At 47.0% G+C, this 49,482-nt stretch carries 35 protein-coding genes, 2 pseudogenes and 1 riboswitch; of the genes and pseudogenes, 17 read left to right on the top strand and 20 right to left on the bottom strand.

Going from position 1 to position 49,482, the window contains the following annotated elements; translation table 11 throughout:
• Positions 1 to 283: 283 nt before the first annotated feature.
• Entirely contained in the window at positions 284 to 1,873 is a 1,590-nt protein-coding gene (gene purH, locus ACGF7G_RS15530) for a bifunctional phosphoribosylaminoimidazolecarboxamide formyltransferase/IMP cyclohydrolase (protein ID WP_387466654.1), read from the top strand.
• Positions 1,874 to 1,895: 22 nt separating this feature from the next.
• Positions 1,896 to 3,179, top strand: coding sequence for a phosphoribosylamine--glycine ligase (purD, locus tag ACGF7G_RS15525; protein WP_387466653.1), 1,284 nt, complete (start codon positions 1,896 to 1,898; stop codon positions 3,177 to 3,179).
• Positions 3,180 to 3,197: 18 nt separating this feature from the next.
• On the opposite strand, the gene ACGF7G_RS15520 is transcribed toward purD, so the two are convergent.
• From ACGF7G_RS15520 to nudC, 6 genes are all read right to left on the bottom strand, one after another.
• Positions 3,198 to 3,839 (bottom strand): DUF1481 domain-containing protein, encoded by a 642-nt coding sequence (locus tag ACGF7G_RS15520; RefSeq protein ID WP_387466652.1) that lies wholly within the window; start codon positions 3,837 to 3,839, stop codon positions 3,198 to 3,200.
• 65 nt (positions 3,840 to 3,904) lie between these two features.
• Positions 3,905 to 4,177, bottom strand: coding sequence for a nucleoid-associated protein HU-alpha (gene hupA / locus ACGF7G_RS15515; RefSeq protein WP_021322843.1), 273 nt, complete (start codon positions 4,175 to 4,177; stop codon positions 3,905 to 3,907).
• Between the two features lie 186 nt (positions 4,178 to 4,363).
• On the bottom strand, positions 4,364 to 4,954 hold the full coding sequence (locus ACGF7G_RS15510; protein ID WP_387466650.1) for a YjaG family protein: 591 nt from the start codon (positions 4,952 to 4,954) through the stop codon (positions 4,364 to 4,366).
• Between the two features lie 76 nt (positions 4,955 to 5,030).
• Entirely contained in the window at positions 5,031 to 5,699 is a 669-nt protein-coding gene (gene nfi, locus ACGF7G_RS15505; protein WP_133816409.1) for a deoxyribonuclease V, read from the bottom strand.
• A 4-nt stretch (positions 5,700 to 5,703) separates the two neighbouring features.
• On the bottom strand, positions 5,704 to 6,768 hold the full coding sequence (gene hemE / locus ACGF7G_RS15500; protein WP_387466648.1) for a uroporphyrinogen decarboxylase: 1,065 nt from the start codon (positions 6,766 to 6,768) through the stop codon (positions 5,704 to 5,706).
• A gap of 108 nt (positions 6,769 to 6,876) precedes the next feature.
• A complete protein-coding gene (gene nudC / locus ACGF7G_RS15495) occupies positions 6,877 to 7,644 on the bottom strand; it encodes an NAD(+) diphosphatase (RefSeq protein WP_387466656.1) in 768 nt (255 codons plus the stop codon).
• A 160-nt stretch (positions 7,645 to 7,804) separates the two neighbouring features.
• Between nudC and ACGF7G_RS15490 the strand changes: the two genes are divergently transcribed.
• The 9 genes from ACGF7G_RS15490 to ACGF7G_RS15450 all read left to right on the top strand — a co-directional run bounded on the left by ACGF7G_RS15490 (position 7,805) and on the right by ACGF7G_RS15450 (position 16,143).
• Positions 7,805 to 8,467 carry an HAD family hydrolase gene (locus ACGF7G_RS15490; RefSeq protein WP_387466646.1) on the top strand — a complete coding sequence of 221 codons (663 nt, stop codon included), beginning with the start codon at positions 7,805 to 7,807 and terminating at the stop codon, positions 8,465 to 8,467.
• A gap of 55 nt (positions 8,468 to 8,522) precedes the next feature.
• A riboswitch (TPP riboswitch) is annotated at positions 8,523 to 8,648 on the top strand.
• Between the two features lie 108 nt (positions 8,649 to 8,756).
• Positions 8,757 to 10,685, top strand: a complete 1,929-nt coding sequence (gene thiC / locus ACGF7G_RS15485; protein WP_387466645.1) for a phosphomethylpyrimidine synthase ThiC — start codon at positions 8,757 to 8,759, stop codon at positions 10,683 to 10,685.
• The gene (gene thiE / locus ACGF7G_RS15480) at positions 10,678 to 11,316 is read left to right on the top strand and encodes a thiamine phosphate synthase (RefSeq protein WP_387466644.1); all 639 of its coding nucleotides are present in this window, start codon (positions 10,678 to 10,680) and stop codon (positions 11,314 to 11,316) included. Before thiC ends, thiE begins: the two co-directional genes overlap by 8 nt.
• 22 nt (positions 11,317 to 11,338) lie before the next feature.
• Positions 11,339 to 12,088 carry a HesA/MoeB/ThiF family protein gene (locus ACGF7G_RS15475; protein ID WP_133816414.1) on the top strand — a complete coding sequence of 250 codons (750 nt, stop codon included), beginning with the start codon at positions 11,339 to 11,341 and terminating at the stop codon, positions 12,086 to 12,088.
• Positions 12,085 to 12,285, top strand: coding sequence for a sulfur carrier protein ThiS (thiS, locus tag ACGF7G_RS15470; RefSeq protein ID WP_133816415.1), 201 nt, complete (start codon positions 12,085 to 12,087; stop codon positions 12,283 to 12,285). The genes ACGF7G_RS15475 and thiS overlap by 4 nt, the downstream gene beginning before the upstream one ends.
• 1 nt (position 12,286) lies before the next feature.
• Positions 12,287 to 13,054, top strand: a complete 768-nt coding sequence (locus ACGF7G_RS15465) for a thiazole synthase (protein ID WP_387466641.1) — start codon at positions 12,287 to 12,289, stop codon at positions 13,052 to 13,054.
• A complete protein-coding gene (gene thiH / locus ACGF7G_RS15460) occupies positions 13,054 to 14,193 on the top strand; it encodes a 2-iminoacetate synthase ThiH (RefSeq protein WP_387466639.1) in 1,140 nt (379 codons plus the stop codon). The genes ACGF7G_RS15465 and thiH overlap by 1 nt, the downstream gene beginning before the upstream one ends.
• 699 nt (positions 14,194 to 14,892) lie before the next feature.
• Positions 14,893 to 15,363, top strand: coding sequence for a carbohydrate binding domain-containing protein (locus ACGF7G_RS15455; RefSeq protein WP_387466637.1), 471 nt, complete (start codon positions 14,893 to 14,895; stop codon positions 15,361 to 15,363).
• A 294-nt stretch (positions 15,364 to 15,657) separates the two neighbouring features.
• Entirely contained in the window at positions 15,658 to 16,143 is a 486-nt protein-coding gene (locus ACGF7G_RS15450) for a hypothetical protein (RefSeq protein WP_387466635.1), read from the top strand.
• 104 nt (positions 16,144 to 16,247) lie between these two features.
• Here the strand turns inward: ACGF7G_RS15450 and ACGF7G_RS15445 are convergent, their stop codons facing one another.
• Genes ACGF7G_RS15445 through ACGF7G_RS15425 form a run of 5 tightly spaced genes read right to left on the bottom strand, consistent with a single transcriptional unit; the run spans position 16,248 to position 21,014 of the window.
• A complete protein-coding gene (locus ACGF7G_RS15445) occupies positions 16,248 to 16,829 on the bottom strand; it encodes a DUF1349 domain-containing protein (RefSeq protein WP_133816419.1) in 582 nt (193 codons plus the stop codon).
• Between the two features lie 14 nt (positions 16,830 to 16,843).
• Positions 16,844 to 17,995, bottom strand: coding sequence for an MFS transporter (locus tag ACGF7G_RS15440; RefSeq protein ID WP_133816420.1), 1,152 nt, complete (start codon positions 17,993 to 17,995; stop codon positions 16,844 to 16,846).
• A 60-nt stretch (positions 17,996 to 18,055) separates the two neighbouring features.
• Positions 18,056 to 18,688, bottom strand: a complete 633-nt coding sequence (locus tag ACGF7G_RS15435; protein WP_133816421.1) for an HAD family phosphatase — start codon at positions 18,686 to 18,688, stop codon at positions 18,056 to 18,058.
• A 14-nt stretch (positions 18,689 to 18,702) separates the two neighbouring features.
• The gene (locus ACGF7G_RS15430; RefSeq protein WP_387466632.1) at positions 18,703 to 19,764 is read right to left on the bottom strand and encodes a zinc-binding dehydrogenase; all 1,062 of its coding nucleotides are present in this window, start codon (positions 19,762 to 19,764) and stop codon (positions 18,703 to 18,705) included.
• Positions 19,764 to 21,014: an aspartate aminotransferase family protein gene (locus ACGF7G_RS15425; protein WP_133816423.1), complete on the bottom strand. Its 1,251-nt coding sequence runs from the start codon at positions 21,012 to 21,014 to the stop codon at positions 19,764 to 19,766. The genes ACGF7G_RS15430 and ACGF7G_RS15425 overlap by 1 nt, the downstream gene beginning before the upstream one ends.
• A 729-nt stretch (positions 21,015 to 21,743) precedes the next feature.
• Here ACGF7G_RS15425 and ACGF7G_RS15420 point away from each other — a divergent pair.
• Positions 21,744 to 22,940, top strand: a complete 1,197-nt coding sequence (locus tag ACGF7G_RS15420) for a multidrug effflux MFS transporter (protein ID WP_387466630.1) — start codon at positions 21,744 to 21,746, stop codon at positions 22,938 to 22,940.
• Between the two features lie 64 nt (positions 22,941 to 23,004).
• On the opposite strand, the gene malT is transcribed toward ACGF7G_RS15420, so the two are convergent.
• Positions 23,005 to 25,719, bottom strand: coding sequence for an HTH-type transcriptional regulator MalT (gene malT, locus ACGF7G_RS15415; protein ID WP_387466628.1), 2,715 nt, complete (start codon positions 25,717 to 25,719; stop codon positions 23,005 to 23,007).
• A 421-nt stretch (positions 25,720 to 26,140) separates the two neighbouring features.
• Between malT and malP the strand changes: the two genes are divergently transcribed.
• From malP to ltaE, 4 genes are all read left to right on the top strand, one after another.
• Positions 26,141 to 28,549 carry a maltodextrin phosphorylase gene (gene malP, locus ACGF7G_RS15410; protein ID WP_387466626.1) on the top strand — a complete coding sequence of 803 codons (2,409 nt, stop codon included), beginning with the start codon at positions 26,141 to 26,143 and terminating at the stop codon, positions 28,547 to 28,549.
• Positions 28,550 to 28,558: 9 nt separating this feature from the next.
• The gene (malQ, locus tag ACGF7G_RS15405) at positions 28,559 to 30,646 is read left to right on the top strand and encodes a 4-alpha-glucanotransferase (RefSeq protein WP_387466624.1); all 2,088 of its coding nucleotides are present in this window, start codon (positions 28,559 to 28,561) and stop codon (positions 30,644 to 30,646) included.
• Between the two features lie 272 nt (positions 30,647 to 30,918).
• Positions 30,919 to 32,934 (top strand): LTA synthase family protein, encoded by a 2,016-nt coding sequence (locus tag ACGF7G_RS15400; protein ID WP_387466622.1) that lies wholly within the window; start codon positions 30,919 to 30,921, stop codon positions 32,932 to 32,934.
• Positions 32,935 to 33,245: 311 nt separating this feature from the next.
• On the top strand, positions 33,246 to 34,304 hold the full coding sequence (gene ltaE, locus ACGF7G_RS15395) for a low-specificity L-threonine aldolase (protein ID WP_387466620.1): 1,059 nt from the start codon (positions 33,246 to 33,248) through the stop codon (positions 34,302 to 34,304).
• A 748-nt stretch (positions 34,305 to 35,052) separates the two neighbouring features.
• Here the strand turns inward: ltaE and ACGF7G_RS15390 are convergent.
• The 3 genes and pseudogenes from ACGF7G_RS15390 to ACGF7G_RS15380 all read right to left on the bottom strand — a co-directional run bounded on the left by ACGF7G_RS15390 (position 35,053) and on the right by ACGF7G_RS15380 (position 41,281).
• Positions 35,053 to 36,094 (bottom strand): annotated as a pseudogene (locus tag ACGF7G_RS15390) (IS630 family transposase).
• Positions 36,095 to 38,129: 2,035 nt separating this feature from the next.
• The gene (locus ACGF7G_RS15385; protein ID WP_387466618.1) at positions 38,130 to 38,480 is read right to left on the bottom strand and encodes a hypothetical protein; all 351 of its coding nucleotides are present in this window, start codon (positions 38,478 to 38,480) and stop codon (positions 38,130 to 38,132) included.
• Between the two features lie 17 nt (positions 38,481 to 38,497).
• The gene (locus tag ACGF7G_RS15380; RefSeq protein ID WP_387466655.1) at positions 38,498 to 41,281 is read right to left on the bottom strand and encodes an RHS repeat-associated core domain-containing protein; all 2,784 of its coding nucleotides are present in this window, start codon (positions 41,279 to 41,281) and stop codon (positions 38,498 to 38,500) included.
• Here ACGF7G_RS15380 and ACGF7G_RS15375 point away from each other — a divergent pair.
• A complete protein-coding gene (locus ACGF7G_RS15375) occupies positions 41,204 to 41,512 on the top strand; it encodes a hypothetical protein (RefSeq protein WP_387466657.1) in 309 nt (102 codons plus the stop codon). The two genes, ACGF7G_RS15380 and ACGF7G_RS15375, sit on opposite strands and share 78 nt — an antisense overlap.
• 330 nt (positions 41,513 to 41,842) lie before the next feature.
• Here ACGF7G_RS15375 and ACGF7G_RS15370 read toward each other — a convergent pair.
• From ACGF7G_RS15370 to tssM, 5 genes and pseudogenes are all read right to left on the bottom strand, one after another.
• Positions 41,843 to 42,574: pseudogene (locus tag ACGF7G_RS15370) on the bottom strand (PAAR domain-containing protein); the annotation flags it as partial.
• A 342-nt stretch (positions 42,575 to 42,916) separates the two neighbouring features.
• Positions 42,917 to 43,339 (bottom strand): DUF1795 domain-containing protein, encoded by a 423-nt coding sequence (locus ACGF7G_RS15365; RefSeq protein WP_133814271.1) that lies wholly within the window; start codon positions 43,337 to 43,339, stop codon positions 42,917 to 42,919.
• Positions 43,340 to 43,403: 64 nt separating this feature from the next.
• Positions 43,404 to 45,293: a type VI secretion system tip protein VgrG gene (locus ACGF7G_RS15360; RefSeq protein WP_387466615.1), complete on the bottom strand. Its 1,890-nt coding sequence runs from the start codon at positions 45,291 to 45,293 to the stop codon at positions 43,404 to 43,406.
• 22 nt (positions 45,294 to 45,315) lie between these two features.
• Positions 45,316 to 46,650, bottom strand: coding sequence for a VasL domain-containing protein (locus tag ACGF7G_RS15355; RefSeq protein WP_387466613.1), 1,335 nt, complete (start codon positions 46,648 to 46,650; stop codon positions 45,316 to 45,318).
• 57 nt (positions 46,651 to 46,707) lie between these two features.
• Positions 46,708 to 49,482, bottom strand: a 2,775-nt coding sequence (gene tssM, locus ACGF7G_RS15350; protein ID WP_387466611.1) for a type VI secretion system membrane subunit TssM, incomplete at its 5' end; no start/stop codon positions are given.

Here is a 49,482-nt window from a genome sequence, read left to right as displayed (position 1 = left end):
CATTATTTTAAAGAAAATTGATCGTTTGATTAATCCCACAGCAAAACCCCACTTTATACTCATTTACCAACAGACTTATCCACAAATGGTTAGTTAGGTTAAAATTTATCGAGCATCACGCAAACGTTTTCGTTACAATTCGGTGGCTAAAATCATTGCGTGATTTTAGCTGACTGTTCTGAAATGTTATTGCAGTGCCCATTTTTCATGTCCTGATACCTGATAATAGTGGGATCTTCCCAATAACATGTTATTGCCTTATAAAATCCAAGGGATCAAACCAATGCAACAGCTTCGTCCAATCCGTCGTGCCCTGCTTAGTGTTTCCGATAAATCAGGGATTGTTGAATTTGCAAAAGCCTTATCTCAACGCGGTGTTGAATTACTTTCTACTGGCGGAACAGCCCATTTACTGGCTGACTCTGGTCTGAAAGTTACTGAAGTTTCAGATTACACCGGCTTTCCTGAAATGATGGATGGACGCGTTAAGACCTTGCATCCTAAAGTACATGGCGGAATCCTTGGTCGCCGCGGGCAAGATGATGAGATCATGGAACAACACCAAATCTCACCAATTGATATGGTAGTTGTGAATCTATATCCATTCGCGCAAACCGTTGCTAAAACAGATTGCACTTTGGAAGATGCAGTTGAAAACATTGATATCGGCGGACCAACGATGGTTCGCTCTGCCGCCAAAAACCATAAAGATGTCGCGATCGTAGTTAATAGTAATGATTATGAAAAAATCATTGAAGAGATGGATAACAGTCAAGGTTCACTGACACAATCGACCCGTTTCGATTTAGCAATTAAGGCATTTGAACACACCGCTGCTTATGACAGCATGATTGCTAACTATTTTGGCAAACTGGTTCCACCTTATTACGGTGACATCACTCAACCATCAGGACGCTTCCCTCGTACCCTGAATCTGAATTTCACTAAAAAGCAGGATATGCGTTATGGCGAGAACAGTCATCAAGACGCCGCTTTCTATATAGAAGAGAATATCTCTGAAGCGTCCATCGCAACAGCAACTCAATTACAAGGTAAAGCACTTTCCTATAATAACATTGCTGATACAGACGCCGCTCTGGAATGTGTTAAGGAATTCTCAGAGCCTGCATGCGTTATTGTTAAGCACGCTAACCCATGCGGCGTAGCAATAGGTAAAAATATTCACGAAGCCTATGATCACGCATTCAGAACAGACCCTACTTCAGCTTTCGGCGGTATTATCGCGTTCAACCGCGAACTTGATACTAAAACTGCACAAGCCATTATCGATCGCCAATTCGTTGAGGTAATTATCGCCCCTTCAATAAATGAAGATGCATTACCCGTACTGGCTACCAAGCAAAATGTCCGTGTTCTGGTCAGTGGCGAATGGGAAACCCGCGTTGCTGGCCTTGATTTCAAACGTGTTAATGGCGGCCTGTTGGTCCAAGATCGCGATCTTGGTATGGTAACTACAGATAGCTTACGTGTCGTTTCCAAACGTCAACCCACGGAACAAGAAATGAAAGATGCCCTGTTCTGTTGGAAAGTCGCTAAGTTTGTCAAATCAAATGCAATTGTTTATGCAAAAAATGATATGACCATCGGTATCGGTGCAGGTCAAATGAGCCGCGTCTATTCTGCAAAAATTGCTGGAATTAAAGCCGCCGACGAAGGTTTGGAGGTTCAGGGGTGTGCAATGGCTTCTGACGCATTTTTCCCATTCCGTGACGGCATTGATGCGGCAGCGGCTGTCGGTGTGAGCTGTGTTATCCAACCAGGCGGTTCTATCCGTGATGACGAAGTCATTGCAGCAGCTGATGAACATGGTCTCGCCATGATTTTTACTGGCATGCGCCATTTCCGCCACTAATTCAATAGCAGGAGTGAACTGAATGAATATTTTAATTATTGGTAGCGGTGGACGCGAGCACGCTCTGGCATGGAAAGCAGCTCAGTCTCCTTTGGCTAATAAAATCTATGTTGCTCCAGGAAATGCAGGAACCGCTCTGGAAAGCAATCTGGAAAATATTGATATCTCAGCGACAGATATCAATAGCCTGTTAGCATTTGCACAAAGCCATAATATCGGGCTGACTATCGTTGGCCCTGAAGCGCCATTGGTCATTGGTATTGTCGATGCATTCCAAAAAGCGGGGTTGACTATCTTTGGTCCAACTCAGGCAGCCGCTCAATTAGAAGGCTCAAAAGCATTCACCAAAGATTTTCTGGCACGCCATCAAATCCCAACGGCAGCTTATCAGAATTTTACAGAAACCGAACCGGCTCTCGCCTATCTGGATAAAGTCGGCGCACCTATTGTCATAAAAGCGGACGGGTTGGCTGCGGGTAAAGGTGTGATTGTTGCAATGACACAGGAAGAAGCCCAGTCCGCCATAAAAGATATGCTGGCCGGAAATGCATTTGGTAATGCAGGCCATCGGATTGTTATTGAAGAGTTTTTAACTGGCGAAGAAGCTAGTTTTATCGTTATGGTCGATGGCAAGAATGTTGTTCCTATGGCAACCAGCCAGGATCATAAGCGCGTAGGTGACGGTGACACGGGTCCGAACACTGGGGGAATGGGGGCCTATTCACCCGCTCCGGTCGTCACCGATGCCATCCACCAGCGTATTATGGAAGAAATTATTTATCCTACGGTTAATGGTATGGCTGCTGAAGGTCATGTCTATACCGGTTTTCTTTATGCCGGGTTGATGATCAACCAAAATGGCAAACCGAAAGTGATTGAATTTAACTGTCGCTTTGGTGATCCGGAAACCCAACCCATCATGATGCGAATGCGTTCCGATTTAGTTGAACTTTGTCTGGCTGGTGCAAAAGGCGAGCTTGCGGGTAAAACTTCTGATTGGGACGAACGCCCTGCTCTGGGTGTAGTGCTGGCTGCCGGCGGATATCCTGCTGATTATCACAAAGGGGATATTATTCATGGCTTGCCCCAACAAGAAAATGAAAGCAGCAAGGTTTTTCATGCAGGTACAGCACTGAAAGACGGTGATGTTATTACCGCAGGCGGCCGTGTTCTGTGTGTTACCGCCTTGGGAGAAACCATTGCCGATACACAGAAAAAGGCTTACCAGCAAGCAGAAGAAATTGAATGGAGTGGCTGTTTTTACCGCAAGGATATTGGATATCGGGCAATTAACCGGCTGAAGTAATCACAAAACTGACGGAGGTCAGAGGCTGTCCTTCGTCGGTTCCCAACGGCAGAAGTCGTTATTGGCTACCAGCAGTAATTCGCGGCCAGCCGAAGCTTCCAACCAGGCAATTGTTAATTGACCGTAGCTTCTTTTTTCGCGTTGTTCAAGCCATGACCTCGCGTAAGGTTCAAACTCGACGGAAATCGTGTCACCCGCACAAGTAGTGACTTTGCCGTTATGCCAGTGCCCTTGCATCAAACGCACATTTCCCACTATCAGTGCATCACTTAATTCAAGAACCCGTTTAGCGTCAAACTGTATGCGAACAATATCATCACTGGAAAGTGGTTCACGCCGCGTTTTTGACTGCTTTTGCATAAAAATCACATCACCAGCTTTATCTAAACGAAGTTGTTCAGCCAATGGCTTTTCATCATTCAGAATTTCACGACGAATTTGGCGTAAATCGCCCTGTTTATATTCATAAAAAGTCACGACGGTATTGCCATTACGGTAAGGGCTGTAAACACTCATTAGAACCAGAGGCTGACTATTTTGATCGTTGAGGCGCCACAAGCGGACAACGCCATCATCTGCGATGAATCCACTTGCACTAAAAGAAGGTTCTTTTGGTTGATTGGTACAGGCGCTGAGCGCGAAGACGAATCCTAGTGTCATCAGCCCCTGACGAACCAACAAAAGGGGAGAGATACCCCTTCTATCTTTTCTTTTTTGCAATGAAATTATTTAACTGCGTCTTTCAGTGCCTTGCCAGCAGAGAAAGCAGGTACGTTCGCAGCAGCGATTGTAATTTCTTTACCAGTTTGAGGGTTACGGCCAGTACGCTCTGCGCGATGGTTAACTTTGAAAGTACCAAAGCCCACCAGCTGTACTGAATCACCTTCTTTCAGGGATTCAGTAATTGCATTCAAAGTTGATTCCAGAGCAGCTTTTGCCTGAGCTTTGGTCAGGTCTGCACTTTCTGCGATTGCATCAACTAATTCAGTCTTATTCATAGATTATCCTTACAGTGTGTTTATCGTTTGCAAAGCATCGAGTGCGACGGATATGCCGAATGACAGCACCCCTGCATACACGCACCGATAGCCACTTCTTTTCACCCCCCAAATGTAGAACAGAGTGGGGGCAAAAGTGAAGCCTTTGAACATGGCATTTAAAGCATTAAATCACGTTTTTTCACTTTACTGCGTTAAATTTATACCAATGTTGCTAATTCCTGATTCCCGGAGGTCAGATTTCAATCCTTTAATCAACTCAATATCCCGCTCTTCACAGCCGGCCAATAAGCGATAAATTTCCCATTGAATATCCCACTCTTGTTCAATGGCAGGTAATACTTTTAATTCTTCATCGGTCATTTCTTTCCCGGCATGGGTCATTTCAAGCATAGCAACGGTGCGAATTGAAATTTCACTCACAGCAATTGTATGCTCCAATGTCTCACCACCCAGACGGGCATGGAGTATTTCCCCTAATGCAATACACGCATCAATTGCCGGGTACACACCATAAATATCGTAATCATCTGCTGACGGAATGATTTGTTCCAACTTTTCCAGCTGATTATCAAAATTAACCTTGGCATCTTTTACAACTAATATTTCCCACACCAAATCCAGAATACGGCGGTAAAGCGCAGGTTCTGCGAACGCAATCTGACAACAGAACATCTGGTAGTTTGGATACATCCGTTCGCATAAACTCGCCATGAAGGTCAGATGCTGCCAGCTTTCAAGTTTTTCCAGCCGTAAATGTATCGGGTTTCGTAACATTAGTTCTTACTCATTATGCATAATTTGCTCCGCAGTTTACCTGAAATTCAAGAAGATCCACACGCTTACACCGAATTTAAGGATTTTTCTGCATCATTTGTTCAAAAAACGCTCTATTTGAAGCTATGCCATCCGCCCAACGGGTGGTTTCAGGTAGACGATAGCCTCGCACACAACGCTCTACCCATAGCAATGCACTATCAAGACTGATTCTATGTCCTGTAGAAATATACAATGGATTACAACGTTTTTTACTTCGCCATACCCAGCCGATCTGCTCCTCTTTATCAATCAAAGGCTGGCAACTGCCGGGTTGCTCATCCAATGGTTCACTTTCACCACATAAACGACGTTTTGCCACGCCAATCGTCGGTACATTCGCCAATAAGCCAAAATGGCTAGCAACCCCTAAACGACGAGGATGAGCAATACCATGGCCGTCCACCATGACCAGATCAGGTGTGTGTTTCAGCAATTGCCAAGCAGCCATCAATGCAGGGTATTCACGAAAAGAGAGTAAGCCGGGGATATAAGGAAGCGTAGTATCAATTCGAGCTATCTGATACTCCACCAGTTCAAAGGCAGGATAGGAAAGAACAGCGATAGCTGCACGGGTAACTGTTCCCTGCTGTTCAAAGCCCACATCAGCACCAGCAATCAATTTTGGTGAGGAAAAATCATCATAATGGATGACTTGCTGAGCCTTTTCTATTTGTTCCTGACGTAATGCTTTCGTGTTAATCATATTTCTACTGATGATATTTAGCTGAAAGTTTATGTACCGTTTCAACAAATACACCAGCATGTTCCGGCGGTACATCTTGATGGATACCATGACCAAGGTTAAAAACATGACCAGGACCCACACCAAAACCTTGCAAAATTGTCGAAACTTCCTGCTCAATCCGCACTGGAGAGGCATATAACACAGATGGATCCATGTTGCCCTGCAAAGCCACTTTATTCCCTACACGACGGCGTGCATCGGCAATATCTGTCGTCCAGTCCAAACCAAGGGCATCACAACCCGTTTCAGCCATTGCTTCCAGCCATTGCCCGCCACCTTTGGTAAACAATGTTACCGGCACACGGCGGCCTTCATTTTCACGGATCAGGCCATCAACAATTTTGTGCATATAACGCAGGGAAAACTCGCGATAATCCCGCCCCGTCAGCACGCCTCCCCAAGTATCGAAAATCATCACGGACTGAGCACCCGCTTTAATCTGGGCATTAAGATAAAGAGTAACGCTGTCTGCCAGTTTATCCAGCAATAAGTGCATGACGGCGGGTTCGGCATACATCATTTTTTTGATTTTAGTGAATGCCTTACTACTACCGCCTTCCACCATATAAGTCGCCAGTGTCCACGGACTACCGGAAAAGCCAATCAAAGGAACTTGCCCCACCAGTGCCTTACGGATTGTACGCACTGCATCCATCACATAACCCAGTTCCATTTCAGGATCAGGAACCGGCAGTTTTTCCACATCAGCACGACTCAAAATAGGGGATTTAAAACGCGGGCCTTCGCCTGCCTCAAAATAGAGTCCCAACCCCATTGCATCAGGAATAGTGAGAATATCAGAGAAGAGAATCGCCGCATCCAACGGATAACGCCGTAAAGGCTGTAAAGTGACTTCGCAGGCAAGTTCAGTGTTCTTACACAGAGAGATAAAATCACCTGCTTCGGTACGGCTAGCCTTATATTCCGGCAAATAACGACCAGCCTGACGCATCATCCATACAGGTGTAACATCAACAGGTTGGCGCAGTAAAGCTCGTAAATAGCGGTCGTTTTTCAACTCATTCATAACAGGCTCCATTTATTTATTGGCCGCAATATTATCTGGCTGCAATAATTTGCGTCCATTGTAACACGACAGACAAATCTCTCCCGTTGAATCGCGCCAAACAATACATTACACATTTCGGCATAGAGCAACCGTATCTTCAATCAACCGGCGGGCAATCGTATTAGCTGGCGGGATCAATGGCAGTTGATCATAGCGATACCAGTCTGCGCTAATCAGCTCTTGCGGATCATGACGGATCTCACCGCTGTCATAATCAGCCAGAAATGCCATCATCAATGAATGAGGAAAAGGCCACGGCTGAGAAGCCACATAACGTAAATTGCGGACTTTAATATTACTCTCCTCCATGACTTCGCGGGATACCGCTTCTTCGAGTGTTTCACCTACTTCGACAAATCCCGCCAGTACTGTGTACATCCCCCCACGATGGTGCTGATGCTGCGCCAGTAGAATCCTATCATTCCGACGAATACCCACAATAATACAAGGTGCAATCTGCGGATAATAACGTTCTCCACAGTGATGACACAAACAGACCCACTCACTGGAACCATGGCGCATTTCACTACCGCAATAACCACAATACCGATGAGAACGATAAAACTCAGCCAACTGCACCCCACGGCCAGCTAACTGAAACAACCCGCTATCACTTGAAATAATTTGCCGCAGCGAAACCATATCTGAAACCATTTTCTGACAAATAAGCCAAACTTTTTCGCCCTGCCATTCACCAATAGGCCACGCTATTTTTCCTTGCAATGACCATTGAACAGCAATTCCAAAAGGTAATTCCCCTTCAGGAAGCCAAATATGATTTTCATCGCTGATAATCCACCAGCCACATTCTGTACCTGTAATTTGTTGTTGCATCATCACTATGACATCTTAAATTATTTTAATATGTGTATAAATCATACGCTTTTTCATCAGAAAAAGAGTGTCTTATTGTTATATGTTGTATTGCCTGATCTGGCAGTGACAGGCATGATCCTCAGCTATCAATGTGCTTTGACCTGAGGAACACAACATCATGCCACAACTGCTTGCAGTGTTTGATCTAGATGACACCTTAATCTCCGGTGATTCCAGCGCTATATGGACAGAATTCTTATGGGAAAAAGGCATAATTACCGATCCCTGTTTTATCGAAGCAGATGCAAAAATGATGGCTGATTACAATGCAGGTATGTTGAATATGAATGACTATCTGGCATTTAGCCTGCAAACATTGCATCGGGTTCCGCAAGAACGAGTTGATACCTGGCTAACCGAATTTGTCGCAGAAAGAATCAGACCTCGGTTTTATCCACAAGCTAAAGCGCTGCTTGAAGAATATCAACAACAGCAGGTTCCGGTCATTATTATCTCAGCCACGGTCTCTTTTATTGTGAAAAAGATTGCTGCCGAATTTGGTATTCACACCGCGTTGGGCATTGATATGGTAATAGAAAACGGCTGTTATACCGGCAAAATAGACGGCATTGCCACTTTTCGTGAAGGTAAAGTAAAACGATTGAAACAATGGCTGGAGCAACAAAATAGTCATCCTGAAACTATCCGTTTTTACAGTGATTCGATTAATGATCTGCCAATGTGTCAGTTTGCCAATGAGGTGATTACCGTCAATGCTGATGCTCGTTTGCAAGCTGAGGCACAACAACATGGCTGGGAACAATTAACTTGGTCATTGTAAATACTTTCATTCAGTAAGGGTTGTAGTTTTCATAATCCCTTCTATACTACTGATGACTTTCTTGTCGGAGTGCCTAGCGTAGACTGTTTTATCACAGCATACACAGGCTGAGACCGTTAATTCGGGATCCGCGGAACCTGATCGGGTTAAGACCCGCGAAGGGAACAAGAGTAATCAACCGCTGTCGGCTCACCCAGTTTTCTTACCAAGAGTCTATCCAGCTATCAATTATTACTCCCTGCGAGCTCCAGACAAGCAACTTTCCCAATAACACGGTTAGGAATTTGCTATGTCTAATAATATTGTTATCCCTGCAACTGATATTTCACCAAAACCCGGCCCGTCACGTCCACGTAAAGTTCAACGTGATGCCGCTCAAGAATTTATTAATTCTATTCAGGGAGTCGCGTTCCCTAACTCACGACGAATTTATCTCCAAGGTCCACGTGACGATATCCAAGTCCCAATGCGGGAAATTCAGTTATCACCGACTCTGATCGGCGGAACCAAAGAAGAACCTCAATATGAGGAAAACGAAGCTATCCCTGTTTATGATACTTCCGGCGCTTATGGCGATCCTGATTCCATGCTGGATGTGCATGTTGGGTTAACTAAACTGCGCCAGCAATGGATTGACGAACGTCAAGATACTGAACCTGTTACCACCCTCAGTTCTGATTTTACTCAGCAACGTCTGGCGGATGCTGGCCTCGCTCATTTACGTTTCAATAACCGCCCTCATCCACTAAAAGCCGGTAAAGGCAAACGCGTGACTCAATTGCACTATGCCCGTAAAGGCATCATCACACCGGAAATGGAATTTATTGCACTACGGGAAAATATGGGGCGTGAACGTATCCGCGGTGATGTGCTACGCCAACAACATGCCGGACAAGGCTTCGGCGCTCAGTTGCCAGAAAATATCACACCAGAATTTGTCCGTCAGGAAGTCGCGGCAGGTCGGGCAATTATTCCTGCCAATATCAATCATCCTGAATCAGAACCCATGATTATTGGTCGTAATTTTCTGGTGAAGGTTAACGCCAATATCGGTAATTCTTCAGTGACCTCTTCTATTGAAGAGGAAGTGGAAAAGCTGATCTGGTCTACCCGTTGGGGTGCGGATACGGTAATGGATCTCTCCACTGGCCGTTATATCCACGAAACCCGCGAATGGATCTTACGTAACAGCCCGGTTCCTATCGGTACAGTCCCCATTTATCAAGCTCTGGAAAAAGTTAATGGTATAGCGGAAAACCTCACCTGGAAAATGTTCCGTGATACCTTGCTAGAACAAGCTGAACAAGGAGTGGATTACTTCACTATTCACGCAGGCGTTCTGCTGCGCTATGTACCGATGACAGCCAAACGCCTGACCGGGATCGTCTCCCGCGGTGGTTCAATTATGGCGAAATGGTGTCTATCTCATCATCAGGAAAACTTCCTCTACCAACATTTCCGCGAGATTTGTGAAATCTGTGCTGCTTATGATGTTTCTCTATCCTTAGGAGATGGCTTGCGCCCCGGCTCTATTCAAGATGCCAATGATGAAGCCCAGTTTGCCGAGTTACATACATTAGGCGAACTGACCAAAATTGCCTGGGAATATGATGTTCAGGTGATGATCGAAGGCCCCGGACATGTACCAATGCAGATGATTCGTCGCAATATGACCGAAGAATTGGAGCACTGTCATGAAGCCCCTTTCTACACCCTTGGACCACTGACGACAGATATTGCGCCAGGTTATGACCATTTTACTTCGGGTATTGGTGCAGCAATGATTGGTTGGTTTGGTTGCGCTATGCTTTGTTACGTAACACCGAAAGAACATCTTGGTCTGCCAAACAAAGACGATGTTAAGCAAGGGCTGATTACTTACAAAATTGCGGCTCATGCCGCCGATCTGGCCAAAGGCCATCCAGGTGCACAAATCCGTGATAACGCTATGTCAAAAGCACGCTTTGAATTCCGTTGGGAAGATCAATTTAATCTGGCGCTCGATCCCGATACCGCACGTGCCTATCACGATGAAACGCTGCCACAAGCCTCCGGCAAAATTGCTCATTTCTGTTCTATGTGCGGGCCTAAATTCTGCTCGATGAAGATCTCTCAGGAAGTACGCGATTATGCCGCCGGTATGGAACAGATGTCAGAAGAATTCCGCGCCCGCGGCAGCGAGCTGTATCACAGTGCGGAGGGTGTATCTCATGAGTAATCTGCCTAATGCCCCATTTGCCCCGACTGAACACAGATTGGGGCTGTATCCGGTCGTGGATTCGCTGGAATGGATTTCCCGCCTGTTAAAGGCAGGAATTACCACCATCCAATTACGAATCAAAGACCTGCCAGAAGATCAAGTCGAGGGAGAGATTAAGCAGGCCATTACTCTGGGCCACCAATATAACGCTCGTTTATTTATTAACGATTACTGGCGACTGGCGATCAAACATGGCGCTTACGGTGTTCATCTGGGGCAGGAAGATTTAGATAACGCCGATCTGAATGCAATCCAGGAAGCCGGATTGCGGTTAGGCGTTTCCACTCACAATGAACAAGAATTGGCACGGGCAAAATCTTTACGTCCATCTTATATCGCCCTCGGCCATATTTTCCCGACGACGACCAAAACAATGCCCTCTTCTCCACAAGGGCTGGAAACACTAAAACAACAGGTAGAAAACACTCCGGATTATCCTACTGTCGCTATCGGAGGCATCTCTCTTGAACGTGTGCCGGATGTCGTTGCAACGGGAGTTGGTGGTGTAGCGCTGGTCAGCGCAATTACCAAAGCAAAAGATTGGCGTCAGGCAACGTCACAATTGCTTCATCTGATTGAAGGCATTTAGTTGAAGATATTGAGAGGTTCTTATGCTGAATGATCAAGAATTTATGCGTTACAGCCGACAACTGTTGCTGGAAGATATCGGCCCAGAAGGGCAGGAAAAACTGAAAACCAGCCGCGTATTGATTGTCGGTTTGGGGGGGCTGGGTGCCCCTGCGTCTCTCTATCTCGCTGCGGCCGGTGTGGGAGCAATTTATCTCGCTGATGATGACCAACTGCACGTCTCCAATTTACAACGACAAATCCTTTACCGCACAGAGGATATCCCTTCGGCAAAAGCTGAACTTGCAGCTAATCAGCTCAATGCACTGAATCCACTGGTAAAAATAACTATTCTTAATAAACGTCAAGATGTGGAATCGCTGAAAAAAAGCGTAAAACAGGTCGATCTGGTTCTTGATTGCTGTGACAACATGGCAACCCGCCATGCTATCAATGCAGCTTGTGTAGCAACACGAAAACCCTTAATCAGCGGCAGTGCCGTTGGGTTCAGCGGTCAGCTTATGGTGCTTGAACCCCCTTATCCTCACGGCTGCTATACCTGCCTCTACCCTGATCAGGAAGAACCACAACGTAATTGCCGAACTGCGGGTGTATTAGGTCCGGTAGTCGGCGTCATCGGCACATTGCAGGCTTTGGAAGCCATCAAAATGTTAAGCGGACTTCCCTCTCCGTTGAGCGGCAAACTTCGACTGTTTGATGGTAAGCAGCAAAGCTGGAGCACGCTACAGCTCAGTCAATCGCGGCAATGCCCAATCTGCGGAGATATGGCATGAAAATTACTATAAATGACCAGTTGATGGAGCTTACCGCGCCTCTGGCTCTACAGCAATTACTGGAACAACTTGAACGAACGCAACCGGGAACTGCATTGGCCATTAATCAAACCATTATTCCGCGCTCGAACTGGAATACACACCAAGTTAATGACGGGGACAATATCCTTTTATTTCAGGTTATTGCCGGAGGTTGATATGTTAAAGATCGCTGATACTACTTTTGATTCCCGTTTGTTTACTGGTACAGGCAAATTCGCTAATTCAGATTTAATGATTCAGGCTATAGCCGCCTCTGGCAGTCAGCTTGTCACGATGGCGATGAAACGCATTGATTTACAGGGAGGTAATGACGCTATTCTAGCGCCATTACAAAAACTTGGCGTCAAATTGCTGCCAAATACTTCTGGAGCCAAAACCGCAGAAGAAGCGCTGTTCGCAGCCCGTCTGGCCCGTGAAGCATTGGCAACAAATTGGATCAAACTGGAGATCCATCCTGATGTGAAATACTTACTACCTGATCCGGTCGAAACGCTTAAAGGCGCTGAAATGCTGGTCAAAGACGGGTTTATCGTTCTGCCTTACTGCAGTGCTGATCCTGTTTTGTGTAAACGCCTGGAAGAAGCGGGTTGTGCAGCGGTTATGCCTTTAGGAGCCCCGATCGGCTCTAATCAGGGGCTGCTAACCCGGGATTTCCTGCAAATTATTATTGAACAAGCACAGGTGCCGGTGGTTGTCGATGCAGGCATCGGCGCACCAAGCCATGCACTGGAAGCAATCGAATTAGGGGCTGATGCCGTATTGGTCAATACCGCTATTGCCGTCGCGCGTAACCCAGTAAAAATGGCACAGGCATTCAGAATGGCAATTGAAACAGGTGAATTATCCCATCAGGCTGGTCTGGCAAGTCCAAAACAACATGCTGTTGCATCCAGCCCATTGACTGATTTTCTGGGAACGTTCTAATGGCTAATCATCTTTTGAACAACAGTTTTAGTTATCACTGGCAGCAGCTGAGTTGGGATGACATTACCCTTCGCATTAACAGCAAAACTTCGCAGGATGTCGAACGGGCATTGAGCAGCAACAAATTAAATCTGGATGATTTTATGGCACTGCTCTCACCAGCGGCGAAACCCTATATAGAACCGCTGGCACAACGGGCACAGAAATTGACTCGTCAACGCTTCGGTAATACCGTTGGTTTTTATGTACCGCTTTATCTCTCGAATTTGTGCGCCAATGATTGCACCTACTGTGGATTCTCAATGAGTAACCACATCAAACGCAAGACACTAAATAAAGATGAAATTATTGCAGAATGTCAGGCGATTAAAGCTCTGGGTTTTGACAATCTGCTATTAGTCACGGGAGAACATCAGAGTAAAGTAGGTATGGATTATTTCCGCCGTTATCTGCCACTTATCCGTGAACATTTCAGTTCCATAATGATGGAAGTCCAGCCAATGACTCAGGAAGAATATTCAGAACTCAAAACGTTGGGGCTGGATGGTGTGATGGTTTATCAAGAAACCTATCATGAGCCAACTTATCGGCTGCATCATCTACGAGGTAAGAAACAAGATTTTCACTGGCGACTAGAAACACCGGATCGCCTTGGCCGGGCAAAAATCGATAAAATCGGTTTAGGGGCATTAATTGGCCTATCCAATCACTGGCGGACAGATTGTTACATGGTGGCTGAACATTTATTCTTTTTACAACGCACATATTGGCAAAGCCGTTATTCAATTTCATTCCCACGTTTGCGGCCTTGTGCCGGAGGTATTAAACCTGCATCATTAATGAGTGAAGCAGAACTGGTACAACTGATTTGTGCTTTTCGTCTGTTTGCTCCAGATGTAGAACTTTCTATTTCTACCCGGGAATCTCCCTTCTTTCGCGATCATGTCATACCACTGGCAATCAATAATGTCAGCGCAGGTTCGAAAACCCAACCCGGTGGTTACGCAGATAATAGCCATAAAGAACTAGAACAATTTATTCCACATGATAACCGCTCCGTTTATCAGGTCGCGGATGTATTGATTAAAGCGGGGTTACAACCTGTCTGGAAAGATTGGGATGGTTACTTAGGCCGGTAATTTAATTTTCACCTTTCTCAAATAAATATTTTTGACAAGGATTCTTAAACGACAATAATTTTATAAAATAAGATTTAATATAGACGGCTTTCTGACTCTAACACCAGACAGTAATACAACCCAACACAATCAGCAGCCAATCATACTAGCCGGAAGAGCATGTAACTCTTCCGACTTTTAACTAACCTAAAAATCCATTATATATGTTCATTTATCATAAACATTAATGAAATCAAATTGATATTATAATTTCACTTTAATTATAATCGTATAAATATTTAATATTATAAAAATATCACATAATGATTTTTATTTAAAATACACTCCTTAAATATAAAATAAAATATTTTATCTATATAAGTTCAATCAATATCTAAAATCCACTGTAATCATTAACACTCTATTTCAATAGAACCATTTAGTTTATTTCCTGACCATACGTGTCTATTTTCCACAGAAAAAAGAACATAAAACGCCAATTTATACCTATATTGAGTAAATATAAAAGACTATGTGTACTGTATATATCGGAACTTACCCTCATCTATTTTATTTTTGTATTAACTTATACAAATTACAATCCTCCATCAATAAAAAATGCCATTGAATATTCTCCTATCATTGATAAAGTGCCTCCCGAAAAATAACGTGATTAAGAAAAATCAAATTTATTGATACTCATTTAAAAAGGACTAATATATGAACGTAAAAGAAATTTTGGATAACGAAGATTATTCTGGTAAGAAAAACTCTACTAAAGAGTTGGTTAATGGCTCATTCGAGGAAGGATATAAGGGTTGGAGAATCCCAGCACCTGAAACGGTAAAAATCTTATCCGAAAATGGAATTAACTTTCTCAGAATCCAAAGCGTTACTGGTTCTGGCGTCATTGACCAAATTATCGAAGAATTAGAACCTAACACTAAATATAAACTGACGGGTACCGCTCGCTTATCAGTAGAGTCATCACCTGCTTATTTTGGTTTACAAAATCGCACATCTGGCCCGGAATCTTTTGCTGTGAGCAGCACCGAGTTTACAACAGGTTCTATCGAATTCAGTACAGATGAAGAAGGACTTTTACGCGTTTACTTGCTGAAAGACCAAATTGGCCCCAGATCAAGCGGAGCAACTGCTGACTTTACCGGTTTTACTTTAGAAAAAGCCTAAACATCTAACTTTGATATCGTTTGACATTTCAACACCCGAAGCTCATGGCTTCGGGTGTTTTAATTCTACAGCTGTAAATATCATGTAATCACTCATCCTATTCTCTCCCTCAATATAATTGATATTCTGATGTAATATCCTGGACGTTATTTTTTCATTAATTGACAAAAATTTAATTTTAAATCAATAAAAACACGATTGCATATTCTCCCACTATTGATAAAGTGTTTACTGAAAACAAAGTTATTAAGAAAAACCAAATTTAATTGCTCTTCATTTAAAAAGGATTCATATATGGATATGAAAAAAGTTCTCAATAACGAAGAATATTCTGATACAAAAAACGCTAATAAAGAACTGATTAATGGTTCATTTAATGAAGGATATCACAGCTGGAGAATCTCAACCGCTGAAACTGTAGGAGTCTTATCCGAGAATGGTGTTAACTTCCTTAGGATCCAAAGTTATTCTGATTCTGGCGTCATTGATCAAATTATAAAAGGATTGGAACCCAATGTTAAATATAGACTGACGGGTACAGCACGCTTATCAACAAAAAAAATACCACAAAGAGCCTTGCCCGCTTATTTTGGTTTACAGAATCGTACATCTGACCCCGAATCTTTTGTTGTAGATAGCTTCAATTTTACAACCGGTTCCGTTGAATTAAGTACAGATGAAGAGGGATTTTTACGAGTTTATATGATGAAAGACCAATTTGTAGGCCTCCCAGAAGAAGCAACTGCTGACTTTACCGGTTTTATTTTAGAGAAAGCCTAAACATCCAGCTTTGATATAACTAGACATATTAACACCCGAAGCTCATTGCTCCGGGTGTTTTAAAGCCTATCTCAGTAAATGTCATTCTCCGAAAATAGCCTTGTCTAACTTAAATCATGCAATGGTTTCTTTATTGGCGGTGTCAGTCTGAAATCAGAAAATTTCACCTGTAACCCTTGACGTTCTGGAGAACAACACATTGCGCCAACAAAGACACGTTGTTTATCCTCAAGAAAAGGGGATAGCCTTAATAGTGGCCACCGTAAACCATCAATAGAATATTGAAGCCTTAAATACCCTTCTTCACAAGTCAGACGTAACCAGAATTTACTTGGATTACCTGGAAATATTCCCATGGACCAATCAGAATGGTGACGAGTGAATACACTACCAATAGTGGCCTGCCCGTCAGAATATTCAACTCCCCCTTTCAACCAATGCTTCTCATCCACTAATAACATGATTCCAGCTTGATCGTATAAATGTTCAAAACATCCTTCAATGCAGAGTTGAAAGGTAAAATTATCCTCAACATAACGCCCAAAAACATGACCACTATGACGTTGAAAACCATACCATGTTTGTTGCCAAAAATCGGTTTTATGATCTGTGGTGACATTAAGCCAGTCACTTCCAGCTTGCCAATCAAATGGTTCATTCAGCCAATCATATTGTGACAAACTCATAGGAGCTCCCTCTATTATCTTCTGCTTGGATTAATAAATTTATATCCTGCAAGTAAGGAAACAGAGAGTAAAGCAACACAAGCAAAAGCACCATGTAATGTCACAACATGTGCTAATCCTCCGATAATTGCAGGCCCAAGTAATATCCCGGAATATCCCATTGTAGAAACCGCCGCCACTGCCAGAGAGTCAGGCATAATTTTCTGTTGACCGGAAGCGGTAAAAAGCATGGGTGCTATATTAGAGAGCCCTGCGCCAACCATCAGGAAGGAAAGTCCTAATATTATTGCTGTTGATGCTGAGTAAATAAGGATAAATCCAGAGGTCGCTAATAAGGCACTACTGATAAAAACCCGCCTGTGTCCATACAGGGCAATGATCTTATCCCCCAAAAAGCGACCAGATGTCATAGCAATAGCAAAAAGGGTATAACCAACTCCAGCCTGATGACTACTGATGTTATGTACACTGGTTAATAATATACCGCTCCAGTCCAACATTGATCCTTCCATGATATAGGCAACAAAACAAAGAAAGCCCAACAAAATAACGATCCCACGGGGCACAGCAAAGAATGGTGTATTACCCGACTCTGCTTCGTTTAATAATCCGCTCCATGCAGGCAGCAGCAACAGGATAATAAGTAGCACCACCATGATCATCGCCTGAAAGGGTGATACTCCCAGAGACAATAATGCACTGACCGAGCCGGCACCGGCTATTCCCCCCAGACTGAATAACGCATGAAAACCAGACATAATTGGCCGTTGAGCCATTTTTTCGACCATAACAGCGTGGATATTTACCACAACATCCATCGCACCGATACCTGCACCAAAAATAAATAAAACGCAAGCCAGTGTCAGCGGTGTAGGTAATACACTAAGCCCTGGCAGCATCACTAGCACCAACAGAGCACATAAGGTGAAAATTTGCCGGCATCCAAAACGTGCAGCCAACATTCCTGCTATAGGCATCATGATGAAAGAACCGATACCGAACGCCAGCATCAGGAGCCCCATAGCGCCATTATCAAGTTGTAGCCGCTCTTTAGCTAAAGGAATGAGGGGAGCCCAACTTGCAAGACTAAAGCCGGCGATAAAAAAAGCGACGCGCGTCGCCATGATGGGTTGTTTTACTAAAGAGACCATATTCAGATCAGACAACTCATACTCCTTCTATATAAATAGAAACGCCCTCCGATATGACTAACAGAGGGCATTAAATTATGCAAAATTAATCCTGGAAAATTGCGGAATATCTGTCAGCGCTCCGATAATACGGGTTGCCTGTTGATACTGCTCTGCAACGGATAACGCATGAGGCCAGGCGTACACATAAGGAATACCTGCCTGTACTGCTGCGGTAACCCCCAAATCTGTATCTTCAATTACCAATGTTTGATGAACATCCATAGACTTCAATGCCAACATGGCAAGATAGGGATCGGGATTCGGTTTCGTTCTTATAACATCGTCGCCGGAAATCAAAGCTGGGCTTTCGCTCAACCCCAGTAATCCAATATTAGCCAGACACACTTCACGCGGCGCAGTAGAGACAAAACCAAAAGGGATACTGTGCTGTTGTAAGGCCGCTATCAGCCTGGCAACCCCTGGGCGAAGGTAACTTTGAGACAGTTTATCTTTATAAACAGAGACAATTTTAGCCGTGATCGCTGGCTGCTGCTGAACTGGAATACCAATGAAATGCAGTGTTTCCTCTAAACTCAATCCGATAAGTTGCTGCGGTTGTACATGCTGTGTGTAATCAGGGGCCAAAGCACAAAGAACATCAAAGTGCAGTTGCTCACTATCGACAATGACCCCATCAATATCAAAAATCACATTAAATTTATCCATGTGAAAAAATTCCATTATTTGAGATCAGAAATACGAATAAGTACTTTACAGTTTGGAGTACTGAGCGGTTTTTGGGTTTTGCCCGCAATATCACAACCCACAGTGAGAAAAGCCTGCAAGTAATCATTAAAATCAAAGATCTGACTGACCAGACGACTCGCCGGAATCACACCATCACGGATCATGGTATAAGCACGTTCAAAGCTGTTATTCAAAGAGTCAATGGAACCAATGACTGAAAGACTCTTATCCGCAATTTTAAGAATATCAAGGTTGGCATGTTTATCTTTAAGCGCCACATTCAGCAATTTTCCGCCAGGAGCCAGATGTTCGAAAATGTATTCGGTTAACTGGCCGGTAGTATCTACACATAGATCGATAAGTGCCGATTTATCGCCATATTTCTGCGTTAAAGCCTCATCAAAATCAGTATACAGCTCACATTCCGGCGGCAGATTTTCTCTGGCAAACTGAACACGGCTTTCGTTTTTCTCGACCATAAAAGCCTTGACGCCTCTGGCATGTAAAGCCCAAATGTAGAGCATACCCATTGGACCTGCGCCAGCCACTGCTGCACGAATATTGGTATGAGTGATACCCAGCTTATCGACACCGGTCAATGTACAACTTAGCGGCTCGGTCAGTGATGCCTCTTCCATGCTGACATGATCATCCAGTTTTATCAGTGAACTCTCTTTAGCCAGATACTGTTCAGCAAATGCCCCGTCATAGGAAACCCCAGCTTCGGTTCCCAATTTTTTTTCACAATGATTTGGGCTTCCTGTCTGGCACATCCGACAATGCCCACAGGAATAAGTTGGGTTGATCACCACGCGATCACCCACGTTAAAACGCGTAACACTTTTTCCTATTTGAGTGACAACCCCCGTCGTTTCATGACCGAGAGTCGTCCCCGGAATCGCGACAGGGTAAGAACCCGTGATAATCCCAACATCCGTACCACAGACACCACAAACCGCAATATCAACCACCACATCATCAGACTCAACACAATGTAACGGTTCAACATCCCGGATTTGAACATCCCATACCTGATTAAATTTAAGTGCTTTCATTATGCTACCTCCTTGTTGTCCAGCATATCTAAAGTCAGATCAGCAAAAGTCAGATCCAATTTATGCAAAATCTCGCTTAAATGTTCCTTAGTACAAATTAATGGAGGACGAACTTTGAGTGCACGGCCTTTCCCATAACGAGAACCCCGGATGAGCAAATTATGATTGTTCGCAGTTGCAATCGCTTTTGCCGCAAATTCTGGTGATGGCGTATCAAAACCAAACATGTAACCGACGCCTCTGACACCAGTAATTTCTGGATATTTACGCTGTAATGCTAATAAGCCATTACACAAATAAGCTTCGTTACTCTGCACATTCTCCAGAACATGTTCATCTTCAATAATATCGATAATTTCGTTGAGAGCGGTGAGTGAAAGAGGGTTAGCGCCTGATGTGCTGGAATGTTCGAAAGACTCTAATACATCCAATGAACTACGCATCAATACACCACCGGTAGGAATACCTATGCCACCAGCGCCTTTAGCGAAAACAATAATATCTGGTTCTAATTCTTTGGCGTAACCGGTTGATGCGAAGAATGTTCCTGTGCGTCCAAATCCTGTCTGCACTTCATCTGCAATAATGATAATGTCATGTTTATGACAGATATCTCTAATCTTACGGTAAAAATCAACAGGGAAAACGATATTTCCACCATTTCCTTGAATAGGCTCAATGATTAGGCAGGCAATATTGTCATTTGAACCCAATTGAATAAATTGTTCCAGATCAAAATACTGATTTTGTTCTGTGCCCGGTTCCAATTCAGACATGACGCTGGCAGGAGTCGGCACTTTTAAAGAACCATCAATATTGACATGAAAATCTTTAATTCTAAAAGCATTACCCGAAATTTGCGCTGTAGCTAAAGACTGACCATGATGAGCCAGAAAGAAAGAGATAACCCCTGACCGCCCTGTTGCTTTTTGAGCAATACGAATGGCGCATTCAACCGCCCCGGAGCCGGAAACATCCCGCAACCATATTCTATTAATTCCTTCCGGGGTATGTTTAACTAATTTATTCAGAATATATTGCGACATTTCATGAGTATAAGCTGAACTCAAATGTGTACATCTGTCGATCTGCTGTTTTAATTTTTCTGCTATTCTGCGATTAGTGTACCCCAGTGGAAGGTTAAATGTTCCCGAAGCCGCGTCAATATACTTTTCACCATCTATTTCTAAATAAGGACCATTACCAACAAAGCGAGAAAGCATATCTTCAAATCGTTTTCCATTTTCCATCATTTTATTACCTTAATTAATCATTTCTAACTATAATAAAGCACAATAATATTTAACAGGTAAGAGAATATTTACTAAAAATTAATTTAAATCAACAAAAAACCAATAAAAACCACAAAAACATTTAAAAAATTAAAGTATTTTATATAAAATACATTATTGTTTTGAATGAATTGTTAATTACATACAGAACTGCTAGTAAATATGGCTAGTACAGGTAATTCTGTTTAAAATCCTGTAGAACTGTCCAAAAATCTTGTAACTCTGCTTCAAACGATAACCATGAGAATATTTGTATAGCCTATGACTATTTCCTTTATGATAGGTGACCATCTTGATTATTTCTGATTTGTCAGAAACGACATGCTTTTTTATTGAGAATGAGTTACCAAAGAAATGAAAAAATAAAGTAACTATTTATTAATGAAATAATTTCAAACAGAACACTTTAGAATAGAGGCTGCTAATAATCTGACATACCTTAAAAAAGTGCTGAAGCAGCCTGGCTGGTTTACACAGTTAAGCAGCTCGTATAAAGTTCAGGTTTGAAAAAGCAGTAAAGAGTTCGGTTGAGCACGATATTTAAATAAACCTATCGCTAGTTTGAAATAACCCGCTAATAGGATCTCTGGCATACACAAAATCTTTAATCATGTTGGAAACTCAATGCCACTGTGCCGATTTACTAACAAAACCACCACAATTTGTTGAAATACTAAAAGAATAAACATGCGAAATTACATTTTTCTATTACTTAGTTTGGTGCTTTTCGGACCACTAGGTATCGATCTGTTTTTACCTACGATCCCCGCCATTGCTGAAGATTTTCAGGTTAATAATGAGGTCATTCAGTCGACTATTTCCTTATTCCTGCTAATCATGGGACTGGGGCAATTAATTGCCGGACCATTGGTAGACAAATTTGGCCGTCGACCGGTTGCCTTGATGGGGATCATTTTGTATATCATTGGTTCTATGATCGCAGCACTTTCAACCAAGTCCGAAATTTTTATCGCGGCGCGGATCATTCAAGGATGTGCTGTTTGCTGTACCAGTGTCGTCTGCATCAGCAGTGTACGCGATCGCCTGAATGGTGACGAGGCAGCTAAAGCCTACGGCTTTCTTAACAGTACACTAAATATTGTTCCTGCTCTCGCTCCGTTGCTCGGTGGTCTTTTGGCTGAAATGTTTAACTGGCGGGCACCATTCTGGTTTTTGGTCTGCTACTCGGTTATTGTGCTGCTTATCATTGCCATTTGGCTGCCAGAAACGCGCCCCGCAAACACTAAACCCATTCATGGATTACCGCTGAAACAGTATTATCAGATTCTCAGCAATGCCCGGTTTATGCATTTTGCACTGGTTAACGCAGGCATCATGGCAATAATGATTACTTATGTTTCATTCGCACCAACTGTACTAATGACCGAAGGCCATATCTCACCACTCGCATTTTCATTGATTTTTGGTGGCAACGGGTTCTGGACTATGATCGCCTTCCTGATCGCTAATAGACTCCTTCATCGAACGAGTCGCCCTTTCTGCTTGCTGCTAGGGGCAATTCTGATGGCACTGGGCTGCCTATCTCTGTTCTCAGGAATACATCTGCTACCAAACCTAGCCAGCCAACACTGGCTAAGTTATATGTTGCCGGTTGCTTTCGCTTGTGCAGGTCTGGCGTTTGTTATGGGGCCCGCAACTAGTTATGCTCTGGAACCTTATTCTGAAGAAGCAGGCGTCGCTTCCGCATTGATAGGGTTCGTCCAGATGGCTGTTGGCTCTATTATCTCTCTGGGCGCTATGGCGTTACCATTTCCACCCAAACAATCATTGATGCTGGTGATGCTACTGGGTACCGCGCTAACCCTGTCAGCACACTTACTCAGTCGCAGCCTGAAAGGACGGATTGTCTCGCTAAAATCTTAAAATCTGTCACGCAAAGCCATCGTTCAGTATCACTGATCAGAACAATGGCTTCGCGCAGCGGAAGTCACACACCTAACCCCATCATCTGCATCAGTTGTTGTGCCTGCTGAATCGCCTCCTGGCGATTCACAATCCCCAGCTTCTGATACAAATTCCGGATATGGGTCTTAATGGTTGTAGTCGCTACATCCAACTCTGCGGCAATCTGATCATTGCTGTAGCCTGAATAAATCAGTCCCAGCACCTGCCATTCACGCTGTGTCAGTGGACTATTGCGAATAAGCTCAGGAACATCAGGATGTGTCAGCAACTGTGTGACAAAACTTTCATCAAAATGGGCGAACTTATGACGATGCTGACGGTTGATATCTCGTAAAATGCGTTGTGCCCGGTGTAACTCCAGTTCAGACAAAGTATTGAGCTGGATAAGCTGACGTAGCTGCTGGGCCATCAACTCACCTTCAATCACAAAATGGCTGATAAACCCAGTGCGGTTAGCTAGAGCCAATGCTTCGATAAGCGCATTCTGCGCGTCACTTTTACGTCCAACATGCCAGTAAAGCAAGTTACACAATAGTAGATTACGGTTCAGATCACTTATTAGTTGCAATTCTCTCGCATGTTGATTCAGCATATCCAAAATAGATTCCGCCTCATCATACAGGCCAAGAAGGATCTGAGCACGGGCGATACTACGCCACTGGCCCTGATTAAAATGATTATCGACACTATCTGGTCGCTCGGTCTGTGCCAACCATCGAACAGCCGCACTTTTCTCTTCCATATTCTGCCAAATGATGACTCTCAGTTTGTCAGTATTGGTTCGCCAGTCTCTGTGATATTGCCCATTATTCAATAAGTTTTCACAACGGGCCAAATAACGGCGGGCATTATCAATATCTCCCCTAGTTAAAGAACATTTAGCCAACTGTGTCAGGCACTGCAACTGCTGCTGAGGTTGAAAGTTCGACAACACCTCCAAGCCACGACGTGCGGCCTCTTCTGCTTCATCAAGACGGGACCAGCACCACAAAAGCTGTGAGCGGATACGTAAAAGGAACTCATGCATCGGAAGTTGCTCCAGATGCTGTTCACGGATCAATTCAAACGCCTTGTTCTGTGTTTCGTAGGCAGTCTGCAAATACCCTTGGGCCAGTAAAATCTCGCTTTGCTGCAACAATGCCCATAACGCATAGTGATGAACCTGGAAACAGCGCGCAAGCTGCTCGGTTTGTTGCATCCGTGTCAATGCATCAGCCAGCTCACCTTTACAATGTAAGACTTCACCTTCCACTGACGTTGCGACAATACGACTGTATTCATTCTGCGGCAACAGCGCCGCCAGGGCCTTCTTCGCCAGCTTATCAGCCACCTCCGGCTTGCCGCTGTTGATAGCGACTTGAGCCCGTAAAGCATCAAACTCAGCCAATAAATCCGGCTCAATAGCAATCTGTTTCTTATGCAGTGCTTGTTCCGCCTGGCTCAACAGTGTATTTACCTCCGAATAGCGATGCTGGCTCTGAGCCAACCAAGCCTGAAGCAGCACCAGACGCGGACTCTCCAACAATTGTTCATAAGGCAGCGCATTCATACATTCTTCCAGCAGAGATAGCTCACTGTGGTTAAATAACGACCAGGCATACTGCAACAAAATATCGCGTAACATGGTGGTATCGCCCGCCGCTAAGGCATGATGAATAGCTTCGCCCGGATACCCTTGAACCAACCAGCCTTCTGCGGCGGCACGATGCAATTCAGGCAATTGCAACGCCATTTCCCACTGACAGCGTTGACGTAAAAATGAGGCAAAAAGTGGATGAAAGCGGAACCATTCACCAGAATCGTCCATACGCTGGAGAAACAGCCCCTGGCGCTCGGTTTCTTCAAGACGCTGTTGACCATTCTCTTCGCCGGTAAGACGAACGATCAAACCATCATTCATAGAGCGCAAAATAGAGCTGCGCAACAAAAATTCACGGGTTGATTTATCCACCTGATTCAATACTTCATCCACCAAATAGTCGGAAAGATGGCTGGCGTTAATTCCCGATAAGCGTTTAGCCGACAGTTCAGCGGCATCACACGACTGCCGTGCTGAAAGCGCAATCAGCTGAAGCGCCGTTGCCCAGCCAGCCACTTCGTTGCACAGGCGTTTACAATCGTCGGCGTCAAGCGATGGGGTCAAACGCTTGTCAAAAAATTGCTGGGTTTCCTGGTGATCAAAAGCCAGTTGTTGACTATCGATTTCCAGCAATTGCTCACGTACGCGCAGATTGGCAACCCCAAGAGAAGGCAAATTGCGTGATAAGATGGTTAAAGTAAGATGCTCAGGCTGGTGACGCAGGAAAAACCGCATAGCCTCATGAATAATGTTATTCACAATCAGGTGATAATCATCAATCACCAGGAAAATCGGTCGTCGCCATTCATTGAGTTCAATAAACAGTTGAGCGAAGAGCGCGGGTAAATTGGCATATTGGTGTTTTTGGGCCAACACTTCACTTTTGGCGCAATACCCCTGCGTGGCCTGCTGCAACGCCGCGATAAGATAGCTGGCGAAACGCTCCGGCTGATTGTCGCTTTCATCCAAAGAATACCATCCCAGATTATCTTGCCCAGCCGCCCACTGAGATACCAATGTGGTTTTACCATAACCAGCAGGGCTGGTTATCAGAACAAGACGATAGTTAGACGACTCATTCAGTCTGATCAACAGGCGTTTACGCCAAACCGTATTATTCAGACGAACAGGACGACTCAGTTTTGATGGGATAAGCATTGATTTCCGTGCCCATAAGAAACGATAAATAAAACCTGCGCCGGAACCCTATGTGATGTTATTAGATAATTTATGTCACGGCCCGTAATAATGTCATTAATAAGCCCAACCAAATTTAGTGAAATACACAGCCTTTGCAAACCTGTTTGCGAACCTCATTGTATTAAGTTGCGCACCCTATCACATTCTTGAACAGCAAATTCCATTTTCCATCGATAAATTATGGAAGCTGCCCGCAAACCATTCCATCAATCTCCAGGAAAAATGGACTTAATAAATCGAAAATGATGCCAAATAGGATTACCGACTACGCCCTTTTACTCCACCCTGACTAATACCTCTCCAGGATGATGTTTTAGACTCTGAGAGCATTCAGCATAGCGTCTAAATTTTCCTTTTTCAGCTACAGGATGAAGACTCCATGCAACAGACCAGATTAGATAAAGCCCAGTTTCAAGCTGCGCTGACGCGTCAATGGCAGCGCTTTGGCCTCGGATCAGCCCAGGAAATGACTCAGCATCAGTGGTGGCAAGCCGTCAGTGCGGCCCTGTCAGAACTACTGCCCTCAAGCCCTGTGATCACTGTTCCTTCCGACCAACAACAACGCCATGTGAACTATATCTCTATGGAGTTTCTGATTGGCCGTTTGACTGCAAACAATCTGCTTAACCTTGGCTGGTACGAAGACGTTCAGACTTACCTGGCAGAAGAAAATATTATTCTTAGCGATCTGCTGGAGCAAGAAACGGACCCTGCCTTAGGCAACGGCGGACTCGGTCGGCTTGCAGCCTGTTTTCTCGACTCTATGGCAACCGTTGGTCAATCAGCAACCGGCTATGGCCTGAATTATCAATACGGCCTGTTCCGCCAATCTTTTAATCAAGGACAACAAATTGAAAAGCCGGACAATTGGGGACGAGAATCTTATCCCTGGTTCCGCCACAATGCTCAGTTGGATGTTGAAGTTAATTTTGGTGGTGAAGTCTTAATGGCAGATGATGGGCGCGAAACCTGGGCACCTGAATTTACATTGATTGGGGAAGCCTGGGATCTACCGGTTATTGGTTATCACAACGGTGTTACCCAACCACTGCGCCTGTGGCAAGCAACACATACTGAACCATTTGATCTCGATAAATTCAACGATGGGCAGTTCCTGGTAGCAGAACAGCAAGGTGTTGAAGCAGATAAGCTGACGAAAGTTCTCTATCCGAATGATAATCATCAGGAAGGCAAACGCCTGCGTCTGATGCAACAATATTTCCAGTGTGCCTGTTCTGTGGCAGATATCCTGCGCCGCCATCATCTGGCGGGACGCAAAATAGAAGATCTGCCGAAGTATGAGGTTATCCAGCTTAACGATACCCATCCAACTATTGCCATTCCTGAAATGATGCGCATTCTGCTGGATAAACACCAAATGAGCTGGGAAGCGGCATGGGAGATAACCAGCCATACTTTCGCCTACACTAACCACACGCTGATGCCGGAAGGGTTGGAATGCTGGGATGAACACTTGGTAAGCCGCCTGCTGCCGCGCCATTACAACATCATTCAAGAAATTAACCGCCGTTTCAAAAAGCTGATGGAGAAAACCTGGCCAGGCGATCAAGCCATATGGGAAAAATTGGCGGTACATTATAACCATCAAGTGCGGATGGCGAATCTTTGCGTCGTCGCCGGCTTTGCCGTGAACGGAGTAGCAGCACTGCACTCAGAACTGATCGTTAAAGATCTTTTCCCAGAATATCACCAACTGTGGCCGAACAAATTCCACAACGTGACAAATGGTGTTACACCACGTCGCTGGATCAAACAGTGTAACCCAGCACTGTCAGGGTTGATCGACCGGACGCTTAACCGTGAATGGATTAACGATCTTGATGCACTTAACGTGCTTGAGCCTTATGCAGATGATGCTACTTTCTGCGAAGAATATCGGGCTGTCAAACAGGGCAACAAGATCCTCCTGTCCAATTATGTGAATAAAGTAATGGGACTGAAGCTGGATCCAAACGCCATTTTCGATGTGCAAATTAAACGCTTGCACGAATATAAACGTCAGCACCTGAACCTGCTGCACATCCTATCGCTTTATAAACAAATTCAGGAAAATCCGGCGCTGGATATTGTTCCACGTGTATTCCTGTTTGGTGCGAAAGCAGCACCAGGCTACTATCTGGCAAAAAACATTATCTCTGCAATCAATCAGGCCGCCGAAAAGATCAATAATGATCCTATCGTTCGCGATCGCATCAAGATCGCTTTTATCCCCGATTACAAAGTTTCTGTCGCAGAGCTCATGATCCCGGCTGCCGATGTTTCAGAACAAATCTCCACTGCCGGCAAGGAAGCTTCCGGTACCGGCAACATGAAACTCGCGCTGAATGGCGCTCTGACGATCGGAACACTAGACGGAGCGAATGTCGAAATTGCCGAGCAAGTAGGAGACGACAACATCTTCATCTTCGGACACACCGTCGAAGAAGTGAAAGCTTTGAAAGCTGCTGGTTATGATCCATTGACGTTACTCAAGGAAGATAAACACCTGGATAACATACTTAAGGCACTAGCTAACGGAGAATTCAGCTACAGTGATAAACGCGCATTTGACATGCTGCTGCATAGCTTGATTGAAGGTGGTGATCCTTATCTAGTACTGGCTGATTTTGCCTCCTATTGTGATGCCCATAAGCGGATCGATACCTTGTACCGTGACACTCAAGGCTGGACACGTAGTGCCATTCTGAATACCGCCAGAATGGGTATGTTCAGCTCTGACCGGACAATCCGGGATTATCAACAACGTATCTGGCAAGCAAAAAGATAAGGAAAAATCATGGAGGATAAACGCCTCGATCATTTAGCGACCGAGGCTGGCATTGTTGCCAGCTATATCAATGCTTATGGAAAACCACAGGCGATTCCAGCAGAAACCAGACACCGCCTGTTAGATGCCATAAATGTAAACAAACCGGCCGGCGAGCCGGTTTCCCCCGTACCGGTGGTAAAAGTTTTTACTCAAGGGCAGCGCTTCACTATCACTCTGGAAGACGATAGGAACTACCAATGGCAGATACGGACAGAACAAGGAGAGGAATTTCAGGGGCATGGCAGCCATCAACTGATTTTTCCTGATACCCTTGCTCAGGGATACCATCACCTTACTCTGACGCAAGGCAGCCAATGCTGGTCTATGCAAATGATAGTCGCACCCAAACGCTGTTATGAGCCAAATGCGCTGTTAAAGGGGGAAAAACTTTGGGGTGCCTGTGTGCAACTCTATACACTGCGTTCAGAAAACAATTGGGGAATCGGAGATTTTGGCGATCTGAAATACATGCTGAAAGAGATAGCGGCGCGCGGAGGTTCTTTTATAGGATTGAATCCATTGCATGCGTTGCATCCAGCTATGCCAGAAAGCGCCAGCCCCTATAGCCCCTCGTCACGCAACTGGCTTAATGTGGTTTACATCGATGTTAATCAGATTGAGGATTTCAAACACAGTGAAGAAGCACAGAGTTGGTGGCAAACACAGACGACTCAGCGCATGTTACAACATACCCGCAGTACAAAATGGGTGGATTACACCACCGTGATGGCGTTGAAAATGGCAGCACTGCGTCTGGCATATCAACAGTTCAATACCCGTTTAGAAACTGACTCTCAACAGGTATCTTTTCGCCAATTTGTCATTCAAGGTGGTGAATGCCTCTACTATCAAGCCGTCTATGACGCTCTGCACTGCCGGCTATACGCTAAAAATAACAGCTGTTGGGGTTGGCCTGTATGGCCGGAAGAATATAGCAATCCACACGGCGAAGCCGTACAAACATTTTGCCAGTCTCACCCGCAGGAAGTGGAATTCTTCCTCTGGCTACAGTGGCTGGCCCATACTCAACTTGCAGACTGCTTTGCCCAAAGTCAAACCAGTGAAATGCCGATTGGGCTTTACCGAGATTTAGCCGTTGGCGTAGCCGAAGGAGGATCGGAAACCTGGTGTAACCGGGCTGTTTACTGCACCAAAGCATCAGTGGGAGCGCCACCGGATGCTCTGGGGCCACTGGGTCAAAACTGGGGCCTGCCACCAATGAATCCTCATGTTTTGCAAACCCAAGCTTACCAACCATTCATTGAGCTGCTGCGCACAAATATGACCTATTGCGGCGCCCTTCGCATTGACCACGTTATGTCGATGCTCAGGCTCTGGTGGATCCCCTATGGCGAAACCGCCGACAAAGGGGCATATGTACACTACCCAGTTGATGATCTGCTAGCAATTCTGGCACTGGAAAGTCAACGCCATCGCTGCTTAATCATTGGTGAAGACTTGGGTATCGTGCCGGAAGAGATCGTAGATAAACTGCGCGATAGCGGCGTCTATTCTTATAAAGTGCTCTACTTTGAGCGCAATGAACAAGGGGAAGTCCGTGCACCAGATGATTACCCAGTACAAGCAATGGCAACGATAACCACCCATGATTTACCTACTTTGCGCGGATTCTGGCAAAGTGCCGATTTGACGCTTGGGGAATCACTCAGGCTATATCCCGATAAAGATCTTCTTCAAAGGTTATATACCGAACGTCAAGCAAGCAAACAAGAGCTATTAGAGGGATTACATCGCTACGGCTGTATTCCGGAACATATCGGCCACACGGCAAAAGAAGTAACAATGTCGCCTGAGATAAACCAAGGGTTACATCGCTATATTGCCCACAGCACCTGCGCACTACTGGGACTGCAACCCGAAGACTGGCTGGATATGGATAAACCCGTCAATATTCCAGGTACTACGATGGAATATCCCAACTGGCGACGTAAATTAAATACCACACTGGAAACTATGTTCAGTGATGATCATGTAAACCAATTACTGAATGATTTGAATACATGCCGTAAAAAAGCAGGGGCAGCCGAGGGCTGAATACCATAACATCGGGTTCTCGCCTCTGAAAGCGCTATTCTTTTCCACTTAATAACTTAATGAAATTATAATTTTCAAGGATGGCTTATAATCTAAGCTATCCTTTCTCAATCGATTTTATCTGGACCTTGGTCAGATCTGCTGTTTACTGCAAAAAATGTCTAATAAAATAATCTAACATAGGATAGGCAATCATTTACTGAATAAGCTAGGATCCTTGCCCATAAAATACCAAATTAATCTTACTAATCCATTCTAATTAAGAAGGCATTATGTGGTTTCCCAGATTTAAACAAGCTTTTATCGCTCTTCTACTTCCCTGGCTGCTAGCTGTATCAATACAAATGGCGGGAAGAATCTATCTTCTCCTCACTTATAGCAGTCATCAGCTCCTTGCTGACGCCATTCAAGATGTAGAACAAATGTTCTGGATTGGCGGGCTGTTTGATATCCGTATTGCCAGTCTGCTATTTGTTCCCTGTCTGCTGATTGCCGGCTTATTTGCCATTAACAAAAACAGTTTCAGCCTATGGCAACGTTTCTATCCGTGGCTGGCTGCAATACTCAATACACTGGTTGGGGCTTTAACTGTAGTCAATGTTTATTACTATGCCACTTATGAACGGTCGATCGATATTTTCATTTTCGGTTTGGTGGAAGATGATACGCAAGCCGTGTTACATACCTTGTGGAATGATTATCCCATTATCCGTGGTTTGCTCTGTTTAGTTCTGTTCACCGCTTTTGTTTTCTGGCTTTGTCTCCGCTGGCAACGCCGCCTTGCCTCACGACTAGAACGCAAAACCAGCCTGCCGGTTTCTGTTATAGCAACGCTGGCTATTTTGGCTGTCTGCTTTGTTGGAATGCGCGGCTCCATAGGGACCTTTCCACTACGTCAATCCAATACACAAGTTTCAGAAGTGAAAATACTTAATATGCTGACGCCTAACGGTCCAATGGCATTGAACTGGGCCTTTAATGATCATTACAAAAACAGCTACTTCCCAGAGGCAACGGATGAACAAGGTCGCAAGCTATTAAGCCAATTTCTGGATAATCCAACGCCAGCTAGCCTGTCGCCGTTTATGGCTAAAACCGCCGACAATCCTGTCGCTCAGAAAAAACCACCCCATGTAATATTTAACGTGATGGAAAGCATGGGCTATCACCTGCAAAGCCTGGATCGCCCAAACCTTGATGTTTTTGGTGCCCTGCGCCAGCACTGGCAAAACGACTGGCGTTTTGAACGTTTTGTTTCTGAAGGAGATGGCACCATCGACAGTTTGAGCCGCTTCCTAGTCCGTAGCCCAAACAGCGCAATCAGCCAGTCCACTGCCCAAAATCTCGATTTCACCAGCAATATGTTTAAACCCTATCTGGCGAATGGTTATAAGATTATCTTCGTCACATCAGGTAACGGAGCATGGCGTAACTTGAATCAGTTCCTGCCAAATCTGGGCGTCAGTGAATTTATCGATCAGAACGGGCTAAAAAAACGCTACCCAGAAGCCAAATTCGGTACTTGGGGTGTACCTGATGAGTTTATGTTCCGTTATATTGAAGAACGACTAGCTCAGGCAGAGAAGAACGGCGAACATGTTCTGATTCTGTCGTTGTCCACTACCCATCACCCACCGTATAAGTCACCAAAAGGCTATCAGAAAACCGACATTAAGCTAAACGATGCAGAGAAACAACGCCTAAGCCGTCTGGCTAGCGGTGATGAGTTACAGGAGGTCTTCCATACTCTACGTTATACCAACGATCAGTTGGGGCAATTTATCAGTTGGGTAAAATCTCAGTCACTGGCTTCCCATACTATTATTGCAGCAACCGGTGACCATAATATGCGGGGCATCAGTTATCCAGATGCCCATGAACTGGCAATTGGTCACGGAGTACCATTTTATCTCTACGTACCACCTGCTTATCGCCAGAACATGACTTTTGATGCGACCAAAGTCGGCAGCCATAAAGATATCTGGCCAACTCTCTATCATTTAAGCCTATCAAATACGACTTATTACCGTACCGGCTGTAATTTGCTGACTGAACATCTGGACTCTATCTGGTGCCAGGGATATAACCCGGAAGTGACTATTACACCGCAAGGTGCCTATATCATGATAGGTAAAGGTGAATTTCGACCATGGGCAAACCAAACAGGATTATTATTAGGTGAACCACAACCAATGACAGCAGAGCAGGCTAAACAGTTTCATCGCTGGCAGGTATTTACTGATTTACTGTCATGGCAGTTAAACCGTCAGGTTCACTACCAGCAGTAACTGAAAACGCTTTAAAGCATCAGGTAAAACCCGTCAATTTATATCGCTATTTGGGCGGGTATGCTATCTGTATAGTGACTTTATTCGATACTGCTTTATGCCATGTTTTTACTCTGCTGATGTTTTGATACTTTTCAGTAAATTATACCGGGGATGTTTATAGCAAAAATTATATTATCTCTTACAGTTAGTACAGACGATCTGATCAAAAGTATAAGTGGATATGGTTATGGCATTGTTAGACATGAAAGAGATTATCCTCTGGCTATTTAAACAAAATAATTTTTCAAAATAATATACAGGAGCCACCTATGATCGATTTACGTAGTGATACTGTTACCCAACCCAGCGAGGCTATGCGTAAAGTCATGGCATTAGCGGAGGTGGGTGATGATGTTTATGGCGACGACCCTAATGTTAACCAGCTTGAACACGAAGGCGCTGTACTGGCTGGTAAGGAAGCTGCGCTGTTTCTACCTACTGGTACACAAGCTAATTTGGTGGCATTGCTCACCCATTGCCAGCGAGGTGATGAATATATTGTGGGTCAGAAAGCGCATAACTACCTGTATGAAGCGGGTGGTGCTGCCGTATTGGGCGGTATACAGCCACAACCGATTGATATGGCGGCTGATGGCACATTGCCTCTGGATGTTGTTGCTAGTGTTATTAAGCCGGATGATGCTCACTTCGCCCGAACCCGTTTACTCAGCATAGAAAATACATACGATGGTAAGGTACTACCACTTGCATATTTGCAGCAGGCCAGCGTTTTTACACAGGAAAAAGGCTTAGCATTGCACGTTGATGGGGCGCGTATTCTCAATGCGGCTGTGGCGTTAGATGTGCCACTGAGTACTCTCTCTCAGTATTGCGATACTCTGACCATCTGTCTGTCCAAGGGTTTGGGAGCGCCAGTGGGTTCTTTACTGTGTGGTGATGCAGAATACATCAGTCAGGCACGGCGTTGGCGCAAAATGACTGGGGGAGGAATGCGTCAGACGGGAATATTAGCTGCCGCAGCACGTTATGCATTGCAGCATAATGTTCAACGGTTACGCGAGGACCATGATAATGCCCAGTGGCTTGCTGAACAATTGAGTGCGCTGGGTGTGGAAGTTTTAGCACCAGGGGCACAGACTAATATGGTGTTTTTACGCATACCCGCGCATGAAGCCGCACAGTTGGGACCTTGGATGAAAGAACGAGGTGTGATTCTGCGTGTAGATTCTGTCACCCGCTTAGTGACGCATCTTGATGTTTCCCGTGCTGATCTTGAGCGACTGATTACGTTGTGGCGTGAGTTTCTTACTGTTGCTGGATCTTATAAGCGTGAGAATGTGACTGAAACTCGTTCTATTTATGGTTAAAATTCTGGTTATAAGCAGTTAAGTAAAGTCAGCTCTGAGGCACGTAGATTCAAATGGTTTTTTTGGGGGAAGGAGTAGGTAATTAACACTGCTGCTACGTTTAGCAAAAAGCCTACTGACGTTGCGTGCCTTGAGTGTTTCATAGTCCTGATTGAGCTGGCTCTTAATAAGTTTATCTGTGATTATCAACGACGTAGGGTGGGATTCCACTTTGTTTTCCCTGCCATGTTTAATTCATTTATCAGCGACTTTAAACTCCACTTATTTTATATTGACTTAACATGCGGCGGATTCGACTAATAAATGCAATTTTTCAGATGGTATATCTTTTACCTTCTGTGGTTTTAAATCTAAAAAATTAAATACGGGAAAAGAAAAAATGATGAGATTTACAAAAACTGCTTAATGAAGACCATTCATTTTTCGACGTCCGCAAGTTTTTTTATGGGTGATTCACTCAGCTATCTGTCAGTTAAGGATTAAAAGATAGGTATTCCATTAATACCCGCTTTTTAAAAAGATATATAGTGGTTAAAAAAGGATTATTCACAGACATAATTAATTCGTTTATCGGCAATACTACCCTCCGCTTATTTTACATTTATATAATCTGCCATAACCATTTAAAAACACGAATTCGGCCATTTAAACTCATTTGACCAAGCCATTTTCTCTATATCTTCGAATAGATTTTCAAATTGGTTCATAATTACTAAAGCTATGCCTCGTGCAACAGCTAAATAAGATTTCATAATAGTGCTACACTCATTTTTTGTCTTCCTGGCTTTTGCTGTGATGAAAACGATACCAAAAAGGCATCAACATAATTAAGCAACTGCCACATAAATTGACAACAATGATTTCACGTTATTGTCTCATGGAGCGATTGCCATAACCGTTCTATATTTATTTAGCCACGGTGAATAGACGGATAAAAACAACAGGATAAATTTGGGATGTCGTGCCAGCCAGTCCTTGACCTTCTGACTTTTATGAATACCGTAGTTATCTAAGATTAACGTGAGGGTTTCCGCATGGGGATATTGATGATTCAGTTCATCTAACATTTTGATAAATAAATCAGAGTTCTTTTTTATTCCTTTAACATAGGCGACTTGCTCTGTTTGGGCATTGAGGCAACCCGCAAGGTAATGTTTTTCATTTTTTCCCGGGGTGATAACCCGTTTTTGTTGTCCTTTGAAACACCAGTCCGCGCCGATTTTCGGGTTTAAATCAATATCCACCTCATCTTCATAGAAAACGGGATGTTTTTCTGAAATATTCGCTTTGGCTTCTGCGATCTTTGCCATTTTCTCATCATATTCAGGATCGGGTTGTTTTACCGTGGGTGCCGCTCTGCGCCAGACAATACCTGCCTGAGCAAAGTAACGATAGAGAACACTTTGTGTCAGAGAGAGGTTGAGTCATTCATTAAAGGTATGAGTCATGAGCTCAAGGCTCCAGCGAGAGCGAAGATAGCCAAACTCTTGGGGAGATTGCTGTAATAAGAAAAGCAACAGGTTATAGAGAGGGGTGAGCTCCCAGACAGCAGGTCGGCCAGCCGGTAAACTTTTGGGCCCTTCGAGCCCATATAATGTAAACCACTCAACCCAACGATTGACGGAAGAGCGTGCGGCATGAAGGGTTTTGGCGACATAAGTCACCGTCAATCCTTCATTGAGCATCAATAACGCCGTTAATCGACGGGAATAGTTCTTATCACGGGTTTTATGGATAAGTTTTCTCATTTTCTGGCATTCATTTTGAGGTATGGGTGCTATGATTGGCATAACTCAGTCCGTGTTGGGGTTCGTGATTTTTGGCAATTGATCAGATCGCAAAAATCGGACTGAATTCCCTCACAGTGATCTACTATTTTGAAAATTTATTTAATCCGCCTTGATATAAAATCTTTAATACGGCGGTATTCACGCTTTTAAATGATGATAGCAGGTCAGGTAAATGTAAAATAAGTGAAATATAGAATCATTGATGAATAAATTAAACAGGGCAGGGTAAACAAAATAAATTCTGCTCTGCATTTTATTATTGGCAGTATTTAACTTGTGATTAAAAGTCATTTTTTTAACTGATGGGGTTAATCGGTATAAAGTTTTAGCCGTCATTTTTATCACTTTTAACCCTATCTTTTCGTTAAGTTTAATCATCATTGGATTACGCTTAATGAACGTTAATTATATCCACTTTTTATCCTTATTGGCGCTGTTAAATAACCCGCGAGAAAATGCTTTAATACTCATTTATTCGGAAAATATCCTTTTACGTGCTAATTTCTTTTCAACTCGCTATTAGCGGTTAATGATTTTCGATTAAATGCCATTAACTGCCCTCTGAAAAGTTACGTTTATTGCGTTTAATCTGCTTTAATATAAAATCTTTAATACGGCGGCATTCGCGCTTTTAAATGATTATGACAGTTAACCTGTTATCGGAAGTCGTTTTTTTACTTGATGGATTTAATGGGTATAAATTTTTAACCGTCATTTTTACCCTCTTTTAATCCCTGATTTTTATTAAATTTAATCATCATCGGATCACATTTAACGAACGCAAATCATATCCGATTTTTATCTTTACTGATGCTGTTAAATAACCGGCGAGAAAATGCTTTAATATTAATTTGTTCGGATAATATCCTTTTACGTACGGGTTTCTTTTCAACTCGCTATTAGCGGTTAGTGATTTTTGATTAAATACCATTGACTGCCCTATAAAAACCCGCATTTATTGCGTTTAATCCACTTTGATATAAAATCTTTAATACGGCGGCATTCGCGCTTTTAAATGATTATGACAGTTAACCTGTTATCGGAAGTCGTTTTTTTACTCGATGGATTTAATGGGTATAAAGTTTTAACCGTTGTTTTTATCCCTTTTAACACCTGCTTTTTGTTAAGTTTAATCATCATCGGATATCGTGTTTTATGTTTAACGAACACGAATTATATTCACTTTTTATCTTTTCTGATGTTGTTAAATAACTGGCGAGAAAGCGCTTTAATATCCGTTTATTCAGGTAATGTTATTTTACATGCGATTTCTTTTCAACTTTGGATTAATGGTTAATGATTTTCGATTAAATGCTATTAATGGTTATTTTTAAAAGGGGCATTTATTGCGTTAAATCCGATTTTGATATAAAAGGTTTAATGCTTTGGTATTCGCGTTTTTAAATGATGATGACAGTTAACCTGTTATCGGAAGTCATTTTTTTATTCGATGGATTTAATGAGTATAAAGTTTTAACCGTTTTTTTTACCTCTTTTATACACCTGCTTTTTGTTAAGTTTAATCATCATCAGATATCGTGTTTTATGTTTAACGAACGTGGATTATATTCACTTTTTATCTTTCCTGACGTTGTTAAATAACCAACGATAAAACATTTGATACCCATCTGTGGATAATATTCTTTTACGTACATCTTAATCGGTACGGGTAATTTCCGTCAGCTGCCCGCTCAGGTTATAGCCCAGAGTCAGCACCGGCCCGTCACTGGTGAATAAATGGATACCGTCTCCCCGAATTGTGCATCCTTATCTTTTGCAGCGCTTTTACGCCAAACACCCGAGGTAGGAGCCGGATGCGTTAGTCGCGCATGTCCGGATCTTTGCGGGGGGTAGCCGGTAACGGTTATTCCTACCGCGACCGGAGATACGGGCCTGTGCGGTGAATGACGAGGAAGCGTATCAGATCAAGGATGCGATCTCTAAGCTTCAATCCGCGCTGGCTTACCGTGGGTATGCGCCACGGTAGATCATAATGAGGCCGGAAGATCCCGAAAGATCTTTCAGCCTTACTTTTTTAATTAAAAATACCTTTATTCTCAGCTTTTTCTATGAATAAGTCTTGTAAACTTCCTTGTATTTCTTCGTCTTCATAAGTTAACGTAAAATCACTATCTATATTGGGTGGAAAGTGAGAACCATCAATGGTTCCAAATATAGTTGATGATGTATCAGATATTACTACCTTGAAGAAGTCAAAAATAGCTGTTTTGTCTTGATCATCTAATTTTGATAATGCTTTTCTGGCCTTGGCATACACATCATCATTATTATCTATTGGACTGGTTAAACTATTCTGATAACGGGGTAAGTTGTCATCAAATAATTCACTAAAAATAGATTCTATTATTTTTTCATCATTTTTCATATGGTTACCTTTTAAATTCATTTAAATATAACTTCTGGATACATATTTTTATTCATATCAATAAGCTCTTTGAGCTTACTATTTGGAATTTCTGGGTAAACTCTTCTTAGCTCTTGTATATCCCTGGCAATCACACTTCTTGCGTTAGTAAATTCTTTACCTGTTGCTGGGTTTATTCGGCTTCTGGATACAATTCCTAATCCATCTTTAGAAACTGTATGTCCAACTTTAGGAACTAGAATTGATGGTCCTGTTTTAGGATCATAATTTTTCACCAGATCTTTCATTATTGCTTTTTGACCAACATGATGGGAATCAAGCGCTAAATTTTTTCCTTTAACTGAATCCCTTAAGTTCCCATAGCTATCAATATCCCATTTCTTAGGATCTGAACATCCTGTCAATCCTAATGGGTCAACCCATCCGGTCGGATTATGCACGTAACTGTAAGGATTTAGTCCGCCAGCTAACCCAATCGGATCAGTACTAAGATAACAACAGCCTTCCGGCAAATAATACCTGAACCGGTTATAGAATAAACCACTTTCCTCATCAAAAATTTGCCCGGCAAATCGCAGGCCCGGATCCAGTTGCGGGTTCTCACCCTGCTCTGTCAGCGGCAGACCGTACAGCGACTGTCTCGGCTGCCGCCACACCCGTTTGCCTGCCGGGTCAAACAGCGCCAGCGGTTCACCCGTCGGCGCACTCACCGCATACTGGGTCTGGATGTCGCCCACCATCAGGTCCACCCGGTTGTCCAGATTGAGGGTAAACTGTCGGGTCTGCTGGGCTGTCAGCTCCCACCCGTCAAACACCAGATGCCGGATTATTTTCAACCGGCCATGCTGGTATTCGCGGATTTCCGCTGGCACGTCCCCGTCCCACAAATACGTGGTCAGCTTACCGGTCTGGATACAGCGTTTTTCTGTCCGCCGCCCGAAAGCATCATAGCGATATTCCCACCGGCGGCCATCCGGGGTGATGAGGCCGGTCAGCTGGTTCTGGCTGTTCCAGCGGTATTTCGTCACCGCCAGCCGGTAACCTTCGGCTAAAAATTGTTTCTCTTTCATGCGACCAGCCAGGTCGTAGACAAACCGGTGTGAGCCAACCCAGTTCAGGCGGTGACCTTCCTGATAGAGGGTTTCCCCCATTATCTCCTGCACCCCGTCGAACCGCCGGGCAGGGTAGCCCGTGGCATCATACTGATAATGTTCGCGCAGGTTCCCTTCGTCACTGACCGAGACCACCTGGCCGTTGCCGTTAAGGCAATAGTGCCGCTGCTGCCTGTCATCGTGGACGGCGGCCAGGTTCAGCCCGGTATCATAGTCATACCGGCGGGCCAGGCTGGCATAGGCCGGTTCGCCAATGTCTTCCAGTTCAGCCGGGCGAAAGATGTGCGGGTTACGGCCCGCCCGTTGTGCCGTCAGTAACCCCATCAGGTTATACTGCTGGCGCACAATGAAGCCGCTTTCGGTGTAACGACCCGTGTCCCGTCCCGCCTCATCGCGTTCTACCGTCAGGGGCAGCAGGCTGTCCAGCGTCAGGCCAGTCAGCTCCCCGGCCCGGTTAACCTGTATCTGGCTTTGCCAGTGTTCCCGGTGGGTCTGGCCGGTAAATCGTGACGGCCCGGCCGGCGGGGCTGTTTCCCCGGTGAACAGCTGCCGCTCAAGGGTGCGGTTATCCGGGTAGTGACGCTGAATTTCCCCGTGCGGCTGGATTTCCCGGACTATCCGGTCCTGGTCATCATATTCAAACGACAGGGTGTTGTCCGGTGATTCAACTGTCAGCAGCCGTCCCACAATATCGTAATGATAATGCGTGGTGCCTTCCGGGGTATGCAGGGTCGTGAGGCGCTGCGCCGCATCATAGTTATAGCGGGTAACCGTGTCTTCTCCGTCCCGTTTTTCAATGCAGTTACCCGATAAGTCATAACGGTAGTGCCAGCGGGTGCCGGCATAATCCTGTTCAGTGACCACCCGGCCCTCAGCATCGAGAAGGTAGGTGTAGCTTTCCCCCTGTGGGTTTATCACCTGAGTCAGTTGCAGCGTATCCGCATCGTAGCGATACTGCCAGCGGTGCCCCTCACCATCAACCCGCGCTACCGGCAGGTCAAACGGGCCGTATTCCACCTGCCAGGCCACTCCGCGCGCATCAGTCCAGCAGGTCAGGTTCCCGTGGCGGTCATGGTGAAAATGCTCCAGATGGTTGTCGGGCCGGTCGCTGACCGCCACCCGGTGATGCCGGTCGTAACGCCAGCGCCACAGCGCGCCGGCAGCGGTCAGGCTGCGCAGCCGGTCCTGGCTGTCATAGCCGAGGCTGACGGTGCGGTGCTCCTCATCAAACAGTCTCACCAGCCGCTGATGGCTATCATATTCCTGAGTGTGTCGGTTCCCGTCAGTGTCTTCTTCTGCGGTCACCAGCCCAAAGGCATTGCGGGTCAGGGTGGTTTTCCGGCCGTCCGGGGCAATAAATCCCGAGGGCTGGCCCTGTTCATCATACAGTTGCAGCCAGGTGCGGTGCAGCGGGTCAGTCATGCCGGTCAGTTGCAGGGTGTCCGCATCATAGCTGTATTGCCAGACTGCCCCGGTCGCATCCGTCAGTGATGTCACCCGACCGGTATCGGCCAGATAGGTCAGGGCCAGGGTTTCGCCCATCGGCAATGTCTGCTGGACCAGATTGCCCCAGTTATCATAGTCATTGCGGGTCACGCCGCCGCCGGGCGTGTGGATTTCAGTGACCAGCAGCTGGTCGTTGTAATGCCAGGTGGTGGTGTGCCCCTGTGGGGTGGTAGAGCGGGTGATGCCGGGAGCATAGTCCAGGTGGACCGGGTAGAAGCCGCCGGTGCCCACACTGTCAGTACAGCGCCCCTGTTTATCGTAGCGGTAATCCACCCCGGTCTGGTCACCGTCAGACCAGCGGCTTATCAGGCCCTGCGCGTTATATTCATAATACAGGTGAAAGTGTTGGGTGCTGTCCGCTTCGGCCAGCCAGCCATTGTCATGGTAGTGATAGCGGGCCATCACTTCCTGTAAGCCTTCATCGGTTCGCAGGATATCGGTGAGCTGGCCCCGCAGGTTATAACACAGTGTCAGGACCGGTCCGTCACTGTGAATAACCTGAGTCAGCTGATAGCGCTCGTTATAGATAAACCGCAGCCGGTTGTCATAGCAGTCCCGGTGTTCGGTCAGCTGCCAGCGTTGGGGCGCATCGGCGGCAACCGGAACGGGCAGGGCAAAATACTTGCATACCGGTGAGTCACGGTGGCGCAGGATATAGCCCTGTTTGCCCCGGCTCAGGGTAAAATCCGGGTGGTCGGGGTTAATACTGTGGGTACAGGCGGCCGGTAAGGCAAAGTAGAGTGAGGCCCCTTCGGGAGTGCTGATTTCCACCCGGTCGCCGGTAACCCGGGCGCATTGGGAGAAGCTGTCGGTCCAGCCCGCCCCCAGCAGGCCCTGTTCCCCGGGAGCCCAGCTGCGTAAAAACACCAGCGGCAGGGTCTGGCCAAGGGTGATATCGGTGCGCTGGTCGAAGAGCTGGCCGGTGGTGACGTCAATCGGGTCGCCGGTGAAGAATTTTTTGGTGCTGTCCCGGTAACGTCTCACTCCCTGAGTTTCTTTAAAGGCGGTTTTGGCACAGCAGAAGGTTTTACCCGAGACGATTTTCCCGACGTACCGGGCCCCGGCCTTTGCCCCGTTGAGCACGGCCTGCCGGCCGGTTTTCGTGAACAGTTTACCCAGGCCCTTAATGGCGCGGCGGGAGGGCGGCACCAGAAATTCCACCGCCATCAGCATCGCCCGCTGCCAGGCGGAGAATTCTTCGGCAACGGCCAGGTAGGTACCCTGACCGGAACCGATAAACACGGTTTTGGCCCCGGCTTTGATGGTGGCACCGCAGACCAGTTTGTCATCCACCCGGGCTGCCGGGAAGCCATTGATGAACACGGTTTCACTGCCCTGAGCAATCAGGGGCGGAGCCGGGTGTTTACTGCAGCTTGCGGTATCGACGGTGGCCCGTGCCGCAGCTTTACCTTCAATAAACACATTGGGGGAGCCGGTCAGCAGTGCGCCACTGGGCGGGCCGATACTGTCCACCATTTTGGTCACCGCCGAACTGGCGGCGCTGATGACATCGCCCAGCGCAAAGGTCGCCGCGCTGCCCAGTGCAATGATGGCAACGGTGGCTAATCCGCCGGTGAGGAGGGTCAGGCCCACCAGTGCCGAGGCGGCGGCAAACACCGCCGCACCTATCAGCGCCCCGGTAATGGCCCCGGCCAGGGCACCGAGGAAGCTGGCATGTTTAATCGGGTCGCCTTCTCGGGCCGCTGCCGGGCCGGGAGCGCCCGATGGGGGCGCAACCGGGGCGGCATGTAACGCCCCGACTCGGGCAATCCGGGTAATAATCTCATCACCAAGTGACATATTTCACCTCCTGTCAACTCATCCGGCGGCCTGGAAGCTGTCGATAACCGCCAGTAACGCTTCGCGCTGGCCATCCGCAAAGGGAGCGGGTGAAGTCAGATTGAAGGTCAGCAACTGTGTGCCGCGGATTTGCAGCACTACGGTCTGGTACATGTCCCCTTCGGGGCTTTTCCACTGGTAGTCCAGCCGGCGGGCAGGTGCCTGACTGAGGGTGATTTCGCTGCACTGGTGCTCCTGATAACCGGGCAGGTGCGTGCGGAACTGTGCCAGGGTCTGTTCATAATAAGCGGTGTTATCCATGCCGGCCGGGACGGGGGTGCGGCTGACCACCAGATTCATGCCGCTGTCATCTGGCAGCACAAATACGTTCATGGATTCATCCCGCCAGCTGGCCGGGATAGCCAGGGTGCCTTCATTCATCTGATACACTGTGTTTGTCATGCTGTTTTTCCGTGATTGATTGAAATCATGTCGTCAGGTGTGGCGGTTAATGGGGCAATACCGGTCAGTTCACATTGACCTGTTTGCCGTTAAGGGTGATATTAGCGCCCTGAATACTGATGTTGCCGGCACTGTCGAGCGTGATGCTGCCCCCGGCGGTGGCAATTTCGATACCGCCAGCCCGGGCCTGTATCTGGATGTTATTTTTGACGTTCAGCAGGCTGTCTTTTTCCACGGTGATTTGACGCAGGCCAGTGATGGCGCTGACTTCATTGCCTGTCACCTCTTTATGGCGGTCATTTCTGACGGACAGCACCTGATTATGGCCGATGCTTTCGGTGTGGTCGTTTATGACCCGGGTTTCGCGATTATTGCGCACCACGGTGGTCATGTTCTTCTGGGCATGCAAAGCCAGTTCTTCACTGCCTCTGGCATCCTCAAAGCGCAGTTCGTTATAGCCTTCGCCTTTGTGGGTTTTTGAGCGGAAGGCCATCTGGGTTTTGCTGCCCGGCAGGCTGCCCGGTGGGATGTTGCTGGCGTGATAGGTGCGCCCGGTGACAATCGGCTGGTCCGGGTCACCATCAAGAAAGTCCACCACCACTTCCTGACCGACACGCGGGATAGCCAGCATACCCCAGCCCTGACCGGCCCACGGTTGCGTGACCCGTATCCAGCAGGAGCTGTGGTCGTCACTCTGGCCGTAACGGTCCCACAGAAATTGCAGCCGGATACGGCCGTATTTATCACAGAAGATTTCTTCGCCCGCCGGGCCAACCACTTTGGCTATCTGCGGGCCGTCCATCACCGGTTTGCGCGCCGGCATCGGACGCCAGTGCTGATGCGCCGGGATAAAGGTGAACTGGTTGCTCATCACCGTGCCGGACTCCCCGGTGGATTGCGCCAGCGCCTGCGGCTGGCTGCCACTATGCGCGACGCTGACCAGCTGCCAGAGCTGGTTGAGGTCATCACGGGGGTGGTCGGTGAGGGTGAACAGGACCCCGGGCCGCATCGCGGCGTCGTTACTTTCACCGTGGCCGGTCAGGGCGTCATTGCGCAGGGCTTCCAGCCGGTAGCGGGTGAAATCGGCCCCGTGCTGCTCGTCTTTGAAGCGCCCGGGAAAATCAAAGTGTTCATAGCCGGTGTGCTGGAGGTTTTGTTCCCGCATATGGTGGCGGAACTCCGCCGCCCAGACCGGGTTTTTGAAGGTGTAGTCTTTCAGCTCCACGGTGGCCGGGCGCACCTGAGCCTGCCGGGTCAGCGCCGTGACGCACAGCTGCTGGGCTTCGGTTGCGTCACCGGGGTGGTAGGGCAGCACCGGGCCTTTGGCCAGGGCCCCCGCAGTGTCGGCGAACACCAGGGTGTTTTTGTTGCCGGTGAATTCGAAGCAGTAAAAGATGCCCTCTTCGGCGGTCAGCCGGTGCAGAAAGTCAAAGTCGGTTTCCCGGTACTGGACACAGAACTCCCGTTCCGGGTGCGGATGGCGCAGCCGGAACACCACATCGCGGACGCCGCTCTCTTTAAGCAGGGTGGTGAGAATGGTTTTGATATCCTGCTGCTGAAAAATCCGGGCATTCTGACGCAGGGTGGTGCGCCACATATCGGGGCGGACCGTCATCTCATAACGGGTCTGATGTTTGCCGGTGTTGCCCTGTACAAAGCAGGCAACCATGCCGGTGACGGTGCGCTCGACTTTGCCGGCGCGCAGAATGGTCAGGGTGGCGCGGGTATCGAGGACGGCGGCGAAATCAATCGCCGGGTCGGCACTGGCTAAACTGACCGTCAGGCTGAAGGGGGTTGACAGGGCTTCGGTGAGTGAAAACCGGGAGACGACAAAGGTCTCAGGCGGTAATCCGCCCGCAGTGAGGGTGAACTGCAACCCGCCGGCGCTTTGAGAACTGAGCTGGCTGGCTATCTGCTGTGCCACCTGCCCGGCGGTTTTTTTCTGAAATGACATGGTAAAGGTTCCTTTTCTGAGGTTACGGGTGGTCTTTCTCAGGACGTGCTGTCAGCCCGGCGTCTTGTTGTAACGCAGAGTAGCGACTGAGCAGGGCGTTAAAACGGTCGTCGGTCTTTTTTATCAGGGCCGGTGAGACGGTGTGCCCCTGTTCAACCGCCACGGCCAGCTGACGCAGCAACTCTTCCAGTGGTACGTCGCGGTTGTGGCGGGTCTGAATCTGATAAATCGCGGTCTTCAAATAGGAGAGGGTGAAACTGCCCCGGTTGCGCTCCTGCGCCAGGATTTTGTCGGTCAGTTGCTGGAGTTGATTGTGGGTCTGGTACCAGCTGCCCGACAGCGGGGCGTTATCCAGCCGGACGGCCTGTAACTGTTGCCAGCGGGCGGTTTCACGCTGCTGTTTGCGGTCCTGCGGCCAGGTTTTCTGCGCCATGCCGGTCAGCTGTTCAGCCTGTTGCAGCACCACCAGCGGTGAGGTGTCCGCTAACCGGGTCAGCTGCTGTTCATAGGTTGGCAGGTCAGGCCGGTACAGCCAGGCCAGTCTCGCGCCATCCGGCGTGTCAGTCAGGGCCGTGAGCTGTTGTTGCAGCGGGCGGTAAAGCCCCAGCCAGCTGCCGGTCAGGACAAACGCGCCCAGCAGAACGCCCAGTCCAAAGCCCTGTAAGGCGCTCATCCCGGGCGGCGGTTCTGGGAAACGGACCTGGACTCTGGGCGGGTGGCTGTCGTCACCGGGGTCGCCGGTTTCCGGTTCTGCCGGTTCCGGCCCGGTATTGGCCAGGTAGACCAGCGGCGGCATCGCGACCGGTTTGGAGGCCGGTGTGGGCAGGATACGGCTATTTTCCAGTTTTTTCGCGGTGTTCTGGAAAAACCACAGCAGGTTTTCGACTTTGGGCAGGCGCTTTAAATCGGACTGCTGGAGCCGGTCAACTATCAGTTGCAAGGCCCGCTCTGCCCGGTAAATCAGGCGCAGGTCGCGGGCGGTGTAGTCGTGCTGGCGCAGGGCGTTGCCGCTGCGGGTGTTAAACCAGTCGAGCATGTCAGTGCGGACCGCAGGCTGGGGCGGCCACAGTTCATCCCACTGGCTGACAATCACGCCGGCCAGCAGTTCACAGCCTTCGGTAAAGCCGGCCAGGCCGCTCAGTTGCATCCGGGCCAGGGTGTAGTAAATCGCACTCTGCAAATCGACGCCGTGGCAGCGAAACAGGGTCAGGGCCAGGGATTCAATCCGCAGCCAGTTCACCGCCGGCTGAGACGGGTGGTTGATTTTGTTGATTTCTTCACGGATTGCCGTGAACGCTGGCAGGTTCATCGGGTTACTGCCGGCACGGATAATCAGGTTTTCAGGGGGTTCACGCATGGCCGTTTATCCTTGCCTGCCACCGGCGACGCGGGGCAGGGGCGTTTTCATTTGTCATTAGTAGAGGGTGTCAGGCAGTTTGAACTGGCTGAACAGGCCGCCGGCAAACGGGTTGTCGGATTCATCGACGTAGATACGGTAGGTCATGTCGCCGCCATCCACGCTAAACAGCACATCAAAGGAATCCGGCCGTACGCTGGTCAGTTTGCCGCTGTTAATCAGGCGCAGTTGTGCCCACGGGCCGGTGAAGCTGACGGCGCGCGGTGATTTGCCACTGACGTCCGGTATCAGCGTGAGCTGACTTTCCACGCCAGCCCGCATGGAGTTTGGCCAGATTAAGTGCACGATGCTGCCGTGACCGTGGGCATAATCGAGTAACTGTCCGTCGAGGTTAAGCAGGCTGCGGCGTTTGTTGCCGGTCAGGCTGACCGGTTCAATGGCAAACTGAGTACCCAGGCCGTTTTGCGGGGTGAAGAAGGTGTCGCGAATACGGTTAGCCAGGGTCAGCTGTTTCAGCACATCCGGGCGGATAAGCTGTTCACCGTCAGTGCCGTAGGTCAGGTTGTTCTCGACAAACGGTTTGAGGTTCTGCTGATAGAAGGCATCCAGCGTGCCGCCGGGTCGGAAGAAGCGGTCGAACTCACTGAGCGGCACATCCTGGGTGGCTTCGGGGTTGAACGGATAGCGGCCGGCCAGGTAGGTCTGGTACTGTCTGACGACGTTTTCACTCCATTCGACTTCCAGCGAACTGACCGCGGCCCGCATGACCACCTGCCACGCCTGTTCAGCCAGTTCACCGACCCAGCGGTTTAACGGCTCCGGCAGGTTTTTCGCCAGCTGTTGCACTTCGAAGATGGGGTCGCTGTTGTTTTGTTCAAGTCGCAGCTGGACCGCTTTCAGGGCAGCTTTACCCGGGACCGGGGCGTTTTGAATGGCCAGCAGGTAGCGGTGCAGTGCAATCAGTTTCTGATAAACCTCCTGCAGGGTGCTATTTTTATCCCCGTATTCCACCAGCACGCCGGTTTCCGGGGCGAACTCCCGGTTGATGCGCACCAACAGGCGATAATCCGGGGTGTCGCGTAACGGCTGTTGTTCTTTGCCCGGCAGGGGCGTATTCATCACCGGCAGGCGGGTGTTGTCGCTGAGGATTTGTAATGCGCGGCTGAAGGGCTGTTCCCCACTGATGACCTGCTCAATGGCCCCGATGGCCTGCGGGATATCGGTAAAATGACGGATATCCAGGTTGTTCATGGCCCCGCGCCAGGTGGCGGTGTAGTCACCCAGATACTGTTCGGTGATTTGGCGCTGAATTTCTTTACGGTCGGTCTCGCTGTATTGCACGTTGTGCGACAGATTCAGCACCCAGCTGTCCATCACGGTCAGGTCAATCAGCTGGTCGTCCTGTTTGACGAAGTAGTTGTTCAGGCCGTTCATCGTCAGGAACTGCGGGATAATCAGCTGCCTGTCATTATTGGCGATAAAGATGCTGTCAAAGCTGGGGCCAATCTGGTCGCGCAGATTGAGCGGCGGCGGCAGCGAGTCCTGGGCTTTGAGGCGCAGGTTCTGATAGACCCGCTGGTAAATGGAGAGCTGACTCAGCTCTTGCTGGGCATTTATCATCGGGCGCTGGTAAGGCGCAAAACTACTGATGGCCGTCGGGTTATCCGCTTCCCGGGCCGCCTGCCAGTCAGTGTGGTCCAGGGCATAGTCGAGGTGAGTCAGCAACTGTTCCTGTGTTTGACGCTGGCCGTTAAAGACCCGGCTCCAGCGTTCACGCATATACTGTTCAACCAGTGACTTATTGCGGCCACTGCGGTCTTCCAGCATCCGCATGATGCGCAGGACGTCGAGTTTCTCCTCACTGCCTTTGGCCGCCTGATTCAGGTCATCCAGCAGGCCATTCATCAGGGCGGGCAGGAAGCGCTGGGACAGCAGTTGCAGGTAGGTGTTTTCGACATACGGACCGACATCAGCGCCCTGGTACAGTCCCATATCTGCCAGCAGCCCTTTCTGATGGTAATCCCCGTAGGCCAGGGTGGCTTCCCGGATAGGGTTCAGCAGCGGTAACTGTAAGTTTCCGTTGCGGTCTTCCCCTTTGGGTGGGGGAATGGACAGGAAGGTTTTAGCCTGTGCCAGGACTTCTTCACCGGCCCGATAGTTCTTCTGATAGTTGTAGTGCCAGCCGGCCCACAGGGCCAGGCCAGCGGCGGCACCGACGGTGGAGAAGGTCAGGAGTTTGCGCCGGTTACGGCTTAACCACAGGCGGTTTTCCGCCGCCAGATTGGGTTCGGCCAGCAACACGTCTTCAAACAGCGAACGGGTGAAGTAGGGCGCGGTGTCCGCCACCGGCCAGGTTGGGAAGGCCTGTGGCCCCAGGTGATACTGTACAGCGGCAGACTGGGTAAAGAGGTCATCCATCTGGCCGATTTGTCGGGAGGAGGTGAGATAAACGCCGCGCAGCCCGGGCTGCGCCGGACCGCCATTATAGAGAATGCCCTCCAGCAATTGCACCAGGTAGCTGTGCAGCCCCTGTATCTGACGGGTGAAGCTGAACAGCGGGCTGCGCTGGTTGATATCCACTTTGTTGAGCATCATGTCCGGCATGGCGGCATTGAGTTGTTGCATCCATTGCTGCCAGAACTGCGCCAGTTCAGTCCGCCAGCGGTGCTCATCATCGGCATTCAGGCTGAAAGTGACGCCCAGTATCTGGGTGCGTTGCGGTTTGTCCAGTGACTGAAACGCCGCACTAAAGCCGTGCAGCAGATCGAGTTTGGTCAGCACCAGATAGAAGGGGAGGTGGTTGTGCAGGGTTAACCGCAGATCTTGCAGGCG

It is taken from the genome of Photorhabdus sp. RM323S, assembly GCF_042879375.1.
Classification (GTDB): Bacteria; Pseudomonadota; Gammaproteobacteria; order Enterobacterales; family Enterobacteriaceae; genus Photorhabdus; species Photorhabdus tasmaniensis.
Note: the sequence above shows the minus strand (reverse complement) of the source record. Positions and strands in the feature narration are given on the sequence as shown.

Bases quoted from the DNA above. Each gene is read 5' to 3' on its own strand.
- purH (WP_387466654.1), top strand. From the start codon at position 284: ATGCAACAGCTTCGTCCAATCCGTCGTGCCCTGCTTAGTGTTTCCGAT.
- purD (WP_387466653.1), top strand. From the start codon at position 1,896: ATGAATATTTTAATTATTGGTAGCGGTGGACGCGAGCACGCTCTGGCA.
- ACGF7G_RS15520 (WP_387466652.1), bottom strand. From the start codon at position 3,839: ATGACACTAGGATTCGTCTTCGCGCTCAGCGCCTGTACCAATCAACCA.
- hupA (WP_021322843.1), bottom strand. From the start codon at position 4,177: ATGAATAAGACTGAATTAGTTGATGCAATCGCAGAAAGTGCAGACCTG.
- ACGF7G_RS15510 (WP_387466650.1), bottom strand. From the start codon at position 4,954: ATGTTACGAAACCCGATACATTTACGGCTGGAAAAACTTGAAAGCTGG.
- nfi (WP_133816409.1), bottom strand. From the start codon at position 5,699: ATGATTAACACGAAAGCATTACGTCAGGAACAAATAGAAAAGGCTCAG.
- hemE (WP_387466648.1), bottom strand. From the start codon at position 6,768: ATGAATGAGTTGAAAAACGACCGCTATTTACGAGCTTTACTGCGCCAA.
- nudC (WP_387466656.1), bottom strand. From the start codon at position 7,644: ATGCAACAACAAATTACAGGTACAGAATGTGGCTGGTGGATTATCAGC.
- ACGF7G_RS15490 (WP_387466646.1), top strand. From the start codon at position 7,805: ATGCCACAACTGCTTGCAGTGTTTGATCTAGATGACACCTTAATCTCC.
- thiC (WP_387466645.1), top strand. From the start codon at position 8,757: ATGTCTAATAATATTGTTATCCCTGCAACTGATATTTCACCAAAACCC.
- thiE (WP_387466644.1), top strand. From the start codon at position 10,678: ATGAGTAATCTGCCTAATGCCCCATTTGCCCCGACTGAACACAGATTG.
- ACGF7G_RS15475 (WP_133816414.1), top strand. From the start codon at position 11,339: ATGCTGAATGATCAAGAATTTATGCGTTACAGCCGACAACTGTTGCTG.
- thiS (WP_133816415.1), top strand. From the start codon at position 12,085: ATGAAAATTACTATAAATGACCAGTTGATGGAGCTTACCGCGCCTCTG.
- ACGF7G_RS15465 (WP_387466641.1), top strand. From the start codon at position 12,287: ATGTTAAAGATCGCTGATACTACTTTTGATTCCCGTTTGTTTACTGGT.
- thiH (WP_387466639.1), top strand. From the start codon at position 13,054: ATGGCTAATCATCTTTTGAACAACAGTTTTAGTTATCACTGGCAGCAG.
- ACGF7G_RS15455 (WP_387466637.1), top strand. From the start codon at position 14,893: ATGAACGTAAAAGAAATTTTGGATAACGAAGATTATTCTGGTAAGAAA.
- ACGF7G_RS15450 (WP_387466635.1), top strand. From the start codon at position 15,658: ATGGATATGAAAAAAGTTCTCAATAACGAAGAATATTCTGATACAAAA.
- ACGF7G_RS15445 (WP_133816419.1), bottom strand. From the start codon at position 16,829: ATGAGTTTGTCACAATATGATTGGCTGAATGAACCATTTGATTGGCAA.
- ACGF7G_RS15435 (WP_133816421.1), bottom strand. From the start codon at position 18,688: ATGGATAAATTTAATGTGATTTTTGATATTGATGGGGTCATTGTCGAT.
- ACGF7G_RS15430 (WP_387466632.1), bottom strand. From the start codon at position 19,764: ATGAAAGCACTTAAATTTAATCAGGTATGGGATGTTCAAATCCGGGAT.
- ACGF7G_RS15425 (WP_133816423.1), bottom strand. From the start codon at position 21,014: ATGGAAAATGGAAAACGATTTGAAGATATGCTTTCTCGCTTTGTTGGT.
- ACGF7G_RS15420 (WP_387466630.1), top strand. From the start codon at position 21,744: ATGCGAAATTACATTTTTCTATTACTTAGTTTGGTGCTTTTCGGACCA.
- malT (WP_387466628.1), bottom strand. From the start codon at position 25,719: ATGCTTATCCCATCAAAACTGAGTCGTCCTGTTCGTCTGAATAATACG.
- malP (WP_387466626.1), top strand. From the start codon at position 26,141: ATGCAACAGACCAGATTAGATAAAGCCCAGTTTCAAGCTGCGCTGACG.
- malQ (WP_387466624.1), top strand. From the start codon at position 28,559: ATGGAGGATAAACGCCTCGATCATTTAGCGACCGAGGCTGGCATTGTT.
- ACGF7G_RS15400 (WP_387466622.1), top strand. From the start codon at position 30,919: ATGTGGTTTCCCAGATTTAAACAAGCTTTTATCGCTCTTCTACTTCCC.
- ltaE (WP_387466620.1), top strand. From the start codon at position 33,246: ATGATCGATTTACGTAGTGATACTGTTACCCAACCCAGCGAGGCTATG.
- ACGF7G_RS15385 (WP_387466618.1), bottom strand. From the start codon at position 38,480: ATGAAAAATGATGAAAAAATAATAGAATCTATTTTTAGTGAATTATTT.
- ACGF7G_RS15365 (WP_133814271.1), bottom strand. From the start codon at position 43,339: ATGACAAACACAGTGTATCAGATGAATGAAGGCACCCTGGCTATCCCG.
- ACGF7G_RS15360 (WP_387466615.1), bottom strand. From the start codon at position 45,293: ATGTCATTTCAGAAAAAAACCGCCGGGCAGGTGGCACAGCAGATAGCC.
- ACGF7G_RS15355 (WP_387466613.1), bottom strand. From the start codon at position 46,650: ATGCGTGAACCCCCTGAAAACCTGATTATCCGTGCCGGCAGTAACCCG.